The sequence below is a fragment of the Kineococcus sp. TRM81007 genome, assembly GCF_022669155.1.
Classification (GTDB): domain Bacteria; phylum Actinomycetota; class Actinomycetes; order Actinomycetales; family Kineococcaceae; genus Kineococcus.
This window is the reverse complement of sequence record NZ_JALBVB010000019.1, coordinates 1-57671: the sequence shown is the minus strand read 5'-3', so window position 1 is coordinate 57671 and position 57671 is coordinate 1. Positions and strand designations below refer to the sequence as shown.

General features: G+C 76.8%; 52 protein-coding genes and 1 pseudogene (1 of these 53 running past the window's edge). 29 read left to right on the top strand and 24 right to left on the bottom strand.

Annotated features, from left to right (window positions below; translation table 11 throughout):
- Positions 1-1049: part of a methyl-accepting chemotaxis protein coding region (locus MN205_RS00740; RefSeq protein ID WP_242123339.1), annotated on the bottom strand (this coding region is incomplete at its 3' end). The annotated region extends 152 nt beyond the left edge of the window; the window shows 1049 of its 1201 annotated nt.
- Between the two features lie 125 nt (positions 1050-1174).
- Here MN205_RS00740 and MN205_RS00735 point away from each other — a divergent pair.
- The 5 genes from MN205_RS00735 (at position 1175) to MN205_RS00715 (ending at position 7460) form a co-directional block, all read left to right on the top strand.
- Complete coding sequence (locus MN205_RS00735; protein ID WP_242123338.1) at positions 1175-2929, top strand: DNA polymerase; 1755 nt, start codon at positions 1175-1177, stop codon at positions 2927-2929.
- Positions 2930-2999: 70 nt separating this feature from the next.
- Complete coding sequence (locus MN205_RS00730) at positions 3000-4115, top strand: TerD family protein (protein WP_374115800.1); 1116 nt, start codon at positions 3000-3002, stop codon at positions 4113-4115.
- Positions 4116-4300: 185 nt separating this feature from the next.
- Positions 4301-4945, top strand: coding sequence for a hypothetical protein (locus MN205_RS00725; RefSeq protein ID WP_242123336.1), 645 nt, complete (start codon positions 4301-4303; stop codon positions 4943-4945).
- Positions 4946-4995: 50 nt separating this feature from the next.
- The gene (locus MN205_RS00720; protein ID WP_242123334.1) at positions 4996-6132 is read left to right on the top strand and encodes an AAA family ATPase; all 1137 of its coding nucleotides are present in this window, start codon (positions 4996-4998) and stop codon (positions 6130-6132) included.
- Positions 6129-7460: a VWA-like domain-containing protein gene (locus MN205_RS00715; RefSeq protein ID WP_242123332.1), complete on the top strand. Its 1332-nt coding sequence runs from the start codon at positions 6129-6131 to the stop codon at positions 7458-7460. The genes MN205_RS00720 and MN205_RS00715 overlap by 4 nt, the downstream gene beginning before the upstream one ends.
- 89 nt (positions 7461-7549) lie before the next feature.
- On the opposite strand, the gene MN205_RS00710 is transcribed toward MN205_RS00715, so the two are convergent.
- The 3 genes from MN205_RS00710 to MN205_RS21360 form a co-directional block, all read right to left on the bottom strand.
- Positions 7550-7966: a VOC family protein gene (locus MN205_RS00710; RefSeq protein WP_242123331.1), complete on the bottom strand. Its 417-nt coding sequence runs from the start codon at positions 7964-7966 to the stop codon at positions 7550-7552.
- A gap of 394 nt (positions 7967-8360) precedes the next feature.
- Positions 8361-9131: an Atu4866 domain-containing protein gene (locus tag MN205_RS00705; RefSeq protein WP_242123328.1), complete on the bottom strand. Its 771-nt coding sequence runs from the start codon at positions 9129-9131 to the stop codon at positions 8361-8363.
- Entirely contained in the window at positions 9128-9871 is a 744-nt protein-coding gene (locus MN205_RS21360) for an Atu4866 domain-containing protein (RefSeq protein ID WP_242123327.1), read from the bottom strand. Before MN205_RS21360 ends, MN205_RS00705 begins: the two co-directional genes overlap by 4 nt.
- 559 nt (positions 9872-10430) lie before the next feature.
- Between MN205_RS21360 and MN205_RS00695 the strand changes: the two genes are divergently transcribed.
- The 5 genes and pseudogenes from MN205_RS00695 to MN205_RS00675 all read left to right on the top strand — a co-directional run bounded on the left by MN205_RS00695 (position 10431) and on the right by MN205_RS00675 (position 13855).
- Positions 10431-10874 (top strand): VOC family protein, encoded by a 444-nt coding sequence (locus MN205_RS00695; protein WP_242123325.1) that lies wholly within the window; start codon positions 10431-10433, stop codon positions 10872-10874.
- A gap of 353 nt (positions 10875-11227) precedes the next feature.
- A pseudogene (locus MN205_RS21355) lies at positions 11228-11572 on the top strand (ATP-binding cassette domain-containing protein); the annotation flags it as partial.
- A 65-nt stretch (positions 11573-11637) separates the two neighbouring features.
- Entirely contained in the window at positions 11638-12573 is a 936-nt protein-coding gene (locus MN205_RS00685) for a hypothetical protein (protein ID WP_242123323.1), read from the top strand.
- A gap of 50 nt (positions 12574-12623) precedes the next feature.
- The gene (locus tag MN205_RS00680) at positions 12624-13301 is read left to right on the top strand and encodes a hypothetical protein (RefSeq protein WP_242123321.1); all 678 of its coding nucleotides are present in this window, start codon (positions 12624-12626) and stop codon (positions 13299-13301) included.
- A gap of 395 nt (positions 13302-13696) precedes the next feature.
- Positions 13697-13855: a hypothetical protein gene (locus MN205_RS00675; RefSeq protein ID WP_242123319.1), complete on the top strand. Its 159-nt coding sequence runs from the start codon at positions 13697-13699 to the stop codon at positions 13853-13855.
- Between the two features lie 87 nt (positions 13856-13942).
- On the opposite strand, the gene MN205_RS00670 is transcribed toward MN205_RS00675, so the two are convergent.
- From MN205_RS00670 to MN205_RS00655, 4 genes are all read right to left on the bottom strand, one after another.
- On the bottom strand, positions 13943-14551 hold the full coding sequence (locus tag MN205_RS00670) for a hypothetical protein (protein ID WP_242123317.1): 609 nt from the start codon (positions 14549-14551) through the stop codon (positions 13943-13945).
- Positions 14552-14634: 83 nt separating this feature from the next.
- Positions 14635-15825, bottom strand: a complete 1191-nt coding sequence (locus tag MN205_RS00665; RefSeq protein WP_242123315.1) for an FAD-dependent oxidoreductase — start codon at positions 15823-15825, stop codon at positions 14635-14637.
- Complete coding sequence (locus tag MN205_RS00660; protein WP_242123311.1) at positions 15822-16394, bottom strand: TetR/AcrR family transcriptional regulator; 573 nt, start codon at positions 16392-16394, stop codon at positions 15822-15824. Before MN205_RS00660 ends, MN205_RS00665 begins: the two co-directional genes overlap by 4 nt.
- 107 nt (positions 16395-16501) lie before the next feature.
- Positions 16502-17704, bottom strand: a complete 1203-nt coding sequence (locus MN205_RS00655) for a glycosyltransferase family 87 protein (RefSeq protein WP_242123307.1) — start codon at positions 17702-17704, stop codon at positions 16502-16504.
- 438 nt (positions 17705-18142) lie between these two features.
- Here MN205_RS00655 and MN205_RS00650 point away from each other — a divergent pair, with 438 nt between their 5' ends.
- Positions 18143-18637, top strand: a complete 495-nt coding sequence (locus MN205_RS00650) for a SigE family RNA polymerase sigma factor (protein WP_242123303.1) — start codon at positions 18143-18145, stop codon at positions 18635-18637.
- Entirely contained in the window at positions 18630-19568 is a 939-nt protein-coding gene (locus MN205_RS00645; protein WP_242123299.1) for a hypothetical protein, read from the top strand. Before MN205_RS00650 ends, MN205_RS00645 begins: the two co-directional genes overlap by 8 nt.
- 3 nt (positions 19569-19571) lie before the next feature.
- Here MN205_RS00645 and MN205_RS00640 read toward each other — a convergent pair whose 3' ends face one another.
- The 3 genes from MN205_RS00640 to MN205_RS00630 all read right to left on the bottom strand — a co-directional run bounded on the left by MN205_RS00640 (position 19572) and on the right by MN205_RS00630 (position 22789).
- Positions 19572-21701, bottom strand: a complete 2130-nt coding sequence (locus MN205_RS00640) for a SpoIIE family protein phosphatase (RefSeq protein WP_242123295.1) — start codon at positions 21699-21701, stop codon at positions 19572-19574.
- Between the two features lie 168 nt (positions 21702-21869).
- Positions 21870-22151, bottom strand: a complete 282-nt coding sequence (locus MN205_RS00635) for a hypothetical protein (RefSeq protein WP_242123293.1) — start codon at positions 22149-22151, stop codon at positions 21870-21872.
- Entirely contained in the window at positions 22148-22789 is a 642-nt protein-coding gene (locus MN205_RS00630; protein WP_242123291.1) for a TetR/AcrR family transcriptional regulator, read from the bottom strand. Before MN205_RS00630 ends, MN205_RS00635 begins: the two co-directional genes overlap by 4 nt.
- 35 nt (positions 22790-22824) lie before the next feature.
- Here MN205_RS00630 and MN205_RS00625 point away from each other — a divergent pair, with 35 nt between their 5' ends.
- Both MN205_RS00625 and MN205_RS00620 read left to right on the top strand, forming a co-directional pair.
- Positions 22825-23826 carry a DMT family transporter gene (locus MN205_RS00625; protein WP_242123289.1) on the top strand — a complete coding sequence of 334 codons (1002 nt, stop codon included), beginning with the start codon at positions 22825-22827 and terminating at the stop codon, positions 23824-23826.
- A 65-nt stretch (positions 23827-23891) separates the two neighbouring features.
- Positions 23892-24479 (top strand): hypothetical protein, encoded by a 588-nt coding sequence (locus MN205_RS00620; RefSeq protein ID WP_242123287.1) that lies wholly within the window; start codon positions 23892-23894, stop codon positions 24477-24479.
- A 108-nt stretch (positions 24480-24587) separates the two neighbouring features.
- Here the strand turns inward: MN205_RS00620 and MN205_RS00615 are convergent, their stop codons facing one another.
- Positions 24588-26684, bottom strand: coding sequence for a calcineurin-like phosphoesterase family protein (locus MN205_RS00615; protein WP_242123285.1), 2097 nt, complete (start codon positions 26682-26684; stop codon positions 24588-24590).
- A gap of 126 nt (positions 26685-26810) precedes the next feature.
- Complete coding sequence (locus tag MN205_RS00610; RefSeq protein ID WP_242123284.1) at positions 26811-28193, bottom strand: ATP-dependent 6-phosphofructokinase; 1383 nt, start codon at positions 28191-28193, stop codon at positions 26811-26813.
- Positions 28194-28348: 155 nt separating this feature from the next.
- Here MN205_RS00610 and MN205_RS00605 point away from each other — a divergent pair, with 155 nt between their 5' ends.
- Positions 28349-28747 (top strand): OsmC family protein, encoded by a 399-nt coding sequence (locus MN205_RS00605; protein WP_242123282.1) that lies wholly within the window; start codon positions 28349-28351, stop codon positions 28745-28747.
- 16 nt (positions 28748-28763) lie between these two features.
- Here the strand turns inward: MN205_RS00605 and MN205_RS00600 are convergent, their stop codons facing one another.
- Both MN205_RS00600 and MN205_RS00595 read right to left on the bottom strand, forming a co-directional pair.
- Positions 28764-30854 (bottom strand): cytochrome c oxidase assembly protein, encoded by a 2091-nt coding sequence (locus MN205_RS00600; RefSeq protein ID WP_308220213.1) that lies wholly within the window; start codon positions 30852-30854, stop codon positions 28764-28766.
- A gap of 52 nt (positions 30855-30906) precedes the next feature.
- Complete coding sequence (locus MN205_RS00595; RefSeq protein ID WP_242123280.1) at positions 30907-31326, bottom strand: ATP-binding protein; 420 nt, start codon at positions 31324-31326, stop codon at positions 30907-30909.
- Positions 31327-31695: 369 nt separating this feature from the next.
- Between MN205_RS00595 and MN205_RS00590 the strand changes: the two genes are divergently transcribed.
- The 3 genes from MN205_RS00590 (at position 31696) to MN205_RS00580 (ending at position 35749) form a co-directional block, all read left to right on the top strand.
- The gene (locus MN205_RS00590) at positions 31696-32277 is read left to right on the top strand and encodes a MarR family winged helix-turn-helix transcriptional regulator (protein ID WP_242123278.1); all 582 of its coding nucleotides are present in this window, start codon (positions 31696-31698) and stop codon (positions 32275-32277) included.
- On the top strand, positions 32274-34310 hold the full coding sequence (locus MN205_RS00585) for an MDR family MFS transporter (RefSeq protein ID WP_242123276.1): 2037 nt from the start codon (positions 32274-32276) through the stop codon (positions 34308-34310). Before MN205_RS00590 ends, MN205_RS00585 begins: the two co-directional genes overlap by 4 nt.
- A 113-nt stretch (positions 34311-34423) precedes the next feature.
- On the top strand, positions 34424-35749 hold the full coding sequence (locus MN205_RS00580) for an alpha-amylase family glycosyl hydrolase (protein ID WP_242123274.1): 1326 nt from the start codon (positions 34424-34426) through the stop codon (positions 35747-35749).
- A gap of 10 nt (positions 35750-35759) precedes the next feature.
- Here MN205_RS00580 and MN205_RS00575 read toward each other — a convergent pair whose 3' ends face one another.
- The gene (locus MN205_RS00575) at positions 35760-36965 is read right to left on the bottom strand and encodes a hypothetical protein (RefSeq protein WP_242123272.1); all 1206 of its coding nucleotides are present in this window, start codon (positions 36963-36965) and stop codon (positions 35760-35762) included.
- A gap of 183 nt (positions 36966-37148) precedes the next feature.
- On the opposite strand from MN205_RS00575, the gene MN205_RS00570 reads away from it, so the two are divergent.
- The 3 genes from MN205_RS00570 (at position 37149) to MN205_RS00560 (ending at position 40534) form a co-directional block, all read left to right on the top strand.
- Entirely contained in the window at positions 37149-38033 is an 885-nt protein-coding gene (locus tag MN205_RS00570) for a PmoA family protein (protein WP_242123270.1), read from the top strand.
- Entirely contained in the window at positions 38030-39205 is a 1176-nt protein-coding gene (locus MN205_RS00565) for a Gfo/Idh/MocA family protein (protein ID WP_242123269.1), read from the top strand. The genes MN205_RS00570 and MN205_RS00565 overlap by 4 nt, the downstream gene beginning before the upstream one ends.
- A 105-nt stretch (positions 39206-39310) precedes the next feature.
- Positions 39311-40534 carry a glycosyltransferase gene (locus tag MN205_RS00560; protein ID WP_242123267.1) on the top strand — a complete coding sequence of 408 codons (1224 nt, stop codon included), beginning with the start codon at positions 39311-39313 and terminating at the stop codon, positions 40532-40534.
- Positions 40535-40558: 24 nt separating this feature from the next.
- Here MN205_RS00560 and MN205_RS00555 read toward each other — a convergent pair whose 3' ends face one another.
- A complete protein-coding gene (locus MN205_RS00555) occupies positions 40559-41827 on the bottom strand; it encodes an MFS transporter (RefSeq protein WP_242123265.1) in 1269 nt (422 codons plus the stop codon).
- Between the two features lie 56 nt (positions 41828-41883).
- On the opposite strand from MN205_RS00555, the gene MN205_RS00550 reads away from it, so the two are divergent.
- Complete coding sequence (locus tag MN205_RS00550) at positions 41884-42840, top strand: DUF5937 family protein (protein WP_242123263.1); 957 nt, start codon at positions 41884-41886, stop codon at positions 42838-42840.
- 145 nt (positions 42841-42985) lie between these two features.
- Positions 42986-43828: a CoA ester lyase gene (locus MN205_RS00545; RefSeq protein WP_242123261.1), complete on the top strand. Its 843-nt coding sequence runs from the start codon at positions 42986-42988 to the stop codon at positions 43826-43828.
- 93 nt (positions 43829-43921) lie between these two features.
- Here MN205_RS00545 and MN205_RS00540 read toward each other — a convergent pair whose 3' ends face one another.
- Positions 43922-44887, bottom strand: coding sequence for a YafY family protein (locus tag MN205_RS00540; RefSeq protein ID WP_242123259.1), 966 nt, complete (start codon positions 44885-44887; stop codon positions 43922-43924).
- Positions 44888-44948: 61 nt separating this feature from the next.
- Here MN205_RS00540 and MN205_RS00535 point away from each other — a divergent pair, with 61 nt between their 5' ends.
- Positions 44949-45890 (top strand): SDR family oxidoreductase, encoded by a 942-nt coding sequence (locus MN205_RS00535; protein WP_242123257.1) that lies wholly within the window; start codon positions 44949-44951, stop codon positions 45888-45890.
- 86 nt (positions 45891-45976) lie between these two features.
- Here the strand turns inward: MN205_RS00535 and MN205_RS00530 are convergent, their stop codons facing one another.
- The 4 genes from MN205_RS00530 to MN205_RS00515 form a co-directional block, all read right to left on the bottom strand.
- Complete coding sequence (locus MN205_RS00530) at positions 45977-47290, bottom strand: dihydrolipoamide acetyltransferase family protein (RefSeq protein WP_242123253.1); 1314 nt, start codon at positions 47288-47290, stop codon at positions 45977-45979.
- 81 nt (positions 47291-47371) lie between these two features.
- On the bottom strand, positions 47372-48355 hold the full coding sequence (locus MN205_RS00525; RefSeq protein WP_242123252.1) for an alpha-ketoacid dehydrogenase subunit beta: 984 nt from the start codon (positions 48353-48355) through the stop codon (positions 47372-47374).
- Positions 48355-49500, bottom strand: a complete 1146-nt coding sequence (pdhA, locus tag MN205_RS00520) for a pyruvate dehydrogenase (acetyl-transferring) E1 component subunit alpha (RefSeq protein WP_242123250.1) — start codon at positions 49498-49500, stop codon at positions 48355-48357. The genes MN205_RS00525 and pdhA overlap by 1 nt, the downstream gene beginning before the upstream one ends.
- Before the next feature lie 274 nt (positions 49501-49774).
- Entirely contained in the window at positions 49775-50821 is a 1047-nt protein-coding gene (locus tag MN205_RS00515) for a histidinol-phosphate transaminase (protein ID WP_374115799.1), read from the bottom strand.
- A 229-nt stretch (positions 50822-51050) separates the two neighbouring features.
- On the opposite strand from MN205_RS00515, the gene MN205_RS00510 reads away from it, so the two are divergent.
- Positions 51051-51584, top strand: a complete 534-nt coding sequence (locus tag MN205_RS00510) for a flavin reductase family protein (RefSeq protein ID WP_242123246.1) — start codon at positions 51051-51053, stop codon at positions 51582-51584.
- Between the two features lie 31 nt (positions 51585-51615).
- Here the strand turns inward: MN205_RS00510 and MN205_RS00505 are convergent, their stop codons facing one another.
- Both MN205_RS00505 and MN205_RS21350 read right to left on the bottom strand, forming a co-directional pair.
- The gene (locus tag MN205_RS00505) at positions 51616-53220 is read right to left on the bottom strand and encodes a hypothetical protein (protein WP_242123244.1); all 1605 of its coding nucleotides are present in this window, start codon (positions 53218-53220) and stop codon (positions 51616-51618) included.
- The gene (locus MN205_RS21350; RefSeq protein ID WP_242123242.1) at positions 53217-53510 is read right to left on the bottom strand and encodes a hypothetical protein; all 294 of its coding nucleotides are present in this window, start codon (positions 53508-53510) and stop codon (positions 53217-53219) included. The genes MN205_RS00505 and MN205_RS21350 overlap by 4 nt, the downstream gene beginning before the upstream one ends.
- A gap of 149 nt (positions 53511-53659) precedes the next feature.
- Between MN205_RS21350 and MN205_RS21345 the strand changes: the two genes are divergently transcribed.
- Genes MN205_RS21345 through MN205_RS21340 form a run of 4 tightly spaced genes read left to right on the top strand, consistent with a single transcriptional unit; the run spans position 53660 to position 57511 of the window.
- Complete coding sequence (locus MN205_RS21345) at positions 53660-54439, top strand: fructosamine kinase family protein (RefSeq protein WP_242123240.1); 780 nt, start codon at positions 53660-53662, stop codon at positions 54437-54439.
- Positions 54436-55020, top strand: coding sequence for a molybdenum cofactor biosysynthesis protein (locus MN205_RS00490; protein ID WP_242123238.1), 585 nt, complete (start codon positions 54436-54438; stop codon positions 55018-55020). Before MN205_RS21345 ends, MN205_RS00490 begins: the two co-directional genes overlap by 4 nt.
- Positions 55021-55068: 48 nt before the next feature.
- Entirely contained in the window at positions 55069-56475 is a 1407-nt protein-coding gene (gene purB, locus MN205_RS00485) for an adenylosuccinate lyase (RefSeq protein ID WP_242123236.1), read from the top strand.
- Position 56476: 1 nt separating this feature from the next.
- Positions 56477-57511, top strand: coding sequence for a zinc-binding dehydrogenase (locus MN205_RS21340; protein ID WP_242123234.1), 1035 nt, complete (start codon positions 56477-56479; stop codon positions 57509-57511).
- Positions 57512-57671: the final 160 nt, after the last annotated feature.

Sequence of the window (57671 nt, the reverse complement as noted above, 5' to 3'; positions counted from 1 at the left end):
GCCACGGACGCGGACCGCGCCATCCCGGAGGAGATCTCGTTGATGGCGGCGCCCAGCTCCTCCGCGCCGGCGGCGATGGTGCACACGTCGGCGGAGACGGCGTCGGCGGAGCGCGCGGCGCGGTCGGTGTCGCCGGCGGTGCGCTCGTTGGCGCTGGACAGCTCCTGCGCCCGGCCCGCGAGGTCGTCGGCCATCCCGGCGACCTGGCAGGCGCCGGCGGCGACGTCGGCGACGGTGCGGCGGGTGGCGGTCACGGCGGCCTCCACGGCCTGCGCCATCTCGCGGAACTCGTCGCCGCCGTCGACGACGGGGGCGACGGTCAGGTCGCCGTCGGCGACGCGGCGCAGGTCGGCGACGGTGCGGCGCATCGGGCCGACGAGGCTGCGGGTCAGCGCGACCTGCAGGAGCACGACGAGCGCGGCGGCAGCGGCGAGGGTGACCAGGACCAGGGTCCGGCTGTGCTCGGCGGCGGCGTCGGCCTCGGCGGCGGCCGCGGCGGCGCGGGCGTCCACCGAGTCGGCGAACTCCTGCGTGGCGGTGAGGATGTCGGCGTAGGCGACCCAGCTCTCCTCGACGATCACGCGCTCGGCACCCGCCAGGTCACCGGCCGAGTAGAGGGCGACGGCGCGATCGTCCGAGGCGAAGTAGGCGTCCCACAGGTCGCCGATGGTGGTCTCCAGCTCGCGCTCGGTGGCGTCCATGAGGTCGGTGGGGGCGGCGGCGAGCGCCTGGCGCAGCTTCTCCTCGTCGGCGAGGAAGCCGGCGCGGTTGTCCGAGGTGGGGTCCACGGCACCGGGCAGGCCGAGGCGGTAGGTGTCCCAGGCGTACGCGGCCTGCCAGCCGCTGACGTCGGCGGCGTAGAAGCGCTGCTGCTCCGCGTAGCGGACCAGGTCGGTGATGTCGCGCTGGTGCTCCACCGAGCGGGACTGCTCGGCGATGCCCACGAGCGCGGCGGTGCCGGTGGCGAGCAGCAGCACCAGCACGAGGCCGAACGCCAGCGCGAGGCGTGTGCCCACGCGCACGCGGCGCAGCAGGGTCGACGGCATCATGGCGGGTTCCTCCCGTGGTCGGCCCGGGCAGGCCGTCGACCTCTGCATCGGCACGCCCGTGGTGCTCCTGGAGCGGTCGCGGGAGCACCGCGGCGGCTGTCCGGGCCGCCGTGCAGGATGGCGCCGTGGACCTCGAGGGCGCCCTGCACCGCGCTGGGGCGCGCCCCGGCGACCCGCTGGGGCTGGTGGTGCTGCCCGGCCTGGGCGTGGGGCTGGCCGCGGGCGGCGGCCCGCTGCCGCTGGCGGGCGACCCGGCCGACCTGGTGCGCCGGGTGGAGCGTGGTCTGGGACCGCGCTGGACGTGGTGGTCGGCGGCGGGCACGGCCGCCCCGCTGGTCGCGGCGGGCGTGCACCTGGCCCGCTGCCACGACGTGGCCGCGGTGCACCGGCTGCTGGTGGGCGGTTCGCGCGACGACCCGGGCGCGGCGTGGGCGGCGGCGCACGACCTGCCCGAGCCACCGCCGCCGGCCCGGCACCGCGAGGCCGCGCACGGCACGGGACTGCTGGACCTGGACGGCGCCCTCGCCGGGGACAGCGGGCCGGTCGACGAGCACGGGTTGCTCGCGGCCGGCTGGGTGGAGGGCCGCGCGTTCGGGCCGGACGCCGAACCGGCCGAGCGCCTGGAGCGGGCGGCGCGCTGGGCGGCGCTGGCGGTGCGCACCGCGGCCGCGCAGCAGCGGGTCCTGGCCGCCCGGCCGGACCCGCGCCCGCGCCCGGCCCCCCCGCCGCTGGCGGTGCAGACGGGGTGGAGCGAGTCGGCCGCCGCGCTGCTGGCGGTGGAGCTGGAGACGACGGGGCTGCCGGTGGACCGGGCGGCCGCGGAGGCGGTGGTCGCCGCGGAGGTCGGGCCGCGCCCGGACGGGCCGGCGGCGGAGGCGGCCGCGCGCGCCGCCCGGGACGCGCCGGTGCGCGAGCTGCTGGGGCCGGTGGACCTGCGCAACCCCGCGCAGGTGCTGGCCGCGCTGCGGCAGCTGGGTTTCGACGTCCCGGACACGCGGGCGTGGCGGCTGGAGCGGTTGCGCGGTTCGCACCCGGTGGTGGAGGCGCTGCTGCGCTGGCGCAAGGGGGAGCGCCTGGCCACCACGTACGGCTACGCCTGGCTGGAGCACCACGTCAGCGCGGACGGGCGGCTGCGCGGGGCGTGGGCGGCGTCCGACGGCGGGGGCGGGCGGATGACCGCGCAGGCGGGTCTGCACAACCTGCCCGCCGAGCTGCGCCCGGCGGTGGCGGCCGAACCGGGGCACGTGCTGGTGCGCGCGGACCTGGGGCAGGTGGAACCGCGGGTGCTGGCGGTGCTGTCCGGCGACGCGGGCCTGGCCGCGGCCGCCCGCGAGGACGACCTGTACGCGCCGGTGGCCGCCGCCCTGGGCGCGGACCGCGCCACCGCGAAGGTGGCGGTGCTGGCGGCGATGTACGGGCAGACGTCGGGGGCGGCCGGGGAGGCGCTGCGGCGCATGGAGCGCGCCTACCCGGCGGCGCTGGCGTTCCTGCGCGCCGCCGAGGAGGCCGGGCGCGCGGGGCGGGACGTGGCGACGTGGGGCGGGCGACCGGTGCGGGTGGGCAGCGCGGACCTGCCGGAGGAGGCGAGGGCCGTGCGGGGGCGCTTCGCCCGCAACGCCGTCGTGCAGGGCACCGCGGCGGAGCTGTTCAAGGCGTGGGCGGCGTCGGTGCGCGCCGGCTTGGCCGGCGCCGGCGGGGCGGGGCGCGTCGTGCTGTGCCTGCACGACGAGCTGCTGCTGCACGTGCCGGAGCGGGACGCGGGCGCGGCGGCGGACCTGCTGCGCTCGGCGCTGGCGGGGACCGCGCGGCGGTGGGCGGGCGGCGACGTGCGGTTCGCCGCGGACGTGGCGGTGGTGCGGCGGTGGTCGGAGGCGAAGTGAGGCCGGGGGCGTCGGGCCCTGCTGGCGCGGTGGCCGCCGCGGCGGGCAGGGTGGTGGTGTGGCGACGCAGCTGACCAAGGGGTCCAACACCGAACTGCCGACCGTGCCCGTGCGGGCCGTCCTCGGCTGGGACGCCGGTCCCGGCGTGCCGGACGTCGACACCAGCGCGCTGCTGCTGACGTCCGCGGGGAAGGTGCGTTCCGACGACGACTTCGTGTTCTACAACCAGAGCGCCCACCCCTCGGGTGCGGTGCGGTACGGCCGCGACGGCGCCGTGGAGGTGGACCTGCCGGCCGTGGAGGCGCAGGTGGAGCGGGTGGTGCTGGCCGCCTCCGCGGACGGCGGCACGTTCGGGCAGGTGCCCGGCCTGCACCTGCGGGTGCTGGGGGCGGACGGCGCGGAACTGGCCCGGTTCGACGTGCCGCGGGCGGGGGCCGAGACGGCGTTCGTGGCCGGGGAGCTGTACCGGCGCGGGCCGGGGTGGAAGCTGCGCGCGGTGGGGCAGGGCTACGACAGCGGGCTGGCGGGGCTGGCCACCGACTTCGGCATCACCGTCGACGAGGAAGCCGCCCCCGAGCCCGCGGCACCTGCGCCGGAACCGGCACGCGCCCCGCTGAACCTCGACAAGGGCCGCGTCAGCCTGGTGAAGAACCAGACGGTGTCGCTGGTGAAGACGGGCGCTCCCCCGCTGAGCGCCGTCACCCTCGGCCTGGGCTGGGACCCGGCCGCGCGCGGGCGGAACATCGACCTGGACGCCTCCTGCATCGCGTTCGACGCCCGCGGGAAGGACCTCGCCACGGTGTGGTTCATGTCCAAGGACGCGTTCCGCGGCGCGATCGCGCACAGCGGCGACAACCTCACCGGCGCCGGCGAGGGCGACGACGAGCAGATCCGCGTGCGCCTGGGCGACCTGCCCGCCGACGTGCACGCGCTGGTGTTCACCATCAACTCCTTCGGCGGGCAGCGGTTCACCGCCGTCAGCCGGGCGTTCTGCCGCCTGCTGGACGCCGGCGGTGCGGAACTCGTGCGCTACGACCTCAGCGACACCGAGGACACCACGGCCGTCCTCATGGCGGCGGTGGTGCGCGACGGGGCCGCGTGGTCGATGCGGGCGCTGGGGGAGTTCCGCTCCGGGCGCACCGTGCGCAAGCTGGTGGACCCGGCGCGGGAACTGCTGTTCGGGTAGGGCCCGCTCCTGCGACGACCGGCTCGTGGACGGCCTGACGCGCTCCCCCGCCCTCGTGGCCGGCGCCCTCGTGACCGGCGCCCGCAGCGCGGAGGCCGCCGGCCGAGGCGGACGGCCGAGGCGGACGGCCGAGGCGGACGGCCGCTCGGGACGCGCCGGCCGGGGCCCGTGCCTACGCTCGAACGGTGCCCGCACGACGCCGACACCGACGCCCCCGCCCGGGGCCGGCGCCGGTGCGCGTGGTCCTCGACGCGCTGGACCTGGTGGCCGACCCGCCGCTGCGGCCGCCGCCGCACGGCGGGGTGCCCGAGGCGGTGTGGCGCCTGTGGCGCGCGCAGCGGCCGCGGGAGCCGCAGGCGCGGCTGACGCTCACGCACAGCCGTCCGCCGGCCGCACCGGCACCCGCCGCGGAGCAGCCGCCCTTCGACTGGCCCGGTGTCGCCCTCACCCTGCACCGGTACCTGCTGCTGCCCCGCCTGGGGCACCGGGTGGAGGTCGCGGCCGTCGGCACCACCGTCCGCCTGACCCGCCTGGACGGCGCCGACGTGGCGCTGGGCGACCCGGCGGCCGGGCTGCGCGCGCACCGGGTGCTGCGCGGGCACCGCGTCGAGCTCGACCCGCACGAGGTGCTCGCGTTCGCCGCGCGGCACGAGGACCTGCGCGGGTTCCTCGCCGCGCACCCGCCCGGCGGCGACGTCGACCTGCGCCTGGTGCTGGCCGCGGCCGCCGCCGGGCTGAGCGCCGGGGACGTCGCCGCCGCGCACGCGGCGGGCACCCTCACCCCCGACCGCATCGCGTTCCTCGCCGCCCTGCAGGGCGCGGTGGGCTGAGGAACAGTGGACCGAGGACCCCCGACGCAGATTCCCCGGAGACGCACCGCATGAGCCAGCAGCACGCCGACACCTGCTCCGCGCTGGGCATCGCCCTGCTCGCGAACGTCCCGGTGGTCCTCTGGGGGCCGCCCGGGCAGGGCAAGTCCTCGGTGGTGCGGGAGCTCGCCGACGGCATGGGCGCGCACCTGGAGACCGTCATCGCCTCCATCCGCGAACCCAGCGACTTCGCGGGGCTGCCCGTCGTGGACGCCGCCACGGGCACGGCGTCGCTGGCACCGCCGTCGTGGGCGGTGCGGCTGCGCGACGCCGTCGAGCGGGACGGCCGGGCCGGCATCCAGTTCTACGACGAGGTCTCCACCGCGCCGCCGGCGACGCAGGCGGCGCTGCTGCGGCCCATCCTGGAGGGCGTCGTCGGCGACCTGCGCCTGCCGCCGCAGGTGCGCACCGTCGCCGCCGCGAACCCCCCGGACGTCGCCGCCGACGGCTGGGACCTCGCCCCACCGGTGGCGAACCGGTTCCTGCACCTGACGTGGAGCCTGGACGCCGCCACCGTGCGGGAGGGCTTCAGCAGCGGCTGGCCGGCCGTGACCGTCCCCGCCGTCGACGAGGCGGAGGTCGCGGCCCTGCTGGAGCGCACCACGACGCTGGTGGGCGTGTTCCTGGGGTCGCGGCCGGAACTGGTCACGCGGATGCCGTCGTCGTCGGAGGACGCGGGCCGTGCGTTCCCGACACCGCGCTCGTGGGAGACCGCGGCCCGCCTGCACGCGCACGCGCAGGCCGCCGGCGCGAACAGCACGGTGGTGACGCTGCTGGTGTCCGGGGCGGTGGGCGTCGCCGCGGCCGGTGAGTTCCTGGCGTACGTGCGCGAGGTGGACCTGCCCGACCCGGAGGACCTGCTGCGGGACCCGGGTTCCTGGGACGTGGACCCGCAGCGCACCGACAAGACGTACGCGGTGGCGTCGTCCGTGTGGGCGGCCACCGCCGCGGACACCACCGTCGAGCGGTGGAACGCGTGCGGCCGGGTGCTCGCCCGCACCGCCGACGCCGGCAGCGCGGACATCGCGTTCTCGTTCGGACGCAGGTGGGCGCAGGGCCGCCCGCCCGGGGCGATGCCGGAACCGGCCACCGTCGCCTCCCTCGGCCCGATCCTGACCGAGCTCGGCCTGCTCACCCGCGACGCGTGAACCCGCGGAGCCCGCGGAACCCGCAGAACCCGCACATCCGGGGCGAGGGCGGGACGGTGGAGGAGCGCGCGGCGCTGCGCCTGGCCGCCGGGCGCGCCCGCGCCGGCGAGCTCATGCCGTACCTCGGCGACGCCCTGTACGCGGTGAAGGCGGTACCCACCAGCGCGATCCCCGCCGCCGGCATCGACACCCGCTGGCGGATGTACTACAACCCCGCGTTCGTCCTCGGCCTGGACGTCGCCGAGGTCGTCGGCGTGTGGCTGCACGAGGTCGGCCATCCCCTGCGCTCGCACCACGAGCGGTTCACCGCCCTGGCCGAACCCCGCGAGCGCCTGCCGCTGTTCAACCGGGCCGGCGACTGCACCATCAACGAGGACCTGCGCGCGGCGGGGATCCGCCTGCCCCCGGCGAAGGCGTGGTACCCCGAGAAGGTCCCCGGTGCCGCGGCGGGGATGACGGCGGAGCAGATCTACCGGTTGCTCGCCGCCGGCCCCACCGCGGCGGGACCGCGCCGCTCCCCCGCGGTGTTCGCGGCGGAGTTCACGTCGGTTCTCGACGACTGCGGTTCCGGCGCGGGTGGTGGGCGCCGGCCGTGGGAGGCGGACGACAGCGGCCGCGACGCCGCGGGCGAGGACGACGGCAGCGTGGACGCCGGGCGCGCGGAACTCATCCGGCAGCGGACCGCGCGCGAGGTCCTCGAGCACGCCCGGACCCGCGGGTCGGTGCCGGCGGGGTGGAGGCGGTGGGCGGAGCGCACGCTGACGCCGGTGGTGGACTGGCGCCGGGAACTGCTGAGCGTGACGCGCCGGGTCAGCGCCCGCGTGGCGGGGGTGCGCGACTACACGTACGCGCGGCCGTCGCGGCGCGCGGCCGCGGCGCCGGGGGTGGTGCTGCCGGCGATGCGCCAGCCGCGACCGCCGCGGGTGGCGGTGGTGGTGGACACGTCGGCGTCGGTGAGCGCGGACATGCTGGCGCGCGTCCAGGCGGAGACGGAGGCGGTGGTGCGCCGCTGCCGCGGCAGCGGGGTGCAGGTGATCGCCTGCGACGCGGCGGCCGGTCGCGCGCAGCGGGTGCGGCGGGTGCAGGACGTGGAGCTGACCGGTGGGGGCGGCACGGACGTGCGCGTGGGCATCGCCGCGGCCGCGGCGCTGCGCCCGGCGGTGGACCTGGTCATCACCGCCACCGACGGCGACACCCCGTGGCCGGACGTGCCGCCGCGGGAGAACCCGGGCGCGGTGCACGTGGTGCTGCTGCTGGACGGTGAGCGCGAGGGCGTGCCGGCGTGGATGCGCACGCTCGTCGTGGAGCGGGAGGAACCGCTGCGGTGAGGTCGCGGGCCCGGTGGCGGTCCGGGGACGGTGGCCGCCGGGCCGCGGTGCGGGTGCGCCGCGGCCCCACCGGCCGCCGCTGACCCCGCTCAGGCGGGGGTGGAGGCGTTGACCATCCAGTCGACCCCGAACCGGTCGGTGAGGGCGCCGTACGGGTCGCCCCACACCTGCACCTCCAGCGGGGTCGTGACCTCCCCGCCCTCGGCGAGGCCGTCGAAGAAGCCTCGCAACTGCTCGAGGTCGTCGCCGAAGAGGCACAGGGCGATGTTGCTGCCGGTGGCCGGGGACGTCCCGGCCACCGCGTCGGAGACCATCAGCGTGAACCCGGACGGGGTGTCGAGCTGGCCGTGCATGACGCCGTCGGGGTCGACGCCCTCGGCGCCCCCGCCGCCGAACTCGCCGAAGGTGGAGGTGCTCACCTCCCCGCCGAGCACCGACCGGTAGAACGCCAGCGCCTCGCGGGCGGTGCCGGGGAGGGAGACGTAGGGGCTGAGGCGGGGTGCCACGGGGAACCTCCTGGGAACGGGCCGGGTGACCTGCGCTGCCCGGCGGATCCGGGCCGACCCTCCTCCGACCCGCCGTCGCCGCGGAACTCATCGGTACCCGGGCACGGGACCACCACGCGATCGCGGGGTCTTCGGACCCGGCGGTGGGACGGCGGCCCACGGGCGTCGGGCCGAACTGCCGCGGGCACGTCGGGGCGCGGATCGCGGCGAGGGTGTGAAGTCGTGGCCTCGCCGAGTCCGTGCTCCGCCCTCTCCCCCCACGACGTGGCGCAGGTCCTCAGTGGATGTCGCTGCCGGTCCAGTCGGTCAAGACGGCCCCCAGGTGGATCGGTCCCGCCTCGGTGCGGGGGGAGCCGCACGCGGCGGAGCAGAAGGGGCCCGGCGCGCCGCCTGCTCAGCGTCGGGTCATCACGAACCCGGCGTGGTGCAGGACGCCGTCCAGCAGCTGGCCGAACGCCCAGAATCCGGAGTCGTCCAAGTAGGTGATCCGGTCCTCGTGCAGCCAGTACCGGCCGGTGTACGCGTCGGCGCGCCCGCCCCGGGTCTCGGAGTAGCGGCCGTCGGGTCGCAGGTGCTGCAGCAGGCCGTGGTGGGGGTCCTCCCAGGTGCCCACCCACGCTGCCCGGACGGCCGGGTCGGCGACGTCCTCTCCCGCGGTCCGGGTCGGCTCGCCGTCCCAGGCCTCGAGGTGTCCGGCGACCCACACCGCCAGCAGGTCCCGCGGGTCGACGACCAGCACGGTGCGCACCTGCGCCTCGGTGACCGGGCGGCGCACGACGGCGAAGGTGGCCGGGTTGCCGGGTACCAGGTCGTACCCGCCGCGCCGGGCGGGCGGCAGTTGTGCGACGGCGCTGTCGACCAGCAGCGGGACGGCGTGGGCGCCGTCGGCGCCGATCACCTCCACTCGCGGATCAGCCGGCCCCCCGCCCAGACGCTTCCCGACCACGTGCAGCTCGCCGGGCGCCACGGTGCCGGGCCTCGTCCTGACGTGCACACCCGTGACGACGAACGTGTCGGCGCGCGGCGGGGGCATCGAGGCGTGACCGGCGGCGACGGCGCCCGGCGCAGGATCCATCGTCACGACGCTCGCACCTCGCAGCAGGACGAGGCGGTCGGGAGCGGTGGCGGAGCGGTTCGGCGCGTCCGGGGTGGGGTCGGTGCTCATCGGGCGTCCTCCCGGTGCATGGTGTAGCCGGCGTGGTGCAGGGCGTCGTCGGCGAACCGGCCGAAGGCCCAGAAGCCGAGGTCGTCGAGGTAGTCGACGCGGTCACCGTCGATCCAGTAGCGGCCCGTGAAGGCGTGCGGGCGGCCACCGCGAGTCTCGTCGTAGCGGCCGTCGGCGGTCAGTTCCTGGTGCAGGAAGTCGTCGGTGTCGACCCACACGCCCACCCGGCTCGGGTCGACCGCGAGCCGGTCGGGCTGCAGCCGAGTACGGGCCGGCGCGGGACCGAGAGGGTCCCCGGCCCAGCGGACGGGGCGCCCCTCCCGCAGCACGGCGAGCAGCAGCTCGGGCCGTGTGAACGAGGTGTGCAGCGCCGTGGCCAGGTCCGGGGCGTGCGCGTCGGGCACGACGACGAGGCTGGCGTCCGCGCCGGGTGCGAGCGTCCCGGGGCCGGCGCCGCGCGCGGCGGCGTCGAGGGTGGCGGTCGCGTCCAGGCGGGCGGGAAGCACGGTGGTGCCGGTGGCGTCGATGACCACGGCGCCGTCGTCCTCGGCCGCGGTGACGATGCCGGGTCCGACGCCGACGATCAGCGCCCCGCCGACGAGCACATCGGCGCCGCGCACGGTGCCGATCAGCGGGTCGAGGGTGTGGACCGTCGCGTTGGTCAGCAGCAGCGGCCGGTCGGCGCCGGCGCGCACGGCGGCGAGTCCGGCGGCCGTGAAAGCGGGGAAGGTGTTGGGCACGGCTCCACCCTCGTGCGGCCCGACGCGGCGCAGGAGGCCGGGACTCACCCAGGGAGTGCCGCACCCCGGCGAGGGGAGCCGCACGTCCTGCGGCGCGATCCCCTGGGCAGCCCGGCCCACGGACAGCCTGGACCTGCCGTGGGGGAACCCGGGCGAACGACTGACCGCTCGTGCTTGATGTGCGGGTGATCGGGGGGAGGCGGTGGGCAGGTCGAGGAGGAGTCACACCGGTGTGCGGGCGATGAGCAGGGTGGGCACCGGTTCGCCCTCCGCCAGGTCCCAGCACGGGCCAGACCGTCAGCGCCGCTCACCCATGGCCGGCGCTCGCAGGGCTACGCCACCCGGGCCGCGCGTGGGAGCCAGCAACAGCGGGTCGAGCTCCAGACCTGCGGCCGACCGGCGCACGCCCGGCTCCCAGCCCGGCCCCGCTCCCGTTCGGACGTTCGCCGGCCGATGAGCTCACGACCTGCCGCCGGTCCCACCTGTGACGGTGACGGCCGGTCCATGGGCAGCGCCGCCGCCGAGGAGTGATCTCTGAGCAGCTACGGAGGAGACCCTGATGCCATCGATCCGCCGCTTCGACCACGTCGGCATCACCGTCGCCGACCTCGAGCAGGTGACGGCCTTCTTCGTCGCCCTGGGCCTTCGAGTCGATGCCGGCCCCACGGTGGTCGAAGGCGACTTCCTGGACACCGTCATCGGCATCCGCGACTCCCGCACCTGCATCGTCATGCTCCGAGCACCGCAGGGAGGCACTTCGCTGGAGCTGTCCACCTTCGAACAGCCCCAGCACCAGCCGGGCTCGCCCACCGCCGTGGCCACCGAGCTGGGGCTGCGCAACGTGGCCTTCGAGGTGGACGACCTGGACGCCGTCATCGAACAGCTGGCCACGGACGGGTACGGCCTGGTCGGCGGCGTGGGTGAGCACGAGGGCACCTGGCGGATGGCGTACGTGCGCGGGCCGGAGGGGATCATCGTGTCCCTGGCGGAGCGGATCGGCTGACGCGGGACCCGCCGAGCGCGACGCACCGGCACCGGCGCATCCCTGATCGCGCGCCTCCGAACGAGTGCGTGCACCATACCGGTGCGACGTCACGGTCACGGTTCCTCTCCATGTCGACCGCGCCTCTCGCGACGGCTGGACCGAGCGGGGATGCTGGTGCCGGCGGGTCCGGGGAGTGGCTCGTCCGAAGAACCGACACCGGGGTCGCAGCCGGTCGCGCTGGAGTCGAGAGCCGCTCCCACCCGGCGGGGTGGTGCGCGTCGCGACCCGGGTGCTCGTGCCGCCCGGATCCCAGAGCGGTCCGCAGCGCCGTCCACGTCGGCTCGGCAGCGGCCCACCAGGCCCGACCGGTTCGGCGCCTCGTGCCCGGTGACGTCAACCTGTGGCCCAAGCTGACCGGTGGGGAGGTCATCGACCTGCTCGCGAGCCTGCACGGCCGCCTGGACCGCGCCCGCAAGGCCGAGCTGCTGGAGCGGTTCGACCTGGATCCGACGAAGAGGACCCGCACCTGCTCCAAGGGCAACCGGCACAAGGTGGCCCTCGTCGCGGCGCTGGCCGGCGACGTGGAGCTGCTCGTCCTCGACGAGCCGACCTCGGGACTCGACCCGCTGATGGAGCTGACGTTCCAGCAGTGCATCACCGAGGCCGCCTCCGGCATCGCGAACCTCGTGGTCACCCCGCCCACGCTCGAGGAGCTGTTCGTCCACCACTACGACGGCGCTCCGGCACGTGCCGGTGCGGCCAGCACGTCGGGTGGTGCGCGGTGACCACGCTCACCCGCAGCCGCGAGAGCGGCCCGCACGCGGCACCGTCATCGAGCACCGCACTGACCGGCACCCGCCGCCTGCTGCGGTTCGGGCTGCGCCGCGACCGCGTCAGGATCCCGGCGTGGGCCTTGAGCATCGGCGGGCTCATCGCGTACTTCGGTGCGGCCATCCCGGCGGTCTACCCGGACGCCGCCGCGATGCAGACCCGAGCTGAGATCGTGAGGGACCCCTCGGGCGCGTTCATGACCGGCCCGGGCTACGGCCTGGACGACTACACGCCCGGGGTCATGATCGCCAACGAGGTGCTCGGCATGATCGCCGTGGCTGTCGCGCTCATGTCGATCCTCCTGGTCGTGCGCCACACCCGGGCCGAGGAGGAGGCCGGTCGCGTCGACCTCGTGCGCGCCGGTGCCGTCGGACGCCGTGCCCCGCTGACCGCCGCGCTCGTCCTGCTCCTCGTGGCGAACCTGGCGATCGCAGCGGTGCTGCTCGCAGCGGTGCTGCTCGCCGCGCTGCTGGTCAACGACCTCGCACTGCCCGACTCGGCCGCCATCGCTGCCGGTGCCGCCGTGGTCGGACTCGTCCTCGGATCCCTCGCCGCAGTCACCGCCCAGCTCAGCGAGCACGCCCGCACCGCCTCCGGGACGGCGGGCGGGCTCCTCGGCCTGGCCTACGTGCTGCGCGGGGTCGGTGATGCCGCCCAGCCCGGCGGCAGCACGCTGTCGTGGATGTCGCCGATCGGGTGGGCGCAGCAGACCCGAGCGTTCGTCGATCTGCGCTGGTGGCCGCTCCTTGTCGGCGTCGGCGTGGCCGCCCTCCTGCTGACGGCGTCGTTCGGGCTGGTCGGGCACCGCGACGTCGGCGCCGGTCTGCTCCCGGCTCGGCGTGGTCGCCCCGCGGCGAGTCGAGACTGCTCAGCCCCGCGGGTCTGACCCTGCGCGCGGAGCGGGCCTCGATCGCGTGGTGGGCGGTCGGGTTGTTCGTGTTCGCCCTCCTCACCGGCTCCACGGGGCAGGGCATCGTGGACAGCTTCGAGTCCCAGCCGCAGCTCGCGGAGGTCTTCGGCGGTGCCGGCCAGGACGACGTGCTGCGCTCGACCCTGTCCGCGTTCCTGGCGTTCTTCGCCATGGCGGTAGCCGTCCACGCCGTGGTCTCGATCAACCGGCTCAACCACGAGGAGGACGAGGGCCGCACCGGCGTGGTCCTGGCGACCGCGGTCAGCCGCCCGGCGTGGTTGGGCGGGTCTCTCCTGGTGAGCGCCCTGAGCTCGACCGTGCTGCTGCTCGTCTCCGGCTTGGGTGTGGGCGCCGGAGCCGCGAGCTCGGTCGGCGATCCTGGCCTCGTGGGCGCGTTCACGCTCGCCTCCCTCGCCCACCTGCCGACCGTGCTGTGCTTCACGGGGCTGGCCGCTCTCGCCCACGGCCTGCGCGCGGGCAAGTGGTGGGTCTGGACGCTGCTCGTGGCCTCGATCCTGGTCGGCCTGTACGGGCCCCTGTTCGACCTCCCCGGCGCGGTCCTGGAGGCGGCGCCCTTCGCCCTGACCCCCAGAGCGCCCCACGAGGCGGTCACCCTGCCTCCGCTGGCCCTCATCACCATCACGTCCGCCACCTTGGTGGCCGCAGCCACCGCGGCCCTGCGCCGGCGGGACACGACCGCGTGAGCGTGCAGGTGCCGCACGGCTGGACCGTCCTGGAGCGACCGGCAGCAGGCGGCCCACACGGGACGGGGCAGGCGTTCGCCGGGGGCCCGTCCTGCCACCGCCGCCGGCATCGGGCAGGAGGTGTTCACCGCGACCCTGGCCGCCTGCGACACGGTGATCGGCCCTGACCTCGACGACGTGTCCGTGGACGGCTCCGACGACGTGCCCGTGGACGGCTCCATCACCGAAGCCGTCGGTGGACGAGCGGGTCGTGACCAGGGGACGGCACGGCCGCGAACCTGCTCGCGAACACCACCGCGCTGACCGGGCGGCTGCTCAAGCACGTCACGCGCGGCCCGGACACGATCGTCACGACGGCACCCACGCCGATCGCCATCACGCTGCTGTTCGTCCACGTGCTCGGCGACGCCATCGAGGCGGGCGCCGCGCCCGGACCCGGTGCGCACGTCGACCACGTGCTGACCTCGCTGCCGGCGAACCCGGTCTCCCCCGCCGTCGTGGTCGCCGAGGCCGTCCGGGGGGATCGACGGGCGGCTGCTGGTGCTCCTGCGTGAGCGGGGGCGGCAGGGCTGGACGCGGATCGAACGCGTCCCCGCCGACGGGCGCGGCACCCGGCCCGGACGCTCCCCGCGGGACACGCCCTAGTCGTGGACGGTCTGCTCGCGGCGGTCCCACCGCCACACCAGGTCCCCCAGTTGCGAGCGCGCCTCGCACAGCCCGTCGTGACCGGCCGGCCGCGGGCACTCGACGCGGAAGCCGTCCACCCCGGCGCGCGCGTCGCCGTCCAGCCACGCCCGCTGGGAGCGCTCGGCCACCGACCCGTCGACCAGGCCCTCCTGGACGCCGGGGCCGGGGGCGGCGCCGAGGGCGCGCAGCGTGCGGACCGCGGCGACCACCTCGGCGACGGGGCCGCCGGGGACCTCCGGCACCCACCGGCTGGAGCCGCAGGTGGCGCCGGTGGCTGCGGTGGTCTCGCCGTCGTCCGCGTCGAGCACGACGGGGTGCCCGTCGGGCGCCCGGTGCGTGGCCGTGACCGCCGTCCCGGCGGCCCACCCGCCGCGGGCGGAACGCACCAGCGCGTCGAAGGAGACGGCCACGTCGACGACCCGGCCGCGACGGCGCTTGGCGTAGAAGCGGGGGTAGTGCTCGAAGCCGGGGACGTGCGCGGTGGAGGGTTCTGGGGCACCGGCGGCGGCGATCCGCCGCTGGTGCCGCGTGCCCTGCTCCTGGACGGGGTCCCACCTGCGCACCCGGCGAGCATCGCACCCGCGGCCGGGTGGCGCCGCCCGCGGGGACGGGGAGGGGGCGGGAACAGCGCGGGCGGCGGAGCCGGTCAGGGCACGGGGCGTCCGGCCCGCAGGTCCGCCACGAGGGACGACGACCCGCCGGTCAGGGAGGTCGCCACCAGGCGGTCGGCCAGCGGCAGCCGCACCAGGGCGAGGGCGGCGCGGCGCAGGAGCACGTCGCGCCGGGTGGCGGGCACGAACCAGCGCGCGCTGCGGTGCGCGGCCTCCTGCCGGTCCCGCACGAGGGGGCGCAGCGCCGCCTCGTACGCGGCGAGGGCGTCCTCGACGGACGGGCGGCGGCGCAGCTGCTCGGCGAGCAGGTACGCGCCGGCCACGGCCAGCGAGGCGCCCTGGCCGGCCAGCAGGGACACCGCGTGGGCGGCGTCGCCCACGAGCACCACCCGCCCCCGGGTCCACGCCGGGGCGACGACCTGGGCCACCTCGTCGTGGTGGATCCGCTCGGGAGGCGGGCAGGCGGCCAGCGCGCGCGGCACCACCCAGCCGAGGGAGGCGTGCTCGCGGCGCAGGGCGGCGCGGGCGTCGGCGGGCGGCGCCGTCGCCCGGGTGCGGTGCAGGGCGAGCACGGCGACCCGGCCGTCGCGCAGCCCGTACAGGCCGACGGTGCGCTGCGCGGTGTCCGTCAGGCACACCCGGGCGCCGACGGCCTCGCGCAGCACCGGGTCCTCCACGGTGAAGGTGGCGACGCGGAACGGCAGGGGGCGCACGTACCGCTCCGCCGGGCCGAACGCGAGGGCCCGCACGGTGGAGCGGACGCCGTCGCACCCGGCGAGCAGGTCGGCGTCGACCCGCTCGCCGTCGGAGAGGGTGACCGCGACGCCGCCGGGGTGGTCCTCCACGGCGGTGACGGTGGTGCCGAAGCGGACGTCGACGCCCGCCGGCAGGTGCTCGCGCAGCACCCGCTCCAGGTCGGGGCGGGCGAGGCTGACGAGGCGGCCACCGGCGGCCGCGGCGAACCGGTCGAACCGCAGCCCGGCGCGCCGGCGGCCCGAGGCGTCCACGAGGTCGACCTCCTCGAACGAGTACCCGGCCGCCAGGAGGCGGGGCAGCACGCCCATCGCCTCGGCGGCGTCGTAGCCGGGGCCGAAGAAGTCCAGCACGTACCCGCCGGTGCGGGGTCCGGGCGCGCGTTCCAGCAGCACGACGTCCGCACCGGCGCGGGCGAGCTGCCCGGCGAGGGTCAGCCCCGCCACGCCGGCGCCGCAGACGACCGCCCTCACCGCGCAACCCCGGGGCCGAGGAGCCCGCGCACCGCGGCGGTCAGCTCGCCGGCGCCCGGGCCGGGGGTGAGGGCGCGGTGCAGCAGCAGGCCGTCGACCACCGCCACCAGCACCGCGGCGGTGGCGTCCGGGTCGGGCACGGCGTGGGCGGTGAGGCGGGCGGCGACGAGGCCGCGCAGTTCCGCGACGACGTCGCCCAGCGCCCGGCGCAGCTCCTCGTCCCGGGTGGCCGCCAGGTAGGCCTCGAGGAGCAGCACGGACAGCGGGTCGGTGCCGTCGTGGACGTCGAGGACCCGCAGCAGCACGGCGGCGACCTCGTCGGCGTCCCGCGTCCCGTCGAGCTCGCGCCCGACCTGGGCGGCCACCGAGCGCGCCGCGTCAACGGCGGCCTCGGCGCGCAGCTCCTGCACGGACGGGAAGTGGTAGTGCACCAGGCCGGGCGCGACCCCGGCCCGCTCCGCGAGCGCCCGGGTGCTCACCGCGCCCCAGCCGCGCTCGGCGACGAGCTGCGCCGCCGCGTCCAGCAGGCGGCGGCGCACCCGCCTGCCCCGCTCCACCGACGTCTCCACGGCGGTCTCCCTCCGGTCGCTCTCCCTCGGCCGTTCGCCCAGGACGATCGTACTGGGCAGTCGCCCAGGAGGTCCAGGGGCGTCGGCGGGGACCGCCGGCCGCGTCGTCAGGCGGGTTCGACGCGGCGGGCCCCGCCTGCGAGGGCCCCGCCCCGCCGTGACGGCGACCGGCGAGGGGCCAGGGCTTCCGCGCACAGCACCACCAGGACCACCAGCAGCGCCGTCCCCGCCTGGAACCCGTACCCGAACGGTTCCCGGACCGGGTCCAGGCGGGGGACGAGGAGGACGGCGAGGGGGACCGAGCACCACAGGACGGTGCGACGGTGCCGGGACGCCGTCGCACCGTCGACGGTGCTCACGAACAGCGGGACGAGGAGCACCGCGTAGTGGTCCCAGGCCAGCGGGGCCCCCACGATGCTCGTGAGCACCAGGAGCGTTCCCACCTGGACGGTCCGCGACGCCCCCGCGCCGCCCCGCGACCACCGGACGACGACCGCGGCGGCGCCGAGCAGCAGCACCAGGACCCTGGCCAGGAGGATCCACCCCGCGCCCACGTCGCCGTTGCGCAGGACACCGGCGACCGACACCTCCATCCACGGGCTGACCGGCTCGGGCGAGCCGTGCGCCAGGCGCTCCAGCACGACCGGGAGCAGGCCGGAGCCGCCCGGCGTGACGGCGAGCCCGACGGCGGAGGTGACCGCGGGGACGCCCACCGCCCACGCCACGGCCCGCCACGAGCGGGCGAGCACGGCGAGGACCACCAGGGCGAGGAGGATCGGCTTGACCGCGAGGGTGAGGCCCAGCAGCACACCGAAGCGCCCCCACCGCTCGTCGGCCGCCCACCGGTACAGGAACGGGAGCGCCGCCACCGCGAAGAACTCGGTGTTGGCGCTGACCGTGAGGGCGCCGCCTGCCGGGCTGACCAGCACGACGAGCAGCGTCAGCGGCACGAGCCACGGCGGCGCACCGGCCACAAGGAGCCTGGCGGAACCCCAGCACGCGACGACCACGGCGGCCACGCAGGCGAGCGACGCCACGACCGCGGCGGCCGACGACGGGAGGAGCGCGACCGGGAGCGTCAGCAGGGCTGAACCGGGCGGGTACAGGTACAGCGGGTCGGCGTAGGGGTCCCGGCCGGCGAGAACGCCACGGGCGGCGGCGTGGACGACGAGGAAGTCGAAGGCGTTCACGGCCCCCTGCCACGTGCGCAGGACGAGGCAGACGGACGCGGCGGACCACAGCGCCGCGGTGGCGGCGCGGCGCTGCGCCAGCTCCGCCACCACCGTCAGCGCGCGTTGGACGACCGGCACCGGCACCTCCTCGACGTGCTCGTTCCCGCTGCCGAACCGGTCCCTGTGACCGGGGTCCCGCGGGCACGACCCCGACAGGGGCATCGGCCACGGACGGTCCCCGCCCCAGCGGCCGACCGGGTGAGCGGTGCGCGTGCCGACGGGCAGGGCCGCCGCGGCTCGGGCCCGGGCGACCCCGGTGGAGTGCTCCACCACGGGGAGCGGGGTCGTGGAAGCGGTGCAGCAGCGCGTGCTCCAGGACCACGGGGCACCCCTCCGAGACGTCCGGCCGAGGGAGTCCGCAGACCGGTGCAACGCCACGGCCGCGGGCCGCGTCGTCCAGGTGTGGCTCCCTCCGGCGACGGCACCCGCGCGGCACCCGCGCGGCACCCGCGGCCGAGGGACCGCGCCGGTCGCGGTGGGGAGGGAGGGGACCCCACCGACGGCCGGGGACCGGGGGTGTGGGACCTGGAGTCCCTGGTGGCGTGGAAGGGGCCGCAGCTGGTGCGCCTGGCGCGCGCCCTGCTGCGCGACCCGCACCAGGCCGAGGACGTCGTGCAGGACGTCCTGGCCACGTGCGTGCTGAAGTGGTCGCGCATCGAGTCCGTCGACGACCCCTCCGCGTACCTGAACCGGATGGTCGTCAACGCCGTCACCTCGCTGCGCCGCCGGCCCTGGCGGCGCGAGCAGGTCAGCGACCCCGCCGACCTGCCCGACCTCGCCGTCCCCGACGCCGCCGACGAGCACGCCGAGCGCCGGCGCTGCCTGGCGCTGCTGCGGCGGCTGCCGGACCGCCAGCGCGTCACCCTCGTGCTGCGCCTGTACGAGGGGATGCCGGACGAGGAGATCGCCGACCTGCTCGACTGCTCGACCGTCACCGTGCGCAGCAACGCCCACCGGGGCCTGGCGACGCTGCGGCGGCTCATCGCCGAGGAGGGGACCGACCGTGCCTGACGACCGCGACGTCGAGGACCTGCTGCGCAGCGCGCTGGAGCGGGACGTGCGCACCGGCGCGGTGGACGAGTCGGCGCTGACCACCGGCACCCGCACCCGCATCCGCCGCCTGCACCGCCGCCGCCGCGTCACCTGGGCGGTGGCGACCCTGGCGGCGCTGGCCGCCGTGCCGCTGACCGTGCAGGCGCTGCCGGACGGCGCGGTGCGCACCCGGCCGGCGGCGAGCGCCACCGCGACGGAGCCGGAACCCACCGCCGCGACGGCGGACCCCACGGCGAGCACCCCCACGGCGACTCCCCGGGGAACCCCCGCGACCGCGCCGGGCGTGCCGATGACCCCGCTGCCCGCGGCCCCGCTGCCCGCGACCCCGCTGCCGACGACCGCGCCCGCGGACCCGGACGCCGTCGCCTACGACGTCCCGGACCTGCCCGGGCTCGTCGCGGCGCTGCCCGCCGGGCAGGTGCTGCTGCTGGACCTCGGGCAGTACGCGAAGAACCCCACCGTCAGCGGGCAGGCGTGCGGCGGCTCGGAGATCGAGCCGCCGCAGATCGCCGGCCGGCAGTGGGGTTACGCGGAGGAGGACTCCAACCGCCTGGACCAGACGTCGGTGGACGTCGTCGTCACCGGCTGGGCGCCCGGCACCGGCCCGGGGGCGTTCGGCCACCTCGTCGCGAACGACTCCCGCACCTGCGGTTTCAGCGACGACCTCACCCGCCGCACCGTCGACGTCCCCGGCGCCGACGAGACGTGGGCCGCGCGCTGGCAGACCGACGGCACCCCCGTCACCGCCGGCGCCGCGCGCGCCGGGGACCTCGTCGTGGGCGTCACGGTGAGCAACCCCGGCCCCGAGGGCGACGCGGACGTGGCGCGGGTGCTCACCGCCGCCGTCGCGGACCTGCGCGGCAGCGGCCTCGCGGCGACGGGTTCCTGACGCTCAGTCCCGCGGGTGCAGGTGCACCGCGACGACCGCGACGTCGTCCTCCTGCTGCCCCGGCAGCATCCGCGCCAGCAGCCCGTCGCACAGCGCGTCCAGGTCGCTCCCCTGCGCGGCCAGCTCGGTCAGGGTGCGGCGCAACAGGTCCAGGCCCTCCTCGAGGGACTGCCCGCGCCGCTCCACGAGGCCGTCGGTGTACATCAGGACGGTGCTGCCGTGTTCCAGCACCGCCGAGAACTCCTCGCGGGGCGCGTCCGGCAGGACGCCGAGCAGCAGGTCGGCGTGCTCACCGCTCAGCGCCCGCACCCGCCCGGCGGGGGAGATGACCATCGGCGGCGGGTGGCCGGCGCTGGACCAGCGCATGCGCGTGGCGCCCGCCGGCAGCGCCTCGTCGTGCTCCAGGCGCGCCACGACCGCGGTGGCGGTGGTGTCCACCCGCAGCGTGTGCACGACCCGGTCGACGGTGCGCAGCACCTCGGCGGGCGCTCCCCCGCCGGCCGCGGCGATCCCGCGCACCAGGGTGCGCACCTGGCTCATGGCGGCGGCGGCCTGGGTGTCGTGGCCGACGACGTCACCGATGACGAGCACCGTGGCGCCGTCGGGCTGCAGGAACGCGTCGTACCAGTCCCCGCCGACCTGCGCGGCCTGCGCCGCCGGCTGGTACCGGGCCACCACCTGCAGGTGCTCCGGCTCGGGCAGGGCGGTCAGCAGGGACCGCTGCAGCGTCTCCGCCAGGTCGCGCTGCTGGCGGTACAGGCGAGCGTTGTCCAGCACGATGCCGGCGCGGGCGCCGACGTGCTCGACGGTGACGAGGTCGTCGGCGCTGAAGTCGCCGCGCTCGGCGCCGTTGGCCAGGGAGAGCACGCCCACCGGCCCCTCCCGCCCGGTCAGGGGCAGCACCACCACCGACTCCGGCGCCAGCAGCCCCAGCTGCTCGCGCACCGGGCCGGGCGGCAGCATCGCCTGCACGGCGGCGGTGGCGCCGGTGGGCAGGAGCTGCGGGCGGCCGGTGGTCATCGCCCGCACCACGACCGTGTCGTCGGTGAGCAGTCGCATGCGGGCGTGCGCGTACTCCTCCAGCACCGGCTCCAGCGCGGGGTCGCGGTGGCAGGCGGCGGCGTCGCGCAGACCGCGGCGCGTGCCCGCCTGGTGGGTGTCGTCGACGAGGGTGACGATCGCCCAGTCCGCCAGCGCGGGCACCACCAGCCGCGCCAGCCGGCGGGCCGCCTCGTCGTTGTCCAGCGTGCCGGTCAGCTCGGCGGTGATGCGTCCCAGCAGTTCCGTGCGGCGCGCGGCCCGCTCGGACTCGTGCTGGGCCCGGCGCTGCTCGGTGACGTCGAGGAAGTACACCGCCAGCCCGTCCCCGGTGCGCCAGGCGCGCACCTCGTACCAGGCGTTCAGGGGCGCCGGGTAGTGCGCGTCGAACGTCACCGTCTCGCCGCTCTCCATGGCGCGGCGGTAGTTCACCTCGAAGTCGCTGCCGGGGGCGGCGGGGAACAGGTCCCACACCACCCCGCCGAGGAGCTCGCGGCGCTCGCGGCCCAGCACCCGCTCGGCCTGGGCGTTGACGTACGTGAACCGCCAGGAGGTGTCCAGCGAGAAGAACGCCGTGGACATCGACTCCAGCACGCGGGTGACCCGCCTCTCGGCCTCGCGGTGGGCCGTGACGTCCCACGCCGCCCCCAGCAGGCGCACCGCGACGCCGCGCTCGTCGCCCAGCGCGCGGCCGCGGGCGCCGACCCAGCGCACGTCCCCGCCGGGCAGCACGATCCGGTACTCCGCGGAGAAGCGCCCGCAGGTGGCGATGGCCGTCTGCAGGTCGGCGCTGACGCGCGGCTGGTCGTCCGGGTGCAGGCGCTCGTCGAACGCCTCGATGGTGCTCACGAGGGCGGCCGGCCCGTACCCGAACAGCTCCACCAGGCGCTCGTCCCACGCCAGGGTGCCGTCGACGAGGTCCCAGTCGAACGTGCCGACCCCGGCGGCCTCGATCGCCAGCTCCAGCAGCTCGCGCCGCGCGTCGCCGTCGGCGATGCGCCCGGCGTCCGGCGGTGGCGGCAGCGGGCTGGGCGCGCTCGCGACGCTCCGGGTCTCGCCCTGCGTCCCGGTGGGGACCTCGACGCGCTCGGACACCCGGCCTCCTCGTCAGCGGGCGCGGCTGCGCCCACCCGGTCAGTCTCCCCCACGGCGGTCCGCCCCGGGACAACCCCCGCGGGTCGGCGCCGCCCCGGTCGGTCCGCCCCGGTCGGTCCGCCCCGGTCGGGCAGCCCCGGTCGGGCAGCCCCGGTCCGGCAGCCCCGGTCAGGGCCGCGGGTCGGTGCGCTGCCAGCGCCGGCCGCGCTCGCGGCGCGGGGTGGTGGCCGCCACGCACTTCGGGCACACCCACCGCACGGCGTCGGCGCTGCCGCCGGTCACCGGGTCGGTGTCGGAGAAGTCCACGTGGGAGAAGCGCGAGAGCCCCGCCCGACGCAGCGGCACCCCGCACGCCGTCTGGTTCTGCCCCGGTTCCCAGGCGTGCACCTCCCCCTCGGGCAGCCGGCTGCCCTCGCCGGGGTCGTACGTCCCGCTGGCCGCGACCTTCACCGCGCACCTCCGTCCCGTCCCGCACCGGCCCCGGTTCGACCGTCCGACGACGGTAGCCGCCGGGGGCGGGCGCCGCCGATCAGGAGGAGCGCCGCCTCCTGCGCGGCCTCGAAGACGCCCTCGAAGGCGCCCGTGCCGTAGGACACCAGCGCTCCCTCGTGCAGCAGGGCCACCGCCTTCGCCGCACCGTGCGGTGCGGGGACCCCGGCGCGCTCGGCGACGTCCCGGAAGAGGCCGAGCATCCACCGCTTCTGCTCCACGACGAGCGCGCGGGCGGGGTGCGCGGGGTCGTCGATCTCCGCGTGGGCGTTGACCATGGCGCACCCGCGGGAACCCTCGGCCCGCGACCACTCGTGCGAGGCGGCGAACAGGGCCGTCAGCCGCTGCTCGGCGCCGGGGCCGGCCGCCTCGATCCGCTCGGTGAGCAGGGCCCGCCAGCGCCGGTCCCGGGCGGCGAGGTACTCCACGACCAGCCGGTCCTTGCTGCCGAAGCGGTCGTAGAGCGTCTTCTTCGTCACCCCGGCCCGCTCGGCGATCGCCTCGACCCCGACGGCGTGCAGGCCCCGGGCGTAGAAGAGCTCGGAGGCGGCGTCCAGGACCGATCGCGCCCCCGGGGTCCAGTCGATCTCGGTTTCCACGAGCACGAGTATACCGACCGGGTTACCTTACCTCCATGACTATACCGATCGGTGTACCTCGCTGGAGGGGCCGGGCGGCGCTCGCCGCGCTGTGCGCGGTGTTCGTCGTGTGCTGGTCCTCCGGGTTCGTCGGCGCCAAGCTGGGCGCGCAGGGCGTCGACGTGCGCACGGTGCTGATGTGGCGGCTGCTGCCCCTGGCCGCCGGGCTGCTGCTGCTCACCGGGATCAGGCACCGGGCGACCCGGCGGCGCGCCGACCCGCCCGCACGGCTCACCCGGTCGCAGCTGCTGCGCCAGGTCGGCATCGGCGCCCTGTCGCAGTCCGGCTACCTGCTGACCGTCTACTGGGCGATCGGGCTCGGCGTGAGCACCGGCACGACCGCTCTGATCGACGGCGTGCAGCCGCTGGTCGTCGCCGCGCTCGCCGGCCCGCTGCTGGGAGCGGCCGTCAGCGGGCGCCAGTGGCTGGGCCTGGGCCTGGGCCTCGGCGGGGTGCTGCTCGTCACCTGGGCCGACGCGACCTCCCCGCGCACCGACGCCCCCGCGTGGGCGTACGCCGTCCCCCCGATCGGGATGCTGTGCCTCGTCGCGGCGACCTTCCTCGAGCGCCGCGACCCCTCCGCCCCCCGCCCGCTGCGGAACCTGACGATCCACTGCACCACCTCGGCGGTCGTCTTCACCGCCCTGGCGCTCGCCGGGGGCGCGGCCAGGGTCCCCGCCGAGCCCCGCTTCTGGGTGGCCACCGCGTGGCTGATCGTCCTGCCCACCTTCGGCGGTTACGGCCTGTACTGGCTCCTGCTGGAGCGCGTGGGGGTGACGACCGTCAACAGCCTCATGTTCCTGGTGCCGCCGGTGACGACGGCGTGGGGCGCGGCCCTGTTCGGCGAACCGGTGACGGCCCTGACCGTCGCGGGCCTGGCCCTCGCGCTGACCGCCACGTGGCTGGCCGCGGTGCGCCCGGACCGGCCCGCCCGCGGCACCGGGACGGCACCGGCCCCGGCCACCTCGAGGCGCCCCGCGGTGCGCTCGCGCGTGTAGCGCCCGCGGAACGGGGAAGGGGGACCGGTACCAGCACCGATCGACGAGCACCGTGGAGGTCCCCCGTGAGCAGCAGCGACAACCGGTACGTCACCCAGGCCGTGCACGACCTGGCCTCGGCCCTGTGGTTCGGCGGGTCCGTCATGGGCGTCGCCGGCGTCAACAAGTCCGGCAGCGACCTGACCGCCGGCACGGACCGCATCGCCGTCGCCTCCTCCGCGTGGCGCCGCTTCCAGCCGGCCCAGTGGGGCGGCATCGCCACCGTCCTGGTCACCGGCTCGATGCTCACCGCGGCCAGCGGGCACCGCATCGCGGCGCAGAAGGGCTACGGCAGCGTCGGCGCCCTGAAGATCGGTCTCGTCCTCGGCGGTGCGGCCGCCACCGCGTACGCGGGCCTCGCCGGGCGCAAGATCGCCCAGGCGGCGGACGCGGCCGAGCAGCGCGGCGAGCCCGTCAGCGTCAAGGACGCCACCCTGCCCACCCCGAACACCCCGGCGGACCTGGCGAAGTGGCAGGGACGGCAGCGCGTGGCGCAGTTCGCGGTGCCGCTGTTCGCCGGCGGCAACATCTTCTGCAACGCCTACCTGACGCAGTCCTACCGCTTCGGCCAGACCGCCAAGGGCGTCATCGCCCGCCTCAACCCCACCACCTGACCTCCCCCTCCCCCGGGCGGGAACGAGGGTCTCCGCGAGGTGGGGGACGCGACGACGCCCCGCACCCCTGACGGGGGTGCGGGGCGTCGCGCGTGCCCGGGGGGCGGATCAGTCCTCGGACTCCTCGAACAGCTCGTCGCGGAAGTTCTGGCGCGGCAGCTCCGAGCGGACCTCGAACGTGTGGGTGTCGGTGTACTCGCGGCCCGCGACGTCGGTGGCGGTCACCTCGGCGGTGTGCACGCCCTCGGCCAGGCCGGCCGGCAGCCGGTACTGCCAGATGTGCGTGGCGCGGTCGGCGAGGTTGCCGCCCGGCTGCGCCGGGCCCGGACCGTACTCGGCGCCCCCGTACAGCTCGAAGCCCTGCGCCTCCTCGTCACCCGAGGTGCTCTCGAAGCCGAAGCGGGCCACCTGCAGCTGGCGGGTGGCGGCGGCCGGGTCGGCGAAGCGGGCGCCGGTGTTCGGCGCCTCACCCTCGGCCTGCTGGGTGCGGGTGGCCGGCTGCGGCGCGCCGCCGTCGATCGACACGGACACCTCGGTGTCGCTGGAGCCGTACCAGACGTTCGCGGTCAGGAACGTGTCCTGCGCGAGGTCGCCGGGGGTCACCACGCCCGGGTCGCCCAGGTCGTTGACGTTCACCGGGGGCACCGCGTCCCACTCGCCGCTCTCGCGGGCCTCGGCGAAGTCCACGAGCTTCGTGAACCAGTCGCGCCAGCGCGGGGAGTTCAGCGACAGGGCCATCTGCTCCTGCACGTCCTCGCCGATGACGTGGAAGGTGTCGGTGAACTCGTTGCCGTCGACGTCGAGCGTCAGGAAACCGGGGCGGGCGCCGTCGCGCTGCAGCGCCATCGGACGGCCCTCGACGCCGAGGTCCCCGGAGTACCAGTCACCGCTGGGGGCACCGGCGACGACGTGCGGGAACGGCAGTTCCGTCACGCCCACGGCCTCCTGCCACCCGGCGTAGCTGTCACCGGCGAGCATCCGCTCGGTGGAGTGGGTGTGCCCGGACACCGACAGGGCGGGGCGCCCCTCGAGGAGCTCGTACACCTTCAGCACGTCGGCGGTCTGGTGCTTGGTCGACGTGGCGTCGGCGAAGGACACCATGGGGATGTGGGTGGCCAGGACGACGAGCTTGTCCTCCGGGACCGCGGCCAGGTCGGCCTCCAGCCAGTTCAGCTGCTCCTCGCCGAGGACACCGGAGTAGGAGGGCGAGCCCTCGGGGTCGGCGCAGTGCGGGCGCTCCCCGTTCGGGTTGTCGTCCGGCCCGCACGGGTACTCCACGTTGTTCATCACGACGTAGTGGACGTCGGCCACGTCGTAGGAGTACGTGGTGGGGCCGAGCTCGCGCTTGAAGGTGTCGAAGGAGTGCTCGGGGTCGGTGGAGTCGAAGTCGATGTCGTGGTTGCCGGGCACGAAGCGCAGCGGCAGGCCGGATGCGCCCAGCACGTCCTTGATGCGCGGGTACAGGCCCAGGTCGTCACCGGCGACGTCGCCGAGCATGAGCGCGCCGCACTCGGCGAGGCGCTGCTCCTGCTCGCCGCGCTGCAGGCCCACGAGGTCGGCCACCAGCCCGTCGCGGGCGAAACCCAGCTCGCGGCCGCTGTAGGTCTGCACGTCGGCGAGGATCGCGCAGCGGGCCCGGTCGTCCTGCGCCTGCTCGTCACCGCGGACGATCGGGAAGTTCACCGCCGACGGCAGCGGGCCGGTGGGGGCCAGGCCGCCGAAGCGCAGGTCCGGGGAACCGGCGGGCAGGTGGTGGTAGTGGAACTGGGCGACGCCGTCCTCGTCCACGGGGACCTGCCAGCCCGAGGGCTGGGTGACGAACGCGGTCATGCCGTCGAACGCGGGCAGTTCGTAGCGGCCCTGCTCGTCGGTGCGGACGACGTCGCGGCCGTTGGAGACGGTGACGCCGGCCACGCCCTCCTCGCCGTCGCTGCGGCCGTCGCGGTCGGAGTCCTCGAACACGGTGCCCCGCAGGGTGTCCGCGTCGCTGCTGAGGGTCTGGGGGGAGGAACCCGCGTCGCGGACGACCTCGACGGAACCCACGTACCGCTCGGGGGCGGCGGCCGCGGGTTCGGCGGGGGCGGCGGAGGAGGAGGTCTCCAGCGAGGCGGTGAGGGCGCTGGCGCCGACCAGCGCGACCGCGGCGGCGGCGAGGGTGCGGCGGCGGCGGAACGGGGCTCCGGGCAGGAGCGGGGTGGTGCTCATGGCGGTGGGGTGGCCTTTCGTCGGCTCTCGTCGACACCCGGCGCTCCTGGCGCGTCCGGGGGCGCACCCCACCCTGTGCGATCTCTGTGACCTCCCGGTGACGCGTGACGGAAGGTCAGGAGAACGTCACTGCCCGCCGAACACCGTGACCCGCTCCGCCGGGGCCCCGCCGAACGACCACGGCTGCCCCGTCGCCTCCAGCACCGACCACCACAGGTCGCCGTGCGGGTCGACCTGGTTGCGCGCCGAGACCGCCAGGCGGATCGGGATGTGCACGAACCGCCGGCGCCAGCGGCCCACCACCATGTTCGTGCGCCCGGCCATCGCCGCGTGCGCGGCCGCGTGCGCCAGGCGGATGCAGTACACGCTGTCGTACGGGTTCGCCGGCACGGAGCGGATGACGTAGCTGGGGTCGATGAAGCGCAGGTTCAGCTCCAGCCCGTGCGCGGCGAAGTCCTCCGCGATGGCCTGGCGCAGCAGCCGGCCCACGTCCTGCAGCTTCTTGTTGCCGGAGGCGTCGACCTGGTCGTCGGCGTCGAACAGCTCCTGCCCGGCCCCCTCGGCGGCCACCACCAGGGCGTGCCCCTGGGTGGCGACCTTGGCCCGCAGCAGCTCCAGGAAACCCCCCGGCCCGTCCAGCACGAACGGCACCTCGGGGATGAGGACGAAGTCGGCGTCGTTCTGCGCCAGCGCCGCGTAGCAGGCGATGAAACCCGAGTGCCGCCCCATGAGCTTGACGACGCTCACGCCGTTCGGGGCCGTGCGCGCCTCGACCTTCGCCGAGCGGATCGAGCGGGTCGCCTCGCTGAACGCGGACTGGAACCCGAAGCTCTGGTCGATGAACGGGATGTCGTTGTCGATGGTCTTGGGGATGCCGACCACCGCGACCTTCAGCCCCCGCTCGGCGACCTCCGCGCAGATCTTCTGCGCCCCGCGCAGGGTGCCGTCGCCGCCGATGACGAAGAGCACCGAGATGCCCATGCGCTCCAGGCAGTCCACGACCTCGGCGGCGTCCTGCTGCCCGCGCGAGCTGCCCAGGATGGTGCCGCCCTCGCCGTCGATGCCCTCCACGGCCTCCGGCGTCAGGTCGACCACGTCGTGCCCGTAGCTGGGCACGAAACCCTGGTAGCCGTTCTTGAAGCCGTAGATGCGGCGCACGCCGTAGTGGTTCGTCAGCTCGGAGACGAGCCCGCGGATGACGTTGTTGATGCCCGGGCACAGCCCGCCGCAGGTGACGATGCCGACCCGGGTCTTGGCCGGGTCGAAGAAGATCTTCTTGCGGGGACCGGTGGGCTCCAGGCTCGGCAGGTCCGCCAGGCCGTCGAGGTCGTCCTGGCCCTCCACGCGCCGCGCCACCTTGGACAGGGTGTCGTCGAAGAGCACCCGGTCGTTCTCGTCGATGTAGTGGTGCGTGGTGCGGCGGGCCTGCAACCGGGGGGCCAGCGGTGAGTCGACCGTGCAGGGACCGAGGGTCTCGACCGTGAAGTCGGGCACGGTGGCGTTGTCCATGAGCGTCGCTGGTCCTTCCAGGCTGGGGTCCGCGCGGTCCGGCCCGCCCATCATCGCGGGGGAGCGCTGGCGGTGGCGCGTCGGGGTGCAGCACGGCGCGCGGCCCCACCGGTGATCACCGAGCGCGGCGCGCCACCGCCCCCTAGCGTCGGAGCATGACCAACGACCTGTACACGGCCGTCGTCACCGCCACCCCGGGCTCTGCCCGCTCCGACGACGGCGCCCTGTCCCTCGACGTCAACGAGCCGAAGACGCTGGACGGCCCCGGCGAGGGCACCAACCCCGAGCAGCTCATGGCCGCCGCCCTGGGCAGCTGCCTGCTGGACTCGCTGCGCATCGCCGCCACCAGCACGGGCGGCAGCACCGAGGGGGCGCAGGTGGAGACCCGCGTCACCCTCGCGAACGACGAGCCCGGCTACACCGCCCGCTACGCGCTGCGCGTGACGCTGCCGGACGCGGGCACGGACGCCTCGGCGGTGCTGGAGCAGGCGCTGTCGATCTGCCCGTTCACCAAGACGCTGGACGCCTCCGCGCTGGACGTGCAGCTGGCGTGAGCCCGCGCCGGGCGGCTCAGCGCTCCCCGGGGTGCCCGGGCCGCCCGGGCACCCCGTCGTGCTCGGCCAGGCGCGCGAGCATCGCGTTGTACTCGGCGAGCTCGCGGCCGCCGTCGCGCTCGGCGGCGCGGTCGCGGCGGCGGACCTCCCGCGCGTCCGACCGGGACCAGGCGATCACCACGCCGAGGACGAGCGCGGCGGTGGGGAACTCCCCGATGCCCCAGGCGATGTCCCCGCCCCGGTGCTGGTCGGCCAGCAGGTCGGTGCCCGGGGGGGCCACCAGCGCGAACCAGTCGCCGGCCAGCAGCTGCGTGCTCTGCATGAGCGCGACGCCGAAGAAGGCGTGGAAGCCCATGGTGCCCAGCAGGAGGATCAGCCGCAGCGGGTAGACCGGGCGGTGCGCGCCGGGGTCGACGCCGATGAGCACCGAGCAGAACAGGTACCCGGTGCCCAGGAAGTGCACCATCATCAGCTCGTGCCCGACGTGGGTGCGCAGCGCCAGCTCGAACAGCGGCGAGTAGTAGAAGACGATGATGCTGCCGGCGAAGAGGACGGCGGCGACCAGCGGGTGGCCCACGAGCGCCAGGTAGCGCGAGTGCACCAGCTCCAGCAGCCACTCGCGGGCGCCGCGGGAGCCGTCGCGGCGCGCGGGCAGGGTCCGCAGCGCCAGCGTCAGGGGGGCGCCGAGCACGAGCAGCGGCGGCACGGCCATCGTCAGCAGCATGTGCTGGAGCATGTGGGCGCTGAAGGTGGTGCGGCCGTAGGCGGCCGGGCCGCCGCTGGTGACGAACAGCAGCGCCAGGCAGCCCAGCACCCACCAGGTCGTGCGGGCGGCGCTCCAGCGGTCGCCGCGGCGGCGCAGCCGGTGCACGCCGAGCAGGTAGCCGGCGAGCGCGCCGCCGACGACGAGCAGCCACAGCAGGTCCGGCGAGACCTCGGTGAACCAGCGGGCGACCGTGAACGGCGGCGGGGCGGTCTCGCCCAGCAGCAGGTCGACGGGGTCGGCGCCGGGCTCGGTCTCGGGGACCGGGGTGGGGCTGCGGCTGAGGGCGACGCCCAGGCCCGTGGCGGCGGCCATGAGGACGAGCTCGCCGGCGGCCAGGCGGCGGAAGGCCCGCGGGGCGCGGGTCAGCAGCGGCAGGGTGCGGCGGCGGTGCCAGGCGCCGACGACGCCGAGCAGGACGAGGGCGGCGGTCTTGGCGAGGACGAGGGCGCCGTACGCGGTGGCCAGGCCGGACCAGCCGCCCAGGCGCACCGAGGCGTTGACCACCCCGGACAGCGCGACGGCCGCGAAGCACCACAGGGCCAGCGCGGAGTAGCGCGCGGCGACGGTGGGCAGGTCCACGGCCCGTTCGCCGGCGGCGGCCGGGCGGCGGCCGGTGAGCGGGGCCACGAGCAGCACGGCGGCCAGCCCACCCACCCAGACGGTCACGCCCACCAGGTGCAGCCCGAGGGAGCTGACGGCGGTCTCGTGGGAGGCGGACCCGGAGGCGTGCCCGGACAGCGACAGGGGCACGAGCGCGACGAGCGCCAGCGCGGCGCTCCAGGCGGCACCGGTGGGGGTGGCCGCGGCCGCGGCGACGGTGGCGACGACGGCGGCCAGGACGGTGGTGGCCAGCAGCGCGCGGCCGAGGTCGATCTCCTGGGCGAACTGGGCGAACTGGGCGCCGAAGCCCGCGGCGCCGGGGGCGGCGCCGATGACGTCCATCGCGGTCAGCACCAGCACGGCCAGCGCCGAGACCGTCCAGGCGCCGGCGGCGACACCGGCGGCGCGCACGGCGCGCGTCCAGGCCGCCGAGGGGTGCGGCAGCACGACGGTGGCGACGACGAGGCAGCCGACGGCCACGGCCGCGGACAGGTCGTGGACGGTGCGGGCCAGCGGCAGGCCGTAGCGCACGAAGGCGCCGGGGTCGCCGAGGACGGAGGGGACCAGCCCGCCGCCGGCGGCGAGCGCCACGAGCAGCGCGGCGCAGGCGGCGGCGAGGGAGGCGAGCGCGGTGAGCACGGCACCGGCCGCGCCGGGTGCGGTCGCACCGGGGGCCGCCGGGGAGCCGCGGCGCGGGGTGGGCGGACGGGTCGCGCTGTCGGACGGGCGGGTGTCGGCCACGTCCCCCAGGGTAGGTCGCCGCGGCGACAGGTCCTCGCCGCGGTCGGGGCGCTCAGGCGCTGGCGCGCGCGGAGCGGACCGGGGCCAGGTGGGTGGTGACGTCGAACCAGACGACCTTGCCGAGGGGCTGGACCTCGACGCCGTGGGCGTCGGCGAGCGCCTCGACGAGGGCCATGCCGCGCCCGTCGAGGGCGTCGGGGTCGGACTCGCGGCGCAGCGGCAGGCGGGTGTTCTCGTCGGCGACGCCCACGCGCACCCGCGAGCCGTGCCGGCCCAGCTGCAGGACGACCTCGCTGCGGCCGTGCACGACGGCGTTGGTGACGACCTCGGCGGTCAGCAGCAGCAGGGTGTCGACGACGTCGCCGATGAGGCCCTGGGCGATGCACCAGTCGGCGACGACGTGCCGAGCGGCGCGCGAGGAGGCCGGCTCCGGGGCGAGGGTGGTCACGCAGGACCAGTCCTTGAACGACACAGAGTGACTCTCCCGATACTTAGGGTCACTGGAGACCGTAGCGCACCGTCCCCCGAACGGCGTAGCGCGGACACCGTCCGCGAGGTGCGCGCGACCGGGCGCCCACCCGTCCACCCTGTCCGGCACCTGCGCTCCCCCGTCGCCGCCAGCGGCTGCTAGATTCGTCCCGATCGGTTGTGTGCGGCAGTCAACGATCCTCGAGCGGACCGTGACCCCGCGGGTACTTCGCTGCCGGCCCCCGCTCCGTTACACGGCCGGCGCCTCCCGCTACCACCCGACACACCGGGAGCGCCCCGTGGCGCCCCGCCCGCACCGACCACACCACGGCAACGCCCCGCCCGCACCACGACCGCACCCGCCCGGAGCACCGTGCCTCACCACGACCCCACCCCCGTCCCCGCGCCCCCGCCCGGGGACCCGGTCCCCGCGCCCCCGCCCGGGGACCGCGACCACCTCGGCGACGTCCTCCTGCCGGCCCTGGCCGAGGAGGTCACCCGCACCGTGCGCACCCTGCACGCCCTCAAGGCGCAGGACGCCCGGGCCCGCGACGACGCCGAGCGCGCCGTGCACGCCGTGCTCCTGACCGTCGACCACCACGGCGCCCAGCGCGTCGGCGCGCTCGCCGAACGGCTCGGCACCGACCCCTCCACGGTCAGCCGGCAGACCGCCGAGCTCGTCCGGCGCGGGCTGCTGGAGCGCCACCGCGACCCCGACGACGGCCGCGCCTGCCGCGTGGCCGTCACCGGCACCGGCCGCGAGGTCGTCGCCGCCACCCTGCAGCGCCGGCGCGAACGGCTGGCCCGCGCCGTCGTCGGCTGGGACGAGCACGACGTCGGCACCCTCGTCTCGCTGCTGGCCCGCTTCGCCGACGGCCTCGAGCGCGGCCGCGACGACGACGGCGCCGCAGCCACCACCGCAGCCCCCACCCGCCCCCAGCAGGAGACCGCATGAGCAGCACCACCGCCGGCGCCGAACCGGCCGCTCCGACCGAGGCGCCCGCGCTGACCCACCGGCAGATCATGGCCATCCTGTCCGGCCTGCTGCTGGGCATGTTCCTCGGCGCCCTGGACCAGACGATCGTCGCCACGGCGATCCGCACCATCGCCGACGACCTCGACGGGTTCTCCCTGCAGGCGTGGGCCACCACGGCGTTCCTCATCACCTCGACGATCTCCACGCCGCTGTACGGCAAGCTCTCCGACATGTACGGCCGCCGGCCGTTCTTCATCGCCGCCATCGGCATCTTCGTCGTCGGCTCCGCGCTGTGCGGGATCTCCACCTCGATGTACGAGCTGGCCGCCTGGCGCGCCGTGCAGGGCCTGGGCGCCGGCGGCCTCATGTCGCTGGCGCTGACGATCATCGCCGACGTCGTCCCGGCCCGGGAGCGCGCCAAGTACCAGGCCTGGTTCATGGCCGTCTTCGGCACCTCCAGCGTCCTCGGCCCCGTCGCCGGCGGGTTCTTCGCCGGGCAGGAGTCCCTCCTCGGCCTGGCCGGCTGGCGCTGGATCTTCTGGATCAACGTGCCGCTGGGCGCCCTCGCCCTCGCCGTCGTCGTGCGCAACCTGAAGCTGCCCAAGCGCACCACCCACCACCGCATCGACTGGCCCGGGGCACTCACGCTCGTGCTGTGCCTGGTGCCGCTCCTCGTCGTCGCCGAGCAGGGCCGCGAGTGGGGCTGGGGCTCCGGCGGTGCGCTGCTCTGCTACGCCCTCGGGGTGGCCGGCCTGGTCGCGTTCGTGCTCGTCGAGCGCGCCTACGGCGAGGAGGCGCTGCTGCCGCTGCGCATGTTCAGCGGCCGCACCTTCGTCGTCGGCAGCCTCGCCAGCCTCATCCTCGGCATGGGCATGTTCGGCGCGATGGCCGTCCTGCCGCAGTACCTGCAGGTGGTCAAGGGCTCCTCGCCCACCGTCGGCGGCCTGCAGATGCTCCCCCTGGTGCTCGGCATCATGTCCGCCAGCGCGTTCGCCGGGCAGTTCATCGCCCGCACCGGCCGCTACAAGCCGCTGCCGGTCGTCGGCACCGCCCTGATGGTCGTGGCGCTGTTCCTCTTCAGCCGCGTGAACGCCGACACCCCGGTCTGGCAGACGATGATCGTCATGCTGATCATGGGCTGGGGCCTGGGCGGCAACATGCAGCCGATCATCCTGGCCGTGCAGAACGCCGCCGGCCCCCGCGAGATCGGTGTCGCCACCTCCTCGGTGACGTTCTTCCGGCAGATGGGCGGCACCCTGGGCACCGCGGTGTTCCTGTCGATCCTGTTCTCCAGCCTGGGGGACAACGTCTCCTCGGCGTACCGGGCGGCGGCCGGCGAGGCCCCGTTCACCGCCGGGCTGCGCGAGGCGGGCCTGGACCAGGCCGGCCTGCAGCAGGTCCTCGCCCGCGCCAGCGACGACACCTCGGTGCTGGGCACCCTGCCGGCGGCCGTGGCCCACCCGTTCAAGGTCGGGTTCACCGACTCCACGAGCCTGATCTACCTGGTGGCGGCCCTGGTCATGGTCGCCGGGTTCGTGACGGTGCTGTTCCTGCCCGCCCTGCCGCTGCGCGGCGGCGGGCGCGACGCCGGCCCGCAGGCACCGGCGGCCGGTGCCGGCGACGCCCCCGCCGCCCCGGTGCAGGCCGCCGGCGGCGCGGTGCACCCGGCGCAGGTGCGCGACCACCCCGCCCAGCTGACGGGCGTGCCCGCCGACGCCTCCTCCGCCGGCGAGCTGACCGAGCGCGTGCGCGCCGGGGTCCAGGAGGCCAAGGCCGCGCAGCGCGCGGTCGAGGAGCTGGCCGCCGAGACCGCCCGCCGCGAGGCGGCGCTGGACGTGGCGGTGCAGCGGCTGCGCGACCTCGGCCTGGACGAGACGTCCATCGAGGCGGCGCTCGGCGAGGACGCGGCCGCACCGCGCGGCCGGCACGCCGGGCACGTCGCGCCCGGGCCGGCTGACGGCCCCGCCGCCGGGGCGGGCCGCGAACCCGACCGGCTGGGCGCGCAGAGCTGACCCGCTCACCCCGACGGCCCCGCAGCACCCCGCTGCGGGGCCGTCGCGCGTGAGCGGCCCGCCGCTGCCAGCATGGGCGCGACGACGGCGGGACGACGGCGGGAGGAGCACGGGTGCCCGAGTGGGTGCGGGATTCGATCTGGTGGCACGTCTACCCGCTGGGGGCGACGGGCGCCTTCCCCCACCCCGACGCGGGGCCGCAGCCGCGACTGCTGCGGCTGCTGCCGTGGCTGGACCACGTGCGCGACCTCGGCGCCAACGGCCTGCTGCTCGGCCCCGTCTTCGCCTCGTCCACGCACGGCTACGACACCGTCGACCACTTCCGGATCGACCCGCGCCTGGGCACGGAGGACGACTTCGACCGCCTCGTCGCCGCCTGCCGCGAGCGCGGCCTGCGCCTGCTGCTGGACGGGGTGTTCAACCACGTCGGCCGCGAGCACCCCGCCTTCCAGCGGGTCCTGCGCGAGGGGCCGTCGTCGCCCACGGCCGGCTGGTTCCGGCTGCGCTGGCCCGACGGCGCCGGGCCGGGCGCGGTGCCGGAGCACGACGACTTCGAGGGCCACGGCGACCTCGTCGCCCTGGACCACGCGAACCCCGAGGTGACCGGCCTCGTCGTGGACGTCATGACGCACTGGCTGGCCCGCGGCGCGGACGGCTGGCGCCTGGACGCCGCGTACGCCGTGCCGCCGCAGCGGTGGGCGCCGGTGCTGGAGCGGGTGCGCGAGCGCTTCCCCGACGCCTACGTCGTCGGGGAGGTCATCCACGGCGACTACCCGGGCACCGTCGCCGCCTCCGGCATGGACTCCGTCACGCAGTACGAGCTGTGGAAGGCCGTCTGGAGCTCGCTGAACGAGGCGAACCTGCACGAGCTGGCGTGGACGCTGAGCCGCCACGACGGCTTCCTGGAGACGTTCGCGCCGTTCACGTTCGTCGGCAACCACGACGTCACCCGCCTGGCCAGCCGCCTGGACGACGAGCGGCACCTGGCGCACGCGCTCGCGGTGCTGATGACCGTGGGCGGCACCCCGGCCGTCTACGCCGGCGACGAGCACGCCTTCCGCGGCGTGAAGGAGGACCGCGCCGGGGGTGACGACGCCGTGCGCCCGCCCCTGCCACCGGCCCCGGCGGAGCTGTCCCCGCTGGGGCTGCCGACGTTCCACCTGCACCAGGAGCTCATCGGCCTGCGCCGCCGGCACCGCTGGCTGCACGACGCGCGCACCGCGTCGGTGCACGTCGAGAACGAGCGCGCGGTCTTCGAGTCGCGCGCCGCGGACGGCGACGGCCGGCTGCTCCTGGCGCTGGACGTCTCGGACACCGGCGGGGAGGTGCCCGCCCCGGGGGCGCGCGCGGTGCTGGCCGGGGCCGGGCAGCTGCACGGGGCGGCGGGGGCCGAGCGGCTGCGGCTGGCGCCGCACGGCTGGGCGGTGCTGGCCGGCTGAGCGGGCCCGCTCAGCCCGGGCCGCGCTGCACGCCGTCCAGCCAGGCGAACGCCTCGCGCTGCATCGCCGCGTCGAAGCGGTGGCCCGTCTCGTGCACGGAGGCGGTGAAGGCGCCCGGCGCACCGGCGGCGGCGTAGCGGGCGGCGATGCGCTCCACGCCGCGGCGCACCCCGGCGGGCGGGAACAGCTCGTCGTGCGCACCGGCCTGCACCAGCAGGGGCAGCGGGGCCCGCGCGGCCACCACGTCCGGCCAGTCCCCCACCCGGCCCAGACCGGGTGTCACCAGCACCCACGTGTGCCGGTGCAGGTGCTCCGGCAGCGCCTCGCGCAGCGTGCTGACCATGCAGGTGACGACGACGGCTGAGGCGGGGGCGCCCAGGGCGGCGGCGGTGGCGGCGCGGGCCCCGCCGCCGGACAGGCCCAGCAGCGCCACCCCGCCGGGCGCGGTGCCGGGGTGGGCGGCGAGGACGCGGGCTGCCAGCAGGTCCTCGCGGGCGGCCAGGCCCGCCCAGGAGGTGCCCAGCACGCCCAGGGCCTTGGCGACCGCGTCCTCGGCGGGCCCGGCGTGCACGTCGTACTCCAGGGCCTCGTCGTCCAGGGCCTCGCCGGCGGCGCGGCGGGCGTCCAGCTCCAGGCGGGCGGTGCGCTCGCCGCGCTCGGGCATCGCCTCCACCGGCAGGCGCCGGCTGCCCCAGCCGAAGCCGTCGTGCACGAGCACGGACCGCCCGGTGCGGGCGAGGTCCTCGGCCACGGCCCGCCCGTCGTACAGCTGCTCGCGCACGTCGCGCAGCAGCGGGTGGGCCGGCTGCCCGGAGGCGCCGTCGGCGAGCTTGTCCAGGCCGAACCGCTTGACGCCGCCGTGGCAGTGCAGCGCCAGGGCCCCGGGCAGCGGGCCGCCCTCCCCGGCGGGGCGCAGCAGCCGGCCGGCCGCGCGGGGGCCGAACCCGGCGTCCCAGCTCAGCTCGGTGCCGTCCAGGCCGTCGCGCGTCCAGGTGCCCTCCACGCGCACCGCGGGGTCGGGTTCGTCGTCCGGCAGGCCGACGGCGGCGCGCAGCCGCCGGGAGACCTCCTCGCCGCCGGGCTCGTCGGCGCCGAAGAGCGGCCAGGAGCGCTCCAGCACCTCCACCAGCCCGTCGAAGGCGCCGAGGCGCCCCAGCGCGGCGGGGGCGGGCGCCGGCGCACCGCTCCCCCGCCCCGTCGTGGTCCCGGAACCCACCGCGGGCACCTCCTCGTCCTCGCGACCGCCGGCCCCGGCGATCCGGTCCCGGCACCGTACCCACCGGGCAGGACGTGGGGAACTCCCCCAGGTAAGCGGTTTCCGGTAGGGTCGGGCCATGCCACCGACGATGACGTCGCACGGTTCCACCCCTCCGCCCCCGGCGCCCGGGGAGGTCGCGCCGTGAGCACCGACAGCCCCGCCGCCCCCCTCGCCCGCACCGCCCCCCACCCCACCCCGCCACCGGTGGCGCTGACCGTCGCCGGCACGGTCGTCGCCACGCTCGACGACGGCTCCGCGATGCCGGCGACCGACTCCCCCCGCCCGCACCTGCACCCCGTGCGCACGCTCGCGGGGACCCCGGTGAGCGACAGCGCCCCCGCCGACCACCGCCACCACCGCGGCGTCGGGCTCGCCGTGCCCGACGTGGACGGCACCAGCCACTGGGGCGGGCGCACCCACGTGCGCGGGAAGGGCTCCACGATGCTCGGCAACCACGGCGCCCAGCACGTCGTGGACCAGGACGGCGACGGCGCCGGCGCCCTGCGCCAGCTCGTCACCTGGTGCGACCGCGCCGGGCGCGAGCAGCTCCGCGAGGAACGCCGGCTGCGCGCCGTCGCCGCCCCCGGCGGCTGGCGCCTGGACTGGACGTCCGTGCTGCACGCCCCGCGCCCCCTCACCGTCGGCAGCCCCGCCACGAACGGGCGCCCCGGGGCGTTCTACGGCGGCTGGTTCTGGCGGACCCCCTTCGACGGCGCAGGCACCCTCGTCGCCGGCGGCACCGGCACCGCGCACGCCCACGGGTCGCGCTCGCCGTGGCTGGCGGTGACCGCGCCCGGCGCGTGGCTGCTGGCCGTGCAGCACGGCGAGGCGCTGCCGTGGTTCGTGCGCACCGAGGAGTACACGGGTTTCGGCCCCGCCCTGGCGTTCGACGCGCGCCGCGAGGTCGGCCCGGAGGAACCGCTGCGCGTGCGGCTGAGCGTGCTCGTCGCCGACGGACCCGCCCCCGCCCCGGGGGCGGCGCGCGCCGCGGCGCTCGGCCTGCTGGCGACGGGGGTGGACGCGTGAGCACCACCACGTCCCCGGCACCGGCGGGCACGGCCGCCCCGCCCGCCGCCCCGCCGTCGGTGGCCGTGGTCGGCGTCAACGGCCACGGCCGCAGCCACCTCGAGCGCGCGCTCGCGGCCGACGCGGCGGGACGGCTGCGGCTGGCGGCGGTCGCCGACCCGCGCCTGGAGGACCTGCCGGACCTGCCGGCCGGCACCCGCCGGCACCACGACCTCGGCGACCTGCTGCGCGACGGCGCCCCCGACGTCGTGGTGCTCAGCACCCCGATCCACACGCACGCCGCGCTGGCGACCGCCGCCGTGCGCGCCGGCGCGGACGTGCTGCTGGAGAAGCCCCCCACCGCGACCGCGGCGGAGTTCACCGAGCTGAACGCCACCGTCGAGGCCGCCGGCCGGCTGTGCCAGGTGGGGTTCCAGAGCCTGGGCTCGACGGCCGTGCAGCACGTGCGGCAGCGGGTCGCCGACGGCCGGGTCGGCGAGGTCACCGGGTACTCCGCAGCCGGGTGCTGGGTGCGCACCCGCGCCTACTACCAGCGGGCCCGCTGGGCCGGGCACCGCCACCTCGACGGCCGCGTCGTGGCCGACGGGGCGCTGACGAACCCGCTCGCGCACGCGGTCGCCAGCGCCCTCGCGGTGGCCGGGGCGCAGCGCGCCGAGGACGTCACCGGTGTGGAGACGGACCTGTTCCACGTCCACGACATCGAGGCCGACGACACCTCCACCGCCCGGGTGCACCTGGCCGGCGGGCACGAACTGCTCGTCGCGGTGACGCTGTGCGCGGCCGAGCGCGGCGAGCCGTTCGTCGCGGTGGAGGGCACGTCCGGCCGGATCACCCTCTACTACACGCTCGACACGGTCGTGGAGGAGGTGCCGGGCCGGCCGCCGCTGGTCACCCGGCACGGGCGCACCGACCTGCTGACGGACCTGCTCGCGGCCCGGGCGCACGGCACGCCCCTGCTCTCGCCGCTGGCGGACTCGGGCGGTTTCACGCGCGTGCTGGAGGCCGTCGTCACCGGCCCGGCGCCGAGGCCGGTGGCCGAGGGGTTCTTCGAGCGCCTGGAACTGCCCGGGGGCGACGAGGGGCGGCGGCTGACCGGGGTGGAGGAGGCGGTGGCGACCGCCCTGCGCGAGCGCTCCACCTTCAGCGAGCTCGGGTTGCCCTGGACGCGGTGAGCGCGGCGGGACCTGCCTAGGCTGTGCCGCGGTGCGCCGGGAAGCCTGGTCGGCAGCGCCGGGCGGCCGCCCGGCGCTCCCCGCGACGCCTCCCGGAGGAACCCCGTGAAGCTCCTGCTGCTCACCGCCGGGACCCGCGGCGACGTCGAGCCCTTCGCCGCGCTCGCGCGGCACGCCGTGCGCTCGGGCGCCGAGGTCGCCCTGGGCGTGCCCGACGAGGCGGTGGCCGGGCTGGCCGACGTGGACGCCTTCGGGCTCGGCGTCGACTTCTCGCGGCTCGTGGGCGCGCAGGGCGTCTCACCCCTCGCCGCTGCCCGCGCGGTGCGGACGACGGTGCGGCCGGGGATGCGGCGGATGCTGTCGTCCGCGGTCCGGGCGGTGCTCGAGCACCGGCCCGACGTGGTCGTGCACCACCCCAAGGTCCTCACCGCCCCCCGCGCGGCGGACGCGGTCGGCGTCCCGCACGTCGTCGTCGAGACGGTGCCGACGCTCACGCCCACGCGCGCCTTCCCCATGCCGGGGACGACCGCCCGGGACCTGGGGCCGCTGAACCCGCTCACCTACCGCGCGGCGTCCGCGGCCGCGCGGCTGTTCGCGCGGGAGGTGGCCGAGGCCTGCGCACCCCTGGGCGGCGCGGGCGCGGGGCGGGCGCCGTCCCCGGCGGCCGCCTCGCTCGTGCCGGTCAGCCCCCACCTGCTGCCCCCGCCCGCGGACTGGCCGGCGAGCGTCGTCACGACCGGTGCCTGGACCTCCCCCGGGCGCTCGCCGGAGCCCGGGCCGGCGGTGCGCGAGTTCCTCGACGCGGGGCCGTTCCTGTACGCCGGTTTCGGGTCCATGGCCGCCGGCGACCCGGTGCACCGCGCCCGCGCCGTCGTCGCGGCCGCCCGGGCGCACGGGCTGCGCACCCTGCTCGTGACGGGGTGGGGCGGCCTGGAACAGCCCCGCGGGGAACGGGCCCCGGACGTCCTCGCCGTCCCCGCCGTCCCCCACGACGCCGTCCTGCCCCGGGCCTCGGTCGCGGTGCACCACGGCGGGGCGGGGACCGTCCACGCGGTCGCCCGGGCCGGGGTGCCCTCGGTCGTCGTCCCGTTCACGGCGGACCAGCCGTTCTGGGCCGCGCTGCTGCACCGGCGCGGGCTGGCGTCGCGGCCGGTGCGCCCCCGCCACCTCGACACCGCCCCGCTGACCGCCGCCGTGGCGCAGGCGCAGGCCTGCCACCGCACGGCGCAGGAGGTCGCGCGCGCCGTGCGCACCGACCGCGGGGCCGAGGAGGCGTTGCGCGTGCTGGAGCGCGTGGTGCGCGCAGGGGGCGGTGGGGTCAGCCGTTGACGGCGCCGGCGGCCCGCGGGCGGTTCAGCCCGCCGCCACCACCGCCGGCGCGGGACCGGCGGGACCCGCCGGTCGCGCGGAGCGCACCACCAGCGGCACCGCCGCGCCGGCGCCGGCGAACAGCACCGCCAGCACCGCCCAGCCCGCGGCGCCGTGGTCCACGGCGGTCGCGGTCACCAGCAGCGGGGCGGCCGCCGCGCTCAGCGAGTACCCGGTCTGGCTGACCCCCTGGTAGGCGCCCGGCCGGCGCGGGTCGGCCAGCTCGAACGACAGCCCCCACGCCCCCGCCTCCCCGCGCACCTCCGCCAGGGCGTGCACGAGGGCGGCGAGGACCAGCAGCGCCACGGCGACGAGCGCGCCGCCCGCCGCGGAGGCGGCGTACAGCGCGCACGCCAGCGCCAGCAGCGCACCCGACAGCGCCACCGCCCGCGCCGCGGTCGGCACGTGGTGGGTGCCGCGCGAGGCGCGCACCTGCAGGGACGCCACGAGCACGGTGTTCAGGACCATGAGCAGGGACACCGTCACCGCCGGGGCGTCCGTGCGCGCCGCGATCCACAGCGGCACCCCCACCGTCTGCAGGCCGAAGTGCAGGCCGACCACGGCGTTCAGGGCGGTCAGCGCCAGGTAGCGCCCGTCGCGCAGCGGGGAGCGCCCCGCGTCCGCGCCCACCCCGCTCCCCCCGCGCCGCGGCGGGGCGGCCACCCGGCCGGCCAGGGTGCGCAGCGGCGCGCACGCCAGCAGGGTGAGCAGCCCGGTGCCCACCAGGGCCGCGGAGTACGCGGCCGCGGTGCCCACCAGCAGCGCCAGCGCGGCGACGCAGGTGCCCAGGCCGATGGAGACGTTGACCACCACGTGCAGCCGGGCGCGCACCGCCACCCGCTCCGGGCCCGGGAAGGCCCCCGCGAGCACCGCCGAACGCGCGGTGCCCTGCACGGCGCGGCAACCGACCGCGGCGCAGGCGACGAGCGTGAAGGCCACCGGGTCGCGCACCAGCGCGTAGGCCAGCAGCGCCAGACCCTGCCCGGCCGTGGCGACGGCCAGCACCCTGTGGGCGCCGACCGCGTCGCACAGCCGCCCGGCGAGCAGGGCCGCCAGGACGCCGACCGCCCCGGCGATCGTCAGCCCCAGGCCCACGGTGGTGGCCGGCAGCCCCGCCACGCCGGTGAAGAACAGGGCGCTGACGCTGTAGAAGACGCCGTTGGCGGCGGAAGCGGCGGCGGTGGAGGTGGTCAGGGCGCGGGCGATCGGGTCGGCCGGGCGCAGGGCAGCGGTGAGGGAGGACGGCACGGGCACGGCCCCGTTGTGCCAGGAGCCAGCCGCCCCCCTCCAACGATGTAGCGTCCGACTCCATGGTCGTGCGCTACGAGCTGACCGGCATGGACCTCGGCGAGGTGCGCTTCGCCGTCTCCCCCCTCAACGAGCTCACCCTGTCGCTGCGCTCGTTCCGCGACCCCGGCCGCTACCCGCTGCACCTGCCGTGGCTGCACGAGGTCGACGCCGCGCGCGACGAGCTGGACTCCGCCGCGCTGCTGGCGCTCACCAACGACCTGCTGTGGACGCCCGACCTGCTCACCCCCCGCCCCACCTCCCCGCTGACCCGCGTCGACGAGCAGCTCGACGCGCTCGCCGCCGCCGACCCGCGCGCGCTGGCCGCGGAGCTCGCGCACCTGCACGACGGCCGGGTCCCCGCAGCGCTGACCGGCCCGCCCGCCGCCGTGCTGCGCCGCGCCGTCGCCGCGCTGCGCGGCTACTGGGACGCCTGCTTCGCCGCCCACTGGCCGCGCCTGCGCGCCCTGCTGGAGGCCGACGTCACCCACCGCGCCCGCGAGACCGTCCAGCACGGCAGCGCCCGCATGTTCGCCGGCCTGGCCGACGGGGTCCGCCTGGCCGACGGCGTCGTGGAGGTGCGGCTGCGCTCCCCGGTGGAGTACACCCGCAGCACCGCCGGCGACGGCCTCACCCTCGTGCCGTCGGTGTTCTGCCGGCGCGCCTCCACACCCGTCTCCGCCGCCGAGGCCCCCGTCCTCATGTACGGCGCCCGCGGCGTCGGGACCCTGTGGCGGCCGCGGCGCCCACCGGCCCCCGCGGCGCTGGCGGACCTGCTGGGCCGCACCCGCGCCGAGCTGCTCACCGAGCTCGCCGCACCGGCCTCCTCCACCGAGCTCGCCGCGCGCCGCGGCGTCACCGTGCCGGCGGTCAACCAGCACCTGCGGGCGCTGCGCGCCACCGGCCTGCTGGACTCCGAGCGGCACGGGCGCTCCGTGGTGTACCGGCGATCGGAGCTGGGCGACGCCCTCGTGGGGTGACCCGCCGGCGTGCCCCATCTCACGGTCGCCCGGGGACGCCGGCGGGCACGGACCCGCCGCGGCGGCCGCTACGGTCGGTGCGGTGCTGGTGCCGGCGGTGGGGCCGGCGAGCGGGAGCCGGCTGCAGCCGGGTGAGGAGACGGACATGAGCACCGACCGGACGACCCACGTGGTGGAGCCGCGGTACGCGCGCACGTGGCTGCTGGTGAACGCCGCCCGCCCCGAGCTGTTCGACACCGCGGCCCGCTCCCGCACCGACCAGGTCGTGCTCGACGTCGAGGACGCCGTCGACCCCAGCCGCAAGGAGACCGCCCGCGAGAACGTCGTCGCGTGGCTGCGCGCCGGCGGACGCGCGTTCGTGCGCATCAACGACGTCACCACCCCCCACTGGCGCGACGACGTCGAGCAGCTGCACGGCACGCCGAACCTGCTGGGCGTGGTGCTCGCCAAGACGGAGGCCGGCGAGCAGGTCACCGCCACGTCCGAGGCCCTCGGCGGGGAAACCCCCGTGGTGGCGCTCGTCGAGTCCGCCCTCGGCATCGAGGAGGCGCGCTCCATCGCGTGCGCGCGCGGTGCGTTCCGCCTCGCGTTCGGCTCCGGCGACTACCGCCGCGACACCGGCGCCAGCGCCGACGACCTCGCGATGGCGTACCCGCGCAGCCGCCTCGTCGTCGCCAGCCGCATCGGTGGGCTGCCCGGCCCGGTCGACGGCCCCACCGTCGGCGGCGGCCTGCCGGAGCTGAGGGAGAACTCCTCGGTGGCCGTGTCCCTGGGGATGATGGGCAAGCTGTGCCTGGACGCCGACCAGGCCCCCGTCATCAACGAGGTGATGAGCCCCACCGCCACCGACGCCACCTGGGCCAGCGACGTGGTGGAGAACTTCGAGAAGAACGGCGGCGTGGTCCGCGACGGTTCCGACCTGCCCCGCCTGGGCCGTGCCCGGCGCATCCTGGAGCTCGCCGAGGCGTTCGGCATCCAGCCGCTGTGAGGCGCGGGGCGGCGGCCCCCGGCCGCCGAGCTGGGGCCTCCCGTCCCGGAACGGCAGGCCGAACGGGTGGGGGCGGCGAGCCCCCTCCGGAGGTCAGCTGTGCGCCTCCAGCACGCGGCGGGCGAGGCCCGCGAGCTCCTCGCGCACCCGGGCCGGTCCCAGCACCACCACGTCCGCGCCCAGCGCCAGCAACTGCCCGGCCGCGACCGCGGGTTCCTCCAGGGTGAACCGGGCCGTCCACCAGCCCGCGGCGTCCGGTTCCCCGGCGCCCGCCAGCGCCTCGGCCGCCACCTGCTCGCCGAGGACCGACGGCAGGGCCCGCCACCCCCGCGCGGACAGTCGCGCGGTGACGACCACGCCCCCCAGCGAGCGCTCGAACTGCGCCGAGGACGCCGCCCACCACGCGGCCAGGTCGAAACCCCGCGGCCGCTCGAAACGCCCCGGCAGGAGCTCCGCCCCGCGGACGCGGGCCACCCGGTAGGTGCGCACCCTCCCCTGCGAGGACGCCACCAGGTACCAGACCCCGGCCTTGAGGACCAGGCCCAGCGGTTCCAGCGTCCGCTCGGAACCGGTCCCCACCGGGCCGTAGGCGAGGCGCACCGGCGACTGCTCCCACACCGCCCGCGCCAGCACCGTCAGCTCCGGGGTGTCGTCCTGGGCGCGGAACCAGCCGGGTGCGTCGAGGTGGAACCGCTGCGCCAGGGCACCGGCGCGTTCGCGCAGCTCCTCCGGCAGGGTGGCGCTCACCTTCGCGTGCGCCGCGGCGACCGCCCCGTCCAGCCCCAGCGCGGCCAGCGCCGGCGGAGCGGTGAGGGTGAGCAGTGCGACCGCCTCCCTGGACGTCAGCCCGTCCAGGTGCGAGCGCCAGCCGTCGACGAGCCGCACGCCGCCGCCGCGGCCGGGTTCGCTCCAGATCGGCACACCCGCCTCCCGCAGCGCCGCCACGTCCCGGTGGGCGGTGCGCACCGACACGCCCAGGTCGCGCGCCAGTTCCGGCACCGTCACCGCGCGGCGCCGCTGGAGCTGGAACAGCAGGGCCACGAGCCTCTCGGACCGCACGGGCACATCCTGCCCGGGAACCCTGACGGCACCTGTCAGGGTTCGGCGCGAGGGTGGCCGCATGAGCGAGCAGAGCACCCCGTGGACCCCGCCCGACCTGACCGGCCGCGTCGCCCTCGTGGCGGGCGGTACCCGCGGCGCCAGCCGCGCGATCGCCGTCGAGCTCGGCCGTGCCGGGGCGACGGTGTGGGTGACCGGCCGCTCCAGCGCCGCCGCCCGCTCCGAGGTGGGCCGCCCCGAGACGATCGAGGAGACCGCCGCCCTCGTCGACGCCGCCGGCGGCCGCGGCGTGCCGGTGCGCTGCGACCACCTCGACCCCGCGCAGGTGCAGGCGCTGGCCGCGCGGGTGGACGCCGAGCACGGCCGTCTCGACGTCCTCGTCGACGGCGTCTGGGGCGGCGACCACCTGATGACGTGGGGGGCGCCGGTGTGGGAGCACGACCTGGCCGCGAGCCTGCGGATGCTGCGGCTGGGGATCGAGTCGCACGTCGTCACCGCGCACGCGCTGCTGCCCCTGCTGCTGCGGGAACCCGGTGGCCTCGTGGTGGTGATGACGGACGGGACCGCCGAGCACAACTCCCGCTACCGCACCGGCACCACCCTGGCGTTCCACGTCGCCAAGGCCGCCTCGCACCCGCTCGCGGTGGCGCTGGCCGCGGAGACCGCCCCGCACGGCTGCACCGCCGTCGCGCTGACACCCGGGTGGCTCCGCTCGGAGGCGATGCTCGAGGGGTTCGGCGTCACGGAGGAGAACTGGCGCGACGCCCTGGCGCAGGAACCCCACTTCGCCATCTCGGAGTCGCCGACCTTCACGGGCCGGTGCGTGGCGGCGCTGGCCACCGACCGGCAGCGGTCGAGGTTCTCCGGCCGCACCCTGGACTCCGGTTCCCTGGCGCGCGAGTACGGCATCGACGACGTCGACGGAAGCCGCCCGGACGGGTACCGGTACGTCGCGGAGGTGCTGCTGGCCGGCCGCCCCGCGGACACCACCGGGTACCGCTGAACCCGGTGGCGCCGGTCAGGCACCCCCGTTCCCCCTCGTCGTCCTCCGGCCGGGCACCTGCCCGGTGGGGTTCCGGGGAAACCTCCTCATGTCCAGGTGAGGGCCCGTGCGGGATCTTCCAGGACGGCGGCGATGTCGGCCAGGGCCCGCGAGCCGCTCTCCCCGTCGAGCATCCGGTGGTCGAACGACAGGCTCAGCGTCGCCAGGTAGCGGGGTTTCACCTTGCCCTTGTGGACCCAGGGCTTCTGCGCGATCTTGCCGACGGCCAGGATCGCGGCCTCCCCCGGGTTGAGGATGGGGGTGCCGGTGTCGATGCCGAACGTGCCCACGTTCGTGATGGTGATGGTCCCCTCGGCCAGGTCGGCCGGCTGCGCCTTGCCGTCGCGGGCCCGGCCGGCCACCTCCCCGAGGGAGACGGCGAGCTGCTTCAGGGTCATCTCGTCCGCGTCCTTGACGTTCGGCACGAGCAGCCCGCGCGGCGTGGCCACCGCGATCCCGAGGTTCACGTAGTTCTTCACCACGATCACCTGGTTGTCCCCGTCCCAGGTCGCGTTGATGTCGGGGTTGCGACGCACCGCCACCAGCAGCGCCTTCGCCACCAGCAGCAGCGGCGAGACGCGCACCCCGGCGAACTCCGGGTCCTCCTTCAGGCGGCGCACCAGCTTCATCGTGCGGGTGGCGTCGACCGTGGTGAACACCGTGACGTGCGGGGCGGAGAACGCGCTCTCCACCATCGCCGCGGCCGTGGCCTTGCGCACGCCGCGGATCGGCACGTGCCGCTCCCGCTCGTGCCGGTCCTCGCGGCGGGCCGGTTCCGCGGGTGCGGACGGGACCAGGGCCAGGACGTCGGCGCGGGTGACGGTCCCGCCGGGGCCGGTGGGGGTGGCGTCGGCGAGGTCCACGCCGAGGTCGCGGGCGAGCTTGCGCACCGGCGGCTTGGCCAGGACGGGGCCGCTCGCCGGGGCGGCGGGGGCCTGCGGCTGCTCCGGCCGCGGGGCGGGGGGAGCGGCGCGGCGGCGGCGGGCGGTGCTCTCCCGGGTGCCGTAGCCCACGAGCGTCGCGCCCGAGGACTCCTCGCCCACCGCCCCCCCGGAGGCGGCGGACCCGGAGGGCTCCGCGGGCTCGGCGGGTACCGCGGGCCCGGCGGGTTCCGCTCCGGCCGCGGCGTCGCCGATGACGACGATGTCCGACCCCACCTCGACGGTGCTGCCCTCGGCCGCCAGCAGCTGCACGACGGTGCCCGCGTACGGGCTGGGCAGTTCGACGAGCGACTTGGCGGTCTCGATCTCGACGAGGACGTCGTTCACGGCGACGGTGTCGCCGGCCCGGACCTTCCACGACACGATCTCGGCCTCGGTGAGTCCCTCACCCACGTCGGGCAGGGCGAACCGCTGGTGCACAGGGTCCCCTTCGGGTTCTTCGGGTTCGTCGGTCTTCTCGGCGCCCGGGGTCCCCGGGGCGCCGTCGGTGCGGGGTGCACCTCAGGCGGCGAGCGCCTGCTCCACGGCGTCGAGCACCCGGTCCACCGTGGGCAGGTAGTGCTCCTCCACCCGCGCCGCCGGGTACGGCAGGTGGTACCCGCCGACCCGCTTCACGGGCGCCTCCAGGGAGTAGAAGCACCGCTCGGTGACCTGCGCGGCGAGTTCCGCACCGGTGCCGTGGGACAGCGGCGCCTCCTGCACGACGACGAGCCGGCCGGTGCGCCGCACCGACTCCGTGACGGTGTCCACGTCCAACGGGGAGATGGAGCGCAGGTCCACGACCTCCAGCTGCGTGCCGTCCTCGGCGGCCTCGGCGGCGGCGTCCAGCGCCAGCTTCACCGTGGGCCCGTACGCCACGACGGTGGCGTCGGTGCCGGAGCGCAGCACGCGCGCCCGGTGCAGGGACGTCACCTCACCCGGGGCCAGGGCGGTGTCGACGTCGCCCTTCTCCCAGTAGCGCCGTTCCGGTTCCAGGAACAGCACCGGGTCGGCGGAGGCGATGGACTGCTGCACCGTCCAGTACGCGTCGTGGGCGCTCGACGGGTACACCACGCGCAGACCGGGGACGTGCGCGAACAGCGCCTCGGGGCTCTCGGAGTGGTGCTCCACCGAGCCGATGCCGCCGCCGGCGGGCATGCGGATCACCACCGGCACGGACAGCCGGCCGCGCGAGCGCGCCCGCAGCTTCGCCAGCTGGGTGACGATCTGGCTGAACGCGGGGTACACGAAACCGTTGAACTGGATCTCGCACACCGGCCGGTACCCGCGCAGCGCCATGCCGAGGGCGGTGCCGACGATCCCGGCCTCGGCCAGCGGCGTGTCGAGGACGCGGTCCTCGCCGAAGTCCTTCTGCAGGCCGTCGGTGACGCGGAAGACGCCACCGAGGCGGCCGATGTCCTCCCCCATCAGCAGGACCCGCGGGTCCCGCTCCATCGCGGCCCGCAGGCCGGCGTTGATCGCCTTGGCGATCGGCATGCGCTCCATCAGCGGTCCCTCCCGGCGGTGGCGTGCTGCTCGTCCTGCTCGTGGCGGGCCCAGGCGGCGAGGAACTCGTCGCGCTCGGCCACGACCTGCGGGTGCGGCTCGGCGTAGGCGTGCTCGAACATCGACGCCGGTTCCGGGTCGGCCATGTCCTGCACCCCGGCGCGCAGCCGCTCGGCGAAGGCGTCGGCCTCGGCGGCCAGCCGCTCCTCGAAGGCGTCGTCGAGCACGCCCTCGGCGCGCAGGTGGGCGCGGAAGCGGTCGATCGGGTCCTTCTCGCGCCAGGCGTCGACCTCGGCGGCGTCGCGGTAGCGGCCGGGGTCGTCGGCGGTGGTGTGCGCGCCCATCCGGTACGTGTACGCCTCGACGAACGTGGGGCCACCGCCGGAGCGGGCGCGCTCCAGCGCGGAACGGACCACCGAGAGCACCGCCAGCACGTCGTTGCCGTCGACGAGGACCCCCGGCACGCCGGCCCCCTCGGCGCGACGGTGCAGCGGCACGGTCGACTGCTGGCGCACGGGTTCGGAGATCGCCCACTGGTTGTTCTGGCACAGGAACACCACGGGCGCGTTGTAGACGGCCGCCCAGTTCAGCGCCTCGGCGGCCTCGCCCTGGCTGGTCGCGCCGTCGCCGAAGCACGCGACGACGGCGGTGTCGCGGGCGGGGTCACCGGTGCCGACGGCGCCGTCGCGCTGCACGCCCATCGCGTAGCCGACGGCGGGCAGCATCTGCGCGGCGATGACGAGCGTGTACGGGTGCACGCCGTGCTCCACGGGGTCCCAGCCGCCGTGGTCGACACCGCGGAACAGGCTCAGCAGGTGCAGCGGGTCCACCCCGCGCGCCAGCAGGAAGCCGTGGTCGCGGTAGCTGGGGAAGACGTGGTCCTGACGGCGCAGGGCGCGTGCGGCGCCGACCTGCGCGGCCTCCTGGCCGCGGCTGCCCGCCCACAGGCCCAGCTCGCCCTGCCGCTGCAGGGCCTCGGCCTCGGCGTCCAGGCGGCGCAGCAGCACCAGGTCCCGCAGCACCTCCAGCGCCTCGGCGGGCTCCAGGTGCACGTCGTGGTCCGGGTGCGCGCGCCGGGCGCCGGTGGCGTCCAGCAGCTGCACCATCTCCTCGCCGCGGGCCGGGCCGGCCGCTGCGTCGGTCACGTGCTCCTCCTCCGTCGGACGGTCCTGGTGGCGGTTCGACGCACCGCGCCAACCTACGGTTCCGTACCTTACGGCCCCGTACCTTACGCGAGGGTAGGTCTGAGCACGAGGCGTGCGCCGCCCCACGGACGAGCCCGGGCAGCCAGCTGCCGACCCGGGGCGTCGCCAACGCCCTGTTCCGCCACGAGGTGCAGGCGCTCGTCGGCCGCGGCTCGCCGCGCCGGAGCGGGAACGGCGAGAGCGGCGGTGCGACTGCCGGGTCGAGACCGGCGCGTCAGCGCAGGCGGGCCGCCACGTCCAGGAAGCGGGAGTTCGCCGCCGTCTCGGCGACGGTGACGCGCACCCCGTCGGTGCCGTAGCCGCGCACGGACAGCCCCTCGGCGCCGAAGGCGTCGACGAGCGCGGCCGTGCGCTCGCCGCTGGGCAGCCACACGAAGTTGCCCTGCGCGTCGGGCACCTCCCAGCCCTGCTCGCGCAGGCCGTCGGCCACCCGGTGCCGCTCGGCGACCAGCGCGGCGACCCGCTCCATCAGCTCGGCCTCGGCCGCCTGCTGCAGGGAGGCCACGACCGCCGCCTGCGCGATGCCGGACACCCCGAACGGGGTCGCCGCCCGCCGCAGCGTCGCGGCCACCTCCGGGTGGGCCGCAGCCACCCCGGCACGCAGCCCGGCCAGCCCGTACGCCTTGGAGAAGGTGCGCAGCACCACGACGTTGGGGTGGGCGTCCAGCAGGTCCACGCCGTCCGGGACGTCCGGGTCGTCCACGAACTCGCGGTAGGCCTCGTCGAGCACGACCAGCACGTCCCCGGGGACCCGCGCCAGGAAGTCGGCCAGCTCACCGGAGCGGATCGCCGGGCCGGTGGGGTTGTTCGGCGAGCACAGCAGCACCAGCCGGGTGCGCTCGGTGACGGCCGCGAGCATCGCGGGCAGGTCGTGGCGGGCGTCGGCCGTCAGCGGCACCGGCACCGGCGTGGCACCGACGATGCTCGCGGCGATGGGGTACGCCTCGAACGAGCGCCAGGCGAAGACGACCTCGTCGCCGGCCTCGCAGGTGACCTCGACCAGCTGCGCGAGCAGCCGCACGCTGCCGGTGGCCGCCACCAGCCGCTCGGGCGCCACGCCCCAGCGCGCCCCGACCGCCTCGTGCACCGCCCGCGCCGCCGGGTCGGGGTAGCGGTTGACCTCGGCGGCCGCCCGGGTGATCGCCGTCAGCACGCTCGGCAGCGGCGGGTACGGGTTCTCGTTGGAGGAGAGCTTGAAGACCTCCACGCCCTCGCGCACGGCGGGCGGCCTGCCGGCCACGTAGGCGGGCACCCGCGCCATGTTCGCCCGCAGGCGCGGGAGGAGCTCGGCGGCGCTGGAGGTCGGCACGCGGCCAGCTTAGGACCGGACCGCGCTCCCCGGACCGCGCACCCGGACGGCCCCACCGGGGCGGCGGGCGCGCCCGCCGGTGCGCGGGTACGGTCGCCTGGCGGCAGCGTCCCGGCCGGCCCAGGGTCCGGCCCGTGCGCCCACCCGCCCCGCACCCACCACGAGCAGCTGGACGGTCCCCATGCGCGACGGCAGCCCCGAGCCGACCCCGGAGATGGTCGACGTCGAGGACGACCCCTCGGTGCTGCGCTCCACGTTCGCGCTGTTCCCGTCGGGGGTGGCGGCGATCTCCGCGGTCGTCGACGGCGAGCCGGTGGTGCTGGTGGCCTCCTCCTTCCAGGTGGGCATCTCCCTGGACCCGCCGCTCGTGCTGTTCGCCGTGCAGCACACCTCCCGGAGCTGGCCCAGGCTGCGCGCCGCGCCCCGCCTGGGGGTGTCGGTGCTGGGTGAGGCCCACGACGGCGCGGCGCGGCAGCTGGCCTCGAGGGCGGCCGACCGCTTCGCCGGCATCGCGACGACGACGACGGCCGGCGGCGCCCACCTCGTGCACGGCGCACCGGTGTGGATGGAGTGCAGCGTGCACTCGGAGGTCCCCGCCGGCGACCACGACGTCGTCCTGCTGCGCGTGCACGCCACCGGCACCGCCCCCGACACCGAGCCGCTCGTCTGGCACGGCTCCTCCTTCCGCGCCCTGACCCCGCGGGCCGGTTCCTGACCGGTTCCCGGCGGCTCCCGGCGGCGGGTGGTCACGACCGCTCCGCCCGGTAGTCGAAGACGTCGACGCGCGCCCCGGGCGCGTCGAGGAAGGCCGCCGCGGAGGACCGGTAGGCCACCAGGGCCTCGTCGGTGCTGGCGTCCACCAGCGCGGCGGTGTCCAGGTACGTGCGCCACCCGTGGGACGTCAGCGGGTCCTTCGCGACGTCCGCGGCGAAGTCCGGGTCCTCCCCCACGTCGCGCCGCACCACGGTGCGCGAGCCCGACGCCTGCGCGGCACGCCCGTCCAGCGCGGGCACCACGTCCCCGGTGTGCTCCAGGGAGAGCACCCGCACCTCCTCCGGCACCTCGATGCCGTCCACCGGCGAGCCGGCGGTGATCACGTGGGTGACGAGGTAGCGGGCGCGGAACGCCTCGTCGGCGGCCAGGGCCGCCACGGTCAGACCGCCCTGGCTGTGCCCGGCCAGCATCACCGGCTCCCCCGCCCCGACACCGGCCCGCCGCATCGCCTCGGCGACGGCCGCGGCGGTGGCGGTGGGCTCACCGGCCACGGCCCGCAGGTTGGTCGTCAGGTCCATGGGGGTGCCACCGGCCGACGGCAGCGGTGTCCAGTCCTGCGTGCCGGGCACCTCGACGATCCACGCCCGCCGCCCGTCCGCGCCCGTGACCCGCTCCAGCCGGACGGTCCCCGGCTCCGGCGTGCCGGCCGGGGGCATACGGTCGCCCACGGAGCCCGCCGGGCCGTGCGGGGCGAAGCCGGTGGACTGGTGCGCCACCCCGTCGAGGACCTCCGCGATGCCCCGCGGCGGCCGGGTCGGCACGGCCCGCGACGCGGCGGGCACCACCCGCACCGCCGTCTCGCGGAACAGCGGCCCGAACGCCCCCAGCGCCGTGAAGACCCCGGCGAGCTCCGTCGCCCCCGCGTGCGGCTGCAGCACCTGCGGGGCGAGCACGGTGAGCCCCACCCCCAGCGCCGGCACCCGCCCGGACGCGGCCCCCAGCACCGCGGGCGTGGTGGCGACGGCCTCCTGCACCAGCCACGGGTGCCGCGCGAGGAGCAGCCCCACCCGCTGGACGTCGGCGCGGACGCGGTCGTCGACGGCGCCGTGCTCCTCCGCCGCGATCACCGCCAGCGCCTCCAGGTCCACCTCACCCGTGGCGGCGACCTGAGCCAGCGCCCGCACCAGCACGGCGTCCTGCGCCTGCGCGGTGCGCAGCGCGACGTCGGCCGCGAGCGCGCCCGCCGCCCCGGCCGCCAGCGCCGGTGCGGCTCCCACGACGACCTCGGCGGCGGCGCGACGCGCGACCTGCACGACGGCCGCCACGGCCTCCTCACCCACCCGGTAGCGCAGCGACGCCGTGCGCAGCAGCCCCGCGAGCAGCAGCACCCGTGCCGCCAGCGGCGCCGCAGCCCCCCGCCCCAGCAGCAGCTCACCCAGCGCCCGCCCCGCCGGGACCCCGGTGGCCGGCGCCAGCGGGACGCTCAGCAGCAGCGCGGGGTCCAGCGCGACGCCCGCCAGGTCCGCGCCGCACGCGACCACGTCCGCCGCCGCCCCCGCCAGCACGCCGGCGGCGGCGTCCAGCACGTCCGGGTCGACGGCGACGGCGCCCGCGCTGACGGTCAGGGCACCGCTCACGCCGCACCCGCCAGGGGGCCCGCACCGGGGGCGGTCGCGACCCCGAGCGCCGCGACGGCGGCCCGGTGGGCGGCGAGGCGGCCGGCGGCCTCCTCGCACGCCGCGGCGACGGCCCCGGCGCCGCGGGTCAGCTCCGCCAGGCGCGAGCGGAAGGCCGCGGCGCTCGCGCCGTCCCACTCGACGCCGTCCACCCCGACGAGTCGGGCGTGGACCTCCTGCACCCGGGAGCCGGCCCGGGCGACCTCCCGCGCCAGCTCCGCCAACCGCTCCTCGCCCAGTCCCGCTCCCACGCCCGCTCCTCCTCCTCCGGCCGGCTGCGGCCGGTGCTCGTCCCGCCGGGACGCTAGGGCGGGCCTCGCCCGGCACCGGCCCCGCGGGCACCCCCTGTGGAGGACCGGCCCGGTGGCCGGCTTGTGGAGCGCCGGGCGAGCATGGGGGCGTGGGAAGCGGACGGGAGTTCCTCAAGCGGGCGGGCTCGGCGCCACCGGGAGCGCTGGCGGCCGAGGCCGCCGGCCTGGCGTGGCTGGCGGAGGCGGGCGGTGCGGCCGTCTGCCCCGTGCGCGAGGTGCGCCCGGACGCGCTCGTGCTCGACCGCGTGGAGGAGGTGCCCGCCTCCGCGGCGGCCGCGGAGGCCCTCGGGCGCGACCTCGCCACCACCCACGCCGCCGGCGCCGACCGCTTCGGCGCCCCTCCCCCCGGGGTCACCGGCGACGCCTGGATCGCGTCGCTGCCGTTGCCGATGAGCCCGTCGCCCGAGCCCTGGGGCACCTTCTACGCGGCCCGGCGGCTGGAGCCGTACCTGCGCACCGCCCGCGAGAACGGCGCCGTGGACGCCGGGGGCGCCGCGCTCGTGGAGCGCGTCTGCGCGCGACTCGCCGACGGCGACGAAGCGCTCGTGGCCGGTGCCGGGCGACCCGCCCGCCTGCACGGGGACCTGTGGTCCGGCAACGTCCTGTGGTCCCCCGGCGGCGCGGTGCTCATCGACTGCGCCGCCCACGGCGGCCACCCCGAGACGGACCTGGCGATGCTGGCGCTGTTCGGGCTGCCGCACCTGGACCGGGTGCTCGCCTCGTACACCGAGGCGGCGGGCACCGCCGACGGCTGGCGCGAGCGGGTGCCGCTGCACCAGCTGCACCCGCTGCTCGTGCACGCCGCCCTGTTCGGCGGCGGCTACGGCGCGCAGGCCGTGCGAGCCGCCGAGCGGGCGCTGGCCCTGTGAACGCGCCCCCCGCAGCGCTGTTCGAGCACCCCGTGGACCTGGTGCACCTGCTCGTCTCCCCGGAGCACGCCTACTTCGGCCGCCCGCGGGACGGTGCCGCCGACGTGCCCACCCACGACCTCGGCGAGGTGGAGGTGGTGGCCGGCAAGGGCGTGCGCGGCGACCGGTTCTTCGGCAAGGCCGCCCACATGGACGCCGCCGTGACGTTCCTCGCGATCGAGGCGTGGGAGGCGGTCGCCGCGGACCTGCGGCTGCCCGCGGTGCCGGACCCGCTGCTGGCGCGGCGCAACCTCGTCGTGCGCGGCGCCGAGCTGGACCCGCTGCGCGGGCACGAGTTCGAGCTGGTCACCGCCACCGGGTCGGTGCGCTTCCGCGGCGGGCGGCCGGCGAACCCGTGCGCGTGGATGGACCGCGTGGTCGCCGACGGTGCGCATCGGGCGCTGCGCGGGCGCGGCGGCCTGCGCTGCACGCCGCTGATCGACGGCCGCCTGTCCCGCGGGCCCGCCGTGCTGCGCTCACCGGTGCCGCTGGACCCCTCCCGCGCCGGCGAGGCCGTCCTGCGCCGCACGCCCCTGCCCTGAGCCCGGCGCACGCGCGGGCGGCGCCCGCGGCCGTGGGACCATGACGCCGTGACCGCAGCCGACGTGGACCTCACCCCCGCCAGCCTCGGAGAACCGGCCCTCGGCCCCCTCGACGGCCGCTACCGCCGATCCGTCGCACCGCTGGCCGAGCACCTCTCCGAGGCGGCGCTGAACCGGCGCCGGGTCCACGTCGAGGTCGAGTGGCTCATCCACCTCGGCACGCACGACGTCGTGCCGGGCGTGCGCCGCCTCACCGGGGACGAGGTGGCGCTGCTGCGCACGCTGCCGCTGCGCTTCGACGCCGCAGCCGTGGAGGAGCTCGCCGAGATCGAGCGCGTCACCGTCCACGACGTCAAGGCCGTGGAGTACTGGATCAAGCGGCGCCTCGAGGGCACGTCGCTGACCGACGTGGCCGAGCTGGTCCACCTGTTCTGCACCAGTGAGGACATCAACAACCTCTCCTACGCCCTCATGGTGCGCGACGCCGTGCACCGGGTCTGGCTGCCCGCGGCCACCGGTCTCACCGACGACGTGGCCCGGATGGCGCACGACCTGCGCGACCTGCCGATGCTCAGCCGCACCCACGGCCAGCCCGCGACGCCGACGACGCTCGGCAAGGAGCTCGCCGTGCTCGCGCACCGGCTGCGCCGCCAGCTGTCCCGCGTGGGCCGCGCGGAGTTCCTCGGCAAGTTCAACGGCGCCACCGGCACCTACGCCGCGCACCGCACCGCCGTGCCCGGCACCGACTGGCCGGCGGTGTCGAAGGCGTTCGTGGAGTCCCTGGGCCTGACGTGGAACCCGCTGACCACGCAGATCGAGTCCCACGACTGGCAGGCCGAGCTGTACGCGGACGTCTCCCGCTTCGGCCGGGTGCTGCACAACCTCTGCACCGACGTGTGGACGTACATCTCCTACGGCTACTTCGCGCAGGTGCGCGGTCAGGGGACCGTCGGGTCCTCCACGATGCCGCACAAGGTGAACCCGATCCGCTTCGAGAACGCCGAGGCCAACCTCGAGGTCTCCGGCGGGCTGTTCCGGGTGCTGGAGGAGACGCTGACGACCTCCCGCCTGCAGCGCGACCTCACCGACTCCTCCACGCAGCGCAACATCGGTGTCGCCTTCGGCCACTCCCTGCTGGCGATCGAGAACGCCCGCAAGGGCCTGGCCGGCCTGGACGCGGTGCCCGCCGCACTGGCAGCCGACCTGGACGCGACGTGGGAGGTCCTGGGCGAGGCGGTGCAGTCGGTGATGCGCGTGCACGGGCTGCCCGAGCCGTACGAGCGGCTCAAGGAGCTCACCCGCGGCCGCAGGGTGGACCAGTCCAAGCTCCGCGAGTTCGTCGCGGACCTGGGACTGCCGGACGGCGAGGCCGCGCGCCTGTCGCTGCTCACGCCGGGCGACTACACCGGCGACGCCTCCGCGCTGGTGGACGTGCTCGACGAGCCGCGCGCCTGAGGTGCGCGCCGTCCTCGTCGAGGAGTTCGGGGTCCTCCCCCGCGTGGCGGAGGTCCCCGACCCGGTGCCCGCCCCGCACGGGGTGGTCGTCGCCGTCGAGGCGACGGGGGTGTGCCGCAGCGACTGGCACGCCTGGCAGGGGCACGACGAGGACGTGGAACTGCCGCACGTGCCCGGTCACGAGTTGGCCGGCACCGTCGTGGCGGTCGGTGCGGACGTGCGCGGCTGGCGTCCCGGGGACAGGGTCACCACCCCGTTCGTCACGGCCTGCGGCACCTGCCCGGAGTGCGCCACCGGGCAGCAGCAGGTGTGCCGCGCGCAGACGCAGCCCGGCTTCACCGGCTGGGGGTCGTTCGCCGAGCTGGTGGCCCTGGACCACGCGGACGTGAACCTGGTCCACCTGCGCGACGACCTGCCCGCCGGCGCGGCCGCGGCGCTGGGTTGCCGGGTCGCGACGGCGTTCCGGGCGGTCTCGGACGTGGGCCGGGTGCGCCCGGGTGAGTTCGTCGCCGTGCACGGCTGCGGCGGCGTGGGCTTGTCGGCGGTGGCGCTCGCCGCCGCCGCTGGTGCGCGGGTCGTCGCCACGGACCTGTCTCCCGCCGCCCGGGCGCTGGCCCTGGCCTTCGGGGCCGAACACGTGGTCGACCCCGCCGACGGTTCCGTCACGACCGCGGTCGAACACCTCACCGGCGGCGGTGCTCACGTGTCGATCGACGCGGTGGGCTCGCCAGCGACGTGCGAGACGTCGGTGCGCTGCCTGCGTCGCCGGGGTCGCCACGTGCAAGTGGGGCTGTTGCCGGCTGCGGCGGGCCGGGCCTCGGTGCCGATGGACCGCGTCATCGCGCTGGAGCTGCAGGTGCTCGGCAGTCACGGCATGGCCGCCCACGACTACCCGCGCCTCATGTCGCTGGTGACGTCAGGCACCTTCCCCCTGGACCGCCTGGTGGGCCGCGAACTCCCGCTGGAGGCGGGTCCCCGGGCGTTGAGCGAGCTGGAGCGTTCGGAGACCGCCGGCATCACCGTGCTGCGACCCTGACCCCGCGCCCGCGGGGCCCGTGACGTGGAAGCCGCGCCCGCCGTGCTCGGTGTTCGCCCCCGGGAGGGGGCGCCGCGAAGGCCACGAGATGGCCCTGAACGCGTGAAAGGCCCTGCACCCCCCACCACAGCAGGGAACACAGGGCCTTTCACCACCTCAC

What these genes read in the sequence shown, in the direction of transcription:
- MN205_RS00720 (WP_242123334.1), top strand. Translation starts at nt 4,996, where the DNA reads ATGAGCCAGCAGCACGCCGACACCTGCTCCGCGCTGGGCATCGCCCTG.
- MN205_RS00705 (WP_242123328.1), bottom strand. Translation starts at nt 9,131, where the DNA reads ATGAGCACCGACCCCACCCCGGACGCGCCGAACCGCTCCGCCACCGCT.
- MN205_RS00695 (WP_242123325.1), top strand. Translation starts at nt 10,431, where the DNA reads ATGCCATCGATCCGCCGCTTCGACCACGTCGGCATCACCGTCGCCGAC.
- MN205_RS00625 (WP_242123289.1), top strand. Translation starts at nt 22,825, where the DNA reads ATGACTATACCGATCGGTGTACCTCGCTGGAGGGGCCGGGCGGCGCTC.
- MN205_RS00615 (WP_242123285.1), bottom strand. Translation starts at nt 26,684, where the DNA reads ATGAGCACCACCCCGCTCCTGCCCGGAGCCCCGTTCCGCCGCCGCCGC.
- MN205_RS00610 (WP_242123284.1), bottom strand. Translation starts at nt 28,193, where the DNA reads ATGGACAACGCCACCGTGCCCGACTTCACGGTCGAGACCCTCGGTCCC.
- MN205_RS00605 (WP_242123282.1), top strand. Translation starts at nt 28,349, where the DNA reads ATGACCAACGACCTGTACACGGCCGTCGTCACCGCCACCCCGGGCTCT.
- MN205_RS00585 (WP_242123276.1), top strand. Translation starts at nt 32,274, where the DNA reads ATGAGCAGCACCACCGCCGGCGCCGAACCGGCCGCTCCGACCGAGGCG.
- MN205_RS00550 (WP_242123263.1), top strand. Translation starts at nt 41,884, where the DNA reads ATGGTCGTGCGCTACGAGCTGACCGGCATGGACCTCGGCGAGGTGCGC.
- MN205_RS00545 (WP_242123261.1), top strand. Translation starts at nt 42,986, where the DNA reads ATGAGCACCGACCGGACGACCCACGTGGTGGAGCCGCGGTACGCGCGC.
- MN205_RS00535 (WP_242123257.1), top strand. Translation starts at nt 44,949, where the DNA reads ATGAGCGAGCAGAGCACCCCGTGGACCCCGCCCGACCTGACCGGCCGC.
- MN205_RS00525 (WP_242123252.1), bottom strand. Translation starts at nt 48,355, where the DNA reads ATGGAGCGCATGCCGATCGCCAAGGCGATCAACGCCGGCCTGCGGGCC.
- MN205_RS00515 (WP_374115799.1), bottom strand. Translation starts at nt 50,821, where the DNA reads ATGGCGCGGGTGCCCGCCTACGTGGCCGGCAGGCCGCCCGCCGTGCGC.
- MN205_RS00510 (WP_242123246.1), top strand. Translation starts at nt 51,051, where the DNA reads ATGCGCGACGGCAGCCCCGAGCCGACCCCGGAGATGGTCGACGTCGAG.